Source organism: Cupriavidus numazuensis (assembly GCF_905397435.1).
GTDB lineage: Bacteria > Pseudomonadota > Gammaproteobacteria > Burkholderiales > Burkholderiaceae > Cupriavidus > Cupriavidus numazuensis.
The window spans coordinates 57,672-115,342 of sequence record NZ_CAJPVI010000021.1; the positions used below are offsets into that span (position 1 = coordinate 57,672).

At 65.9% G+C, this 57,671-nt stretch carries 48 protein-coding genes (1 of these 48 only partly in view); 22 read left to right on the forward strand and 26 right to left on the reverse strand.

The annotated features are described in order from the left end of the window. From mrdA to KHO41_RS17935, 4 genes are all read right to left on the reverse strand, one after another. A protein-coding gene (gene mrdA, locus KHO41_RS17920; protein WP_211954622.1) for a penicillin-binding protein 2 crosses the window boundary here: on the reverse strand, positions 1–1,021 show its start. It extends 1,280 nt beyond the left edge of the window; only the first 1,021 of its 2,301 coding nucleotides appear in the window; its start codon is at positions 1,019–1,021; the stop codon falls past the left edge of the window. A gap of 31 nt (positions 1,022–1,052) precedes the next feature. Continuing rightward, complete coding sequence (gene mreD, locus KHO41_RS17925) at positions 1,053–1,565, reverse strand: rod shape-determining protein MreD (RefSeq protein WP_211954623.1); 513 nt, start codon at positions 1,563–1,565, stop codon at positions 1,053–1,055. Then, positions 1,565–2,536 (reverse strand): rod shape-determining protein MreC, encoded by a 972-nt coding sequence (gene mreC / locus KHO41_RS17930; RefSeq protein ID WP_211954624.1) that lies wholly within the window; start codon positions 2,534–2,536, stop codon positions 1,565–1,567. Before mreC ends, mreD begins: the two co-directional genes overlap by 1 nt. 193 nt (positions 2,537–2,729) lie before the next feature. Continuing rightward, the gene (locus KHO41_RS17935; protein WP_011296266.1) at positions 2,730–3,773 is read right to left on the reverse strand and encodes a rod shape-determining protein; all 1,044 of its coding nucleotides are present in this window, start codon (positions 3,771–3,773) and stop codon (positions 2,730–2,732) included. A 627-nt stretch (positions 3,774–4,400) separates the two neighbouring features. On the opposite strand from KHO41_RS17935, the gene gatC reads away from it, so the two are divergent. The 5 genes from gatC (at position 4,401) to gatB (ending at position 9,392) form a co-directional block, all read left to right on the forward strand. Further along, positions 4,401–4,700 carry an Asp-tRNA(Asn)/Glu-tRNA(Gln) amidotransferase subunit GatC gene (gene gatC / locus KHO41_RS17940; RefSeq protein WP_211954625.1) on the forward strand — a complete coding sequence of 100 codons (300 nt, stop codon included), beginning with the start codon at positions 4,401–4,403 and terminating at the stop codon, positions 4,698–4,700. 62 nt (positions 4,701–4,762) lie between these two features. Further along, positions 4,763–6,268, forward strand: coding sequence for an Asp-tRNA(Asn)/Glu-tRNA(Gln) amidotransferase subunit GatA (gatA, locus tag KHO41_RS17945; RefSeq protein ID WP_211954626.1), 1,506 nt, complete (start codon positions 4,763–4,765; stop codon positions 6,266–6,268). Then, on the forward strand, positions 6,265–6,729 hold the full coding sequence (locus KHO41_RS17950; protein WP_211954627.1) for a hypothetical protein: 465 nt from the start codon (positions 6,265–6,267) through the stop codon (positions 6,727–6,729). Before gatA ends, KHO41_RS17950 begins: the two co-directional genes overlap by 4 nt. Positions 6,730–6,740: 11 nt before the next feature. Next, positions 6,741–7,847, forward strand: a complete 1,107-nt coding sequence (locus KHO41_RS17955; protein WP_211954628.1) for a dienelactone hydrolase family protein — start codon at positions 6,741–6,743, stop codon at positions 7,845–7,847. Between the two features lie 87 nt (positions 7,848–7,934). Continuing rightward, positions 7,935–9,392 (forward strand): Asp-tRNA(Asn)/Glu-tRNA(Gln) amidotransferase subunit GatB, encoded by a 1,458-nt coding sequence (gene gatB, locus KHO41_RS17960; protein WP_211954629.1) that lies wholly within the window; start codon positions 7,935–7,937, stop codon positions 9,390–9,392. Between the two features lie 846 nt (positions 9,393–10,238). On the opposite strand, the gene KHO41_RS17965 is transcribed toward gatB, so the two are convergent. The 6 genes from KHO41_RS17965 to KHO41_RS17990 form a co-directional block, all read right to left on the reverse strand. Then, a complete protein-coding gene (locus KHO41_RS17965; RefSeq protein ID WP_211954630.1) occupies positions 10,239–11,165 on the reverse strand; it encodes an alpha-E domain-containing protein in 927 nt (308 codons plus the stop codon). A 62-nt stretch (positions 11,166–11,227) separates the two neighbouring features. Beyond that, positions 11,228–12,139 (reverse strand): transglutaminase family protein, encoded by a 912-nt coding sequence (locus KHO41_RS17970; protein ID WP_211954631.1) that lies wholly within the window; start codon positions 12,137–12,139, stop codon positions 11,228–11,230. Further along, a complete protein-coding gene (locus tag KHO41_RS17975; protein WP_244873878.1) occupies positions 12,136–14,826 on the reverse strand; it encodes a circularly permuted type 2 ATP-grasp protein in 2,691 nt (896 codons plus the stop codon). The genes KHO41_RS17970 and KHO41_RS17975 overlap by 4 nt, the downstream gene beginning before the upstream one ends. 2 nt (positions 14,827–14,828) lie before the next feature. Further along, on the reverse strand, positions 14,829–18,272 hold the full coding sequence (locus KHO41_RS17980; protein ID WP_211954632.1) for a transglutaminase family protein: 3,444 nt from the start codon (positions 18,270–18,272) through the stop codon (positions 14,829–14,831). A gap of 73 nt (positions 18,273–18,345) precedes the next feature. Continuing rightward, positions 18,346–19,095: a tetratricopeptide repeat protein gene (locus KHO41_RS17985; RefSeq protein WP_211954633.1), complete on the reverse strand. Its 750-nt coding sequence runs from the start codon at positions 19,093–19,095 to the stop codon at positions 18,346–18,348. Between the two features lie 155 nt (positions 19,096–19,250). Then, positions 19,251–20,222 carry a magnesium and cobalt transport protein CorA gene (locus KHO41_RS17990; RefSeq protein WP_211954634.1) on the reverse strand — a complete coding sequence of 324 codons (972 nt, stop codon included), beginning with the start codon at positions 20,220–20,222 and terminating at the stop codon, positions 19,251–19,253. A gap of 198 nt (positions 20,223–20,420) precedes the next feature. On the opposite strand from KHO41_RS17990, the gene minC reads away from it, so the two are divergent. The 4 genes from minC to KHO41_RS18010 all read left to right on the forward strand — a co-directional run bounded on the left by minC (position 20,421) and on the right by KHO41_RS18010 (position 23,787). After that, positions 20,421–21,230: a septum site-determining protein MinC gene (gene minC / locus KHO41_RS17995; RefSeq protein WP_211954635.1), complete on the forward strand. Its 810-nt coding sequence runs from the start codon at positions 20,421–20,423 to the stop codon at positions 21,228–21,230. A 76-nt stretch (positions 21,231–21,306) separates the two neighbouring features. Beyond that, positions 21,307–22,122 carry a septum site-determining protein MinD gene (gene minD, locus KHO41_RS18000; RefSeq protein WP_211954636.1) on the forward strand — a complete coding sequence of 272 codons (816 nt, stop codon included), beginning with the start codon at positions 21,307–21,309 and terminating at the stop codon, positions 22,120–22,122. A 24-nt stretch (positions 22,123–22,146) separates the two neighbouring features. Beyond that, the gene (gene minE / locus KHO41_RS18005; RefSeq protein ID WP_039013460.1) at positions 22,147–22,401 is read left to right on the forward strand and encodes a cell division topological specificity factor MinE; all 255 of its coding nucleotides are present in this window, start codon (positions 22,147–22,149) and stop codon (positions 22,399–22,401) included. Positions 22,402–22,695: 294 nt separating this feature from the next. Continuing rightward, positions 22,696–23,787, forward strand: a complete 1,092-nt coding sequence (locus tag KHO41_RS18010; protein ID WP_211954637.1) for a porin — start codon at positions 22,696–22,698, stop codon at positions 23,785–23,787. 94 nt (positions 23,788–23,881) lie between these two features. Here the strand turns inward: KHO41_RS18010 and KHO41_RS18015 are convergent, their stop codons facing one another. Further along, complete coding sequence (locus KHO41_RS18015) at positions 23,882–24,589, reverse strand: response regulator transcription factor (RefSeq protein ID WP_211954638.1); 708 nt, start codon at positions 24,587–24,589, stop codon at positions 23,882–23,884. A gap of 192 nt (positions 24,590–24,781) precedes the next feature. Between KHO41_RS18015 and KHO41_RS18020 the strand changes: the two genes are divergently transcribed. Next, a complete protein-coding gene (locus tag KHO41_RS18020) occupies positions 24,782–25,465 on the forward strand; it encodes a response regulator transcription factor (protein WP_211954639.1) in 684 nt (227 codons plus the stop codon). A gap of 26 nt (positions 25,466–25,491) precedes the next feature. Here KHO41_RS18020 and KHO41_RS18025 read toward each other — a convergent pair whose 3' ends face one another. Both KHO41_RS18025 and KHO41_RS18030 read right to left on the reverse strand, forming a co-directional pair. Beyond that, positions 25,492–26,478: a Bug family tripartite tricarboxylate transporter substrate binding protein gene (locus KHO41_RS18025; RefSeq protein ID WP_211954640.1), complete on the reverse strand. Its 987-nt coding sequence runs from the start codon at positions 26,476–26,478 to the stop codon at positions 25,492–25,494. Between the two features lie 80 nt (positions 26,479–26,558). Beyond that, positions 26,559–26,843, reverse strand: a complete 285-nt coding sequence (locus tag KHO41_RS18030) for a hypothetical protein (protein ID WP_211954679.1) — start codon at positions 26,841–26,843, stop codon at positions 26,559–26,561. A gap of 358 nt (positions 26,844–27,201) precedes the next feature. Between KHO41_RS18030 and KHO41_RS18035 the strand changes: the two genes are divergently transcribed. Next, positions 27,202–27,984 (forward strand): hemerythrin domain-containing protein, encoded by a 783-nt coding sequence (locus KHO41_RS18035; RefSeq protein WP_211954641.1) that lies wholly within the window; start codon positions 27,202–27,204, stop codon positions 27,982–27,984. On the opposite strand, the gene KHO41_RS18040 is transcribed toward KHO41_RS18035, so the two are convergent. The 3 genes from KHO41_RS18040 to KHO41_RS18050 form a co-directional block, all read right to left on the reverse strand. Next, positions 27,985–29,361 (reverse strand): GAF domain-containing protein, encoded by a 1,377-nt coding sequence (locus KHO41_RS18040; RefSeq protein ID WP_211954642.1) that lies wholly within the window; start codon positions 29,359–29,361, stop codon positions 27,985–27,987. Positions 29,362–29,384: 23 nt separating this feature from the next. After that, positions 29,385–29,945, reverse strand: coding sequence for a hypothetical protein (locus KHO41_RS18045; protein WP_244873879.1), 561 nt, complete (start codon positions 29,943–29,945; stop codon positions 29,385–29,387). Positions 29,946–30,049: 104 nt separating this feature from the next. Continuing rightward, positions 30,050–31,291: an MFS transporter gene (locus KHO41_RS18050; RefSeq protein WP_211954643.1), complete on the reverse strand. Its 1,242-nt coding sequence runs from the start codon at positions 31,289–31,291 to the stop codon at positions 30,050–30,052. A gap of 127 nt (positions 31,292–31,418) precedes the next feature. Here KHO41_RS18050 and KHO41_RS18055 point away from each other — a divergent pair, with 127 nt between their 5' ends. Beyond that, entirely contained in the window at positions 31,419–32,246 is an 828-nt protein-coding gene (locus tag KHO41_RS18055) for an AraC family transcriptional regulator (RefSeq protein ID WP_211954644.1), read from the forward strand. A 331-nt stretch (positions 32,247–32,577) separates the two neighbouring features. On the opposite strand, the gene KHO41_RS18060 is transcribed toward KHO41_RS18055, so the two are convergent. The 3 genes from KHO41_RS18060 to KHO41_RS18070 all read right to left on the reverse strand — a co-directional run bounded on the left by KHO41_RS18060 (position 32,578) and on the right by KHO41_RS18070 (position 35,613). Beyond that, on the reverse strand, positions 32,578–33,801 hold the full coding sequence (locus KHO41_RS18060; RefSeq protein WP_211954645.1) for a M20 aminoacylase family protein: 1,224 nt from the start codon (positions 33,799–33,801) through the stop codon (positions 32,578–32,580). Positions 33,802–34,045: 244 nt separating this feature from the next. Beyond that, positions 34,046–34,888, reverse strand: coding sequence for a fumarylacetoacetate hydrolase family protein (locus tag KHO41_RS18065; protein ID WP_211954646.1), 843 nt, complete (start codon positions 34,886–34,888; stop codon positions 34,046–34,048). After that, positions 34,885–35,613: a GntR family transcriptional regulator gene (locus KHO41_RS18070; RefSeq protein ID WP_211954681.1), complete on the reverse strand. Its 729-nt coding sequence runs from the start codon at positions 35,611–35,613 to the stop codon at positions 34,885–34,887. Before KHO41_RS18070 ends, KHO41_RS18065 begins: the two co-directional genes overlap by 4 nt. 189 nt (positions 35,614–35,802) lie before the next feature. On the opposite strand from KHO41_RS18070, the gene KHO41_RS18075 reads away from it, so the two are divergent. The 5 genes from KHO41_RS18075 to KHO41_RS18095 all read left to right on the forward strand — a co-directional run bounded on the left by KHO41_RS18075 (position 35,803) and on the right by KHO41_RS18095 (position 41,384). Continuing rightward, on the forward strand, positions 35,803–37,101 hold the full coding sequence (locus KHO41_RS18075; RefSeq protein ID WP_211954647.1) for an MFS transporter: 1,299 nt from the start codon (positions 35,803–35,805) through the stop codon (positions 37,099–37,101). 80 nt (positions 37,102–37,181) lie between these two features. After that, positions 37,182–38,375, forward strand: coding sequence for a serine hydrolase domain-containing protein (locus KHO41_RS18080; protein ID WP_211954648.1), 1,194 nt, complete (start codon positions 37,182–37,184; stop codon positions 38,373–38,375). A gap of 65 nt (positions 38,376–38,440) precedes the next feature. Next, positions 38,441–39,169, forward strand: coding sequence for a maleate cis-trans isomerase family protein (locus tag KHO41_RS18085; protein ID WP_211954649.1), 729 nt, complete (start codon positions 38,441–38,443; stop codon positions 39,167–39,169). Between the two features lie 32 nt (positions 39,170–39,201). Further along, positions 39,202–40,623 carry a dihydropyrimidinase gene (gene hydA, locus KHO41_RS18090; RefSeq protein ID WP_211954650.1) on the forward strand — a complete coding sequence of 474 codons (1,422 nt, stop codon included), beginning with the start codon at positions 39,202–39,204 and terminating at the stop codon, positions 40,621–40,623. A gap of 23 nt (positions 40,624–40,646) precedes the next feature. Next, positions 40,647–41,384, forward strand: a complete 738-nt coding sequence (locus tag KHO41_RS18095) for an aspartate/glutamate racemase family protein (RefSeq protein WP_211954651.1) — start codon at positions 40,647–40,649, stop codon at positions 41,382–41,384. Between the two features lie 119 nt (positions 41,385–41,503). Here KHO41_RS18095 and KHO41_RS18100 read toward each other — a convergent pair whose 3' ends face one another. From KHO41_RS18100 to KHO41_RS18120, 5 genes are all read right to left on the reverse strand, one after another. After that, positions 41,504–42,136, reverse strand: a complete 633-nt coding sequence (locus tag KHO41_RS18100) for a glutathione peroxidase (protein WP_211954652.1) — start codon at positions 42,134–42,136, stop codon at positions 41,504–41,506. 89 nt (positions 42,137–42,225) lie between these two features. Next, the gene (locus KHO41_RS18105) at positions 42,226–43,716 is read right to left on the reverse strand and encodes an MDR family MFS transporter (RefSeq protein WP_211954682.1); all 1,491 of its coding nucleotides are present in this window, start codon (positions 43,714–43,716) and stop codon (positions 42,226–42,228) included. 328 nt (positions 43,717–44,044) lie between these two features. Continuing rightward, complete coding sequence (locus KHO41_RS18110; RefSeq protein WP_211954653.1) at positions 44,045–44,485, reverse strand: CBS domain-containing protein; 441 nt, start codon at positions 44,483–44,485, stop codon at positions 44,045–44,047. A 156-nt stretch (positions 44,486–44,641) separates the two neighbouring features. Then, positions 44,642–46,066 carry an ATP-dependent RNA helicase DbpA gene (gene dbpA, locus KHO41_RS18115; protein WP_211954654.1) on the reverse strand — a complete coding sequence of 475 codons (1,425 nt, stop codon included), beginning with the start codon at positions 46,064–46,066 and terminating at the stop codon, positions 44,642–44,644. A gap of 42 nt (positions 46,067–46,108) precedes the next feature. Beyond that, positions 46,109–46,999: a DUF72 domain-containing protein gene (locus KHO41_RS18120; protein WP_211954655.1), complete on the reverse strand. Its 891-nt coding sequence runs from the start codon at positions 46,997–46,999 to the stop codon at positions 46,109–46,111. A gap of 243 nt (positions 47,000–47,242) precedes the next feature. Between KHO41_RS18120 and KHO41_RS18125 the strand changes: the two genes are divergently transcribed. The 5 genes from KHO41_RS18125 to KHO41_RS18145 all read left to right on the forward strand — a co-directional run bounded on the left by KHO41_RS18125 (position 47,243) and on the right by KHO41_RS18145 (position 56,023). Beyond that, the gene (locus KHO41_RS18125) at positions 47,243–49,042 is read left to right on the forward strand and encodes a methyl-accepting chemotaxis protein (RefSeq protein ID WP_211954656.1); all 1,800 of its coding nucleotides are present in this window, start codon (positions 47,243–47,245) and stop codon (positions 49,040–49,042) included. 233 nt (positions 49,043–49,275) lie between these two features. Beyond that, entirely contained in the window at positions 49,276–50,730 is a 1,455-nt protein-coding gene (locus KHO41_RS18130) for a DUF3375 domain-containing protein (protein WP_211954657.1), read from the forward strand. Further along, positions 50,720–51,439 (forward strand): DUF4194 domain-containing protein, encoded by a 720-nt coding sequence (locus tag KHO41_RS18135; protein WP_244873881.1) that lies wholly within the window; start codon positions 50,720–50,722, stop codon positions 51,437–51,439. The genes KHO41_RS18130 and KHO41_RS18135 overlap by 11 nt, the downstream gene beginning before the upstream one ends. Then, a complete protein-coding gene (locus KHO41_RS18140; RefSeq protein WP_211954658.1) occupies positions 51,432–54,806 on the forward strand; it encodes an ATP-binding protein in 3,375 nt (1,124 codons plus the stop codon). The genes KHO41_RS18135 and KHO41_RS18140 overlap by 8 nt, the downstream gene beginning before the upstream one ends. Beyond that, positions 54,803–56,023, forward strand: coding sequence for a DUF3322 domain-containing protein (locus KHO41_RS18145; protein ID WP_211954659.1), 1,221 nt, complete (start codon positions 54,803–54,805; stop codon positions 56,021–56,023). The genes KHO41_RS18140 and KHO41_RS18145 overlap by 4 nt, the downstream gene beginning before the upstream one ends. On the opposite strand, the gene uraD is transcribed toward KHO41_RS18145, so the two are convergent. Further along, the gene (gene uraD, locus KHO41_RS18150) at positions 55,974–56,504 is read right to left on the reverse strand and encodes a 2-oxo-4-hydroxy-4-carboxy-5-ureidoimidazoline decarboxylase (protein ID WP_211954660.1); all 531 of its coding nucleotides are present in this window, start codon (positions 56,502–56,504) and stop codon (positions 55,974–55,976) included. The two genes, KHO41_RS18145 and uraD, sit on opposite strands and share 50 nt — an antisense overlap. A 156-nt stretch (positions 56,505–56,660) precedes the next feature. After that, on the reverse strand, positions 56,661–57,608 hold the full coding sequence (locus tag KHO41_RS18155) for a LysR family transcriptional regulator (protein WP_211954661.1): 948 nt from the start codon (positions 57,606–57,608) through the stop codon (positions 56,661–56,663). Positions 57,609–57,671 lie beyond the last annotated feature (63 nt).

Genomic DNA, 57,671 nt, shown 5'->3' on the forward strand with positions numbered 1-57,671 from the left:
CCGGCGGATACGTCCCGCGCAACGGGCGGTTCAGCAGCGGCTTGTCGGGCGAATTGTTGAGCTCGCCCCAGGTGTTGGAGTCGATCCCCTCGACGAACAGGTTCGGGTCGAAAGTCGGCTTGGAAACGAAGGCCAGGATGTCGCCCGTCGACGGCTCGATCGCCACCAGCGCGCCGCGGCGGTCGCCGAACAGTTCCTCGGCCAGTTGCTGCAGGCGGATGTCGAGCGACAGGATCAGGTTGTTGCCCGGCGTGGCGGGCGAGGTCGACAGCGTGCGGATCGGCCGGCCGCCCGCGCTCACCTCGACTTCCTCGAAGCCGGTCAGCCCGTGCAGCTCGGTCTCGTAGCTTTGCTCCAGGCCGATCTTGCCGATGTAGTTGCTGCCCTTGTAGTTGTCGGCATCCTTGCGGGGGTCGTACTTGGCGCCATCCGCATCGTTGGCCTCGTCCATGGCCTCGATGCGCTCCTGGTCGCGCTGCGAGATGCGGCCCAGATAGCCGATCACGTGCGATGCCGATTCCCCGAGCGGATATTGCCGGAACAGGCGCGCGCGCACGTCCACGCCCGGGAAGCGGAAGCGCTGCGCGGAAAAGCGCGCGACCTCTTCATCGGAAAGCTGACTGCGGATCGGCAGGCTCTCGAAGCTGCGCGATTCCTCCATCAGGCGCTTGAAGCGGCGCCGGTCGCGCACCTGGATATCAACCAGCGACGACAGCGCCTCGATGGTGTTGTCGAGCGTATCGGTCAGCTTGGACGGCGTGATCTCGAGCGTGTAGGCGGAGTAGTTGCGCGCCAGCACGACACCGTTGCGGTCCATGATGATGCCGCGGTTCGGCTCGATCGGCGCGACCGAGATGCGGTTGTCCTCGGCCTTAGCCGAGTACTGGTCGTGCTTGTACCACTGCAGCCACAGGAAGCGCGTGAACAGCAAGCCGAAGCAGATCACCGTGAACAGCGCCGCGGCCGCCACGCGGAGGCGGAAGCGGCCGATTTCCAGTTCGACGTTGCGGATTTCGGTCATGGTACTGCCGGGTTGGATGCGTGGGGCGCGCTCAGATCGGGCGCGTCTCGTCGACGTCGACCGAGCGGCGCTGCGGCGCGAGCAGCACGGCCGTGGCCATCGGCCAAAGCAGCGCCTCGATGCCGGGCGCGAGCAACAGCGGCCAGCCCGGCAGCGGCGCGCCCATGGCCAGGCGGATTACCACCGGCACCGCGTGTGCGACGAACAGCAGCGGCAGCACGTGCAGCGCCTGCGTATAGACCGTGAACCACAGCACGCGACGGTGAATGGTGATGGCGAAGTAGGCCAGCAGCGTATAGGCCACCGCGTGCTCGCCGAGCAGGCGCGCGTCATGCACGTCCATCAGCAGGCCCAGCGCGAACGCCACGCCCATGCCGACCTTGCGCGGCTGGTGGATGTTCCAGAACACCAGCACCAGCGCCACCATGTCCGGGATCCACAGGGTAGTGCCCCACGGCATCAGGTTGAACAGGAAGGCCATGACGAAGCTGAACGCGATGAACACCGGGTTCACCGGGCGCAGCAGGTACTGGGGATTGGTCATTACTGGGCCTCCTTGGCGGCGGGAGCGGATGCGGCCTTCGCCGCCGCCGCGCTGGCCGCGGCGGCACGCGCAGCCGCCGAGCGGGCACCCTTGGCCGGCGCTTCGGCCTTCTCTTCGACGGTCTCGCGCGGCGGTATGGCCGAGTCGTAGCGGACCACGAGCAGCTGCCGGTGCGAACGCACGCCGGCCACCGGCTCGCACCACACGCGCGAGAACGCGGTATCGGCCTTGCGCTCGATGTGTGCGATCTTGGCTACCGGCAGGCCCGGCGGGTACGTGCCATCCAGGCCGGACGTCACCAGCAGGTCACCCTGCTGCAGGTCAGCCGCCGCGGCCATGAAGCGCAGGTCGAGCTGGCCGGCGCGCGCGCCACCGAAGGCCACGCTGCGCAACCCGTTGCGCACCACCTGCACGGGAATCGCCTGGTCCTTGTCGGTCAGCAGCGTGACTTCGGACTGGAACGGCGACACGCGCGTCACCTGCCCGACCACGCCGCGTTCGTCGATCACCGGGTAGCCGGCGCGCAGGCCCTGCTGGCTGCCCTTGTCGATCACGATGCGCTGCGAGTACGGATCACGCGCGTCATAGAGGATTTCCGCCGCCGTGACCGGCGTGGCCGACTGCTGCTGCAAGCCGAGCAGCTTGCGCAACTGGTTGTTCTCGGCTTCGAGCTGCGCCTGGCGCACCGAGGCCTCGGCCTGTTCCACGGCGCTGCGGCGCAGTTCGCGGTTCTCGCCGGCGAGCGTGGCCGAAGACTGCGCGTAGTCAAACACGGTGCGCAACGCATCGCGCGGCACCAGCACAACGCGCTCCACGGGCATCAGCACCGTGGCGGCTATCTGGCGCACGATGCTGAGCGCGTTGAAACGCGCATCGACGATCAGCAGCGCCAGCGCGATGGCCACGTACAGGACCAGGCGCGCGACAGCCGAAGTTCCTTGCTTGAAAAGCGGCGGTGGAGAGTAATCCATTTAGCCGGGCGCAGGCGTTGTCGGGAGAGAAGACGCTAGGGAAGAGAGAGGCTGGCACGCAAAGACATTGCCGCCCCGGCATGCCGGGGCGGCAATCGGTGCCGCGGGAGCGTTCCCGCGGAGGCAGCGTTGCTCCGCAGCCCTGATCGAGAGATCCGGCAGGCGGTGCATCGCGCCGTGCAGTCCTGCAGCCTTACTCGTACGAGAAGATGCTGCCCAGCTTGTCCATGCGTTCCAGCGCCATGCCGGAGCCACGCACCACGCAGGTCAGCGGGTCTTCGGCGACCAGCACCGGCAGGCCGGTTTCCTCGGCCAGCAGGCGGTCCAGGTCGCGCAGCAGCGCGCCGCCACCGGTCAGCATCATGCCGCGCTCGGCGATGTCGGCGCCCAGTTCCGGCGGGGTCTGTTCCAGCGCGATCTTGACGGCCGACACGATCTGGTTCAGCGGATCGGTCAGCGCCTCCAGGATTTCGTTGGACGACACCGTGAACGCGCGCGGGATGCCTTCGGACAGGTTGCGGCCCTTGACTTCCATCTCGCGGACTTCGGAACCCGGGAAGGCCGAGCCGATTTCCTTCTTGATGGCCTCGGCGGTCTGTTCGCCGATCAGCATGCCGTAGTTGCGGCGGATGTAGTTGACGATGGCCTCGTCGAACTTGTCGCCGCCGACGCGCACCGAACCCTTGTAGACCATGCCGCCCAGCGAGATGATGCCGACCTCGGTGGTACCGCCGCCGATGTCCACGACCATCGAGCCCGACGGCTCCGACACCGGCAGGCCGGCGCCGATTGCGGCCGACATCGGCTCCTCGATCAGGTACACCTGGCTGGCGCCGGCGCCCAGGGCGGATTCGCGAATCGCGCGGCGCTCGACCTGGGTCGAGCCGCACGGCACGCAGATGATGATGCGCGGGCTCGGACGCAGCAGCTTCGAGTCATGCACCATCTTGATGAACTGCTTGAGCATCTGCTCGGTGACGGTGAAGTCGGCAATCACGCCGTCCTTCATCGGGCGGATGGCTTCGATATTGCCCGGCACCTTGCCCAGCATCTGCTTGGCTTCCTTGCCCACAGCCTGGATCGTCTTCTTGGCGTTGGGGCCGCCTTCCTGGCGGATGGCCACGACCGAAGGCTCGTCCAGGACGATGCCCTTGTCACGCATATAGATCAGCGTGTTGGCGGTGCCGAGGTCGATGGCCAGGTCGTTGGAAAAGTAGCTGCGGAGAAATCCGAACATCAGGAATCCTGTTTTCTGTTGGGTTCGCGGGTAGGCGAAGTGGCCGGCGCCACCTGCGGGCCGGCCAAAATGTATTCATGCGGGTAAGGTCAGGCTTCCCGGACACCGGACAGCCCGCCATCGGCCACCTGATCCAGATGGCGCCGGCAAACCGCCGCGGAGCGCTCCCGCGCACCGCTCTTACGGGAACCTTTGATTAGACCTCGCGAAAAAGTTCGCGAAAAGATCACGTCTGTGCCACATCGCTGAAATTTCGCAATGCGGCGGAGGGCTAATCAGAGGGACCCAGACCATCTGCTTCGGACATCGCCGCGCCGGCGCGCGGCCGGTGCAGCCCGAAGCACGTTTAACGGCAGTCGAAGACCCCGCCGAAAAAGTGACAAATTATTCACCTGAAGCGCTACGCCTGCGCGCATGTGGCGAGGACGCTGCCAAAGGTCGAGAGCACGCAATGATACCTTATAATTCCTGCTGATTCGGGCCGTTACAGCCTGAAAACAACTGCTAATCCGACGACACCGGGGCGCCCCTCCGGCACCCCGCCGGGGCCGCGCGACGCACCCGCCGCATGCCTCGGGCGCCAGTGCTGCAAGCGCCTTTTTGCACCCGACCCGTACCCACCACGCCATGGCCCTCGACCTTTCCGACGTCAAGCGCATCGCCCATCTGGCCCGCATCGAAACCAGCGATGAAGAGGCGTCCCAGACGCTAGCGCAGCTCAATAACTTCTTCTCGCTGGTCGAGCAGATGCAGGCGGTCGATACCACCGGCATCGAGCCGCTGGCGCACCCGCTGGCCACCGTGCGCGACATGGCGCAGCGCCTGCGCGACGACGCCGTGACCGAAAGTGACCGCCGCGACGACTACCAGCGCCCCGCGCCCGCCACACAGAATGGCCTCTACCTGGTGCCCAAGGTCATCGAATGACCCGCGCGCTACCTCATTGCGCCCGCACCCTAGCACGCCACCCCTGATGCCAACAGACTGTCATGCCCTTTTCCGCTGATTCCGTGACTTCCCTGCGCCAGCTCGCCGACTCCCTGGCCGCGCGCTCCGTTTCCGCCGAGGAACTCGCCCGCACCTACCTGGCCCGCATCGAGCAGGCCGGCGCGCTGAACGCCTTCACCCATGTCGACGCCGAGCGCACGCTGGCCCAGGCCCGCGAAGCCGACGCACGCCGCGCGCGCGGCGAGGCCACGCTGCTGACCGGCGTGCCGGTGGCCCACAAGGACGTGTTCGTCACGCGCGGCTGGCGCGCCACGGCCGGCTCGAAGATGCTGGCCAATTACGAAAGCCCGTTCGACGCCACCGTAGTCGAACGCATGGCCGCCGCCGGCATGGTGACGCTGGGCAAGACCAATATGGACGAGTTCGCGATGGGCTCGTCCAACGAAAACTCCTTCTTCGGCGCGGTGCGCAACCCGTGGGATACCGACCGCGTGCCGGGCGGCTCGTCGGGCGGCTCGGCCGCCGCGGTGGCCGCGGGCCTGGCACCGGCCGCGACCGGCACCGACACCGGCGGTTCGATCCGCCAGCCGTCGTCGTTCTCGGGCATCACCGGCATCAAGCCGACCTACGGCCGCGTGTCGCGCTACGGCATGATCGCGTTCGCGTCCTCGCTGGACCAGGGCGGCCCGATGGCCCACACCGCCGAGGATTGCGCGCTGCTGCTCAACGCCATGGCCGGCTTCGATGCGAAGGACTCGACCAGCATCCCGCCCGAGCAAGGCGGCGTCGATGAAGACTTCGCGCGCTACCTGGGCCAGCCGCGCGCCGGCGCTTCGGAAAGCCAGCCGCTGGCCGGCCTGCGCATCGGCCTGCCACGCGAGTACTTCGGCAAGGGTCTGTCGCCCGATGTGGAAGAGACGGTGCGTGCCGCGCTGCGCCAGTACGAGCAACTCGGCGCCACGCTGGTCGAGGTTTCGCTGCCCAAGACCGAGCTGTCGATTCCCGTGTACTACGTGATCGCCCCGGCCGAGGCTTCGTCGAACCTGTCGCGCTTCGATGGTGTGCGCTACGGCCACCGCGCGGCCGAGTACCGCGACCTGCTCGACATGTACAAGAAGTCCCGCGCCGAAGGCTTCGGCGCCGAGGTCAAGCGCCGCATCATGGTCGGCACCTATGTGCTGTCGCACGGCTACTACGACGCCTATTACCTGCAGGCGCAGAAGATCCGCCGCATCATCGCCGACGACTTCCAGCGCGCGTTCGCCCAGTGCGACGTGATCATGGGCCCGGTCGCGCCGACGGTCGCGTGGAAGCTCGGCGAGAAGACTTCGGACCCGGTGCAGATGTACCTGGCCGACATCTTCACGCTGTCCACCAGCCTGGCCGGCCTGCCCGGCATGAGCGTGCCGTGCGGCTTTGGCGAGGGCAATATGCCGGTCGGCCTGCAGCTGATCGGCAACTACTTCGACGAAGCGCGCCTGCTGCAGACCGCGCACGCGTTCCAGCAGGCCACCGACTGGCACCTGCGCCGTCCCGCCAAGGCATGAAACGGCTTGCGCAAGGCTTCCGGCTGATCCTCGCCGTGGCGCTCGCCACGGCGGTGGCCGGCTGCATCCAGTTGCCGATCATCGGCAAGCCGACGCCCATCGCCGCCCGCGATATCGACCTTGTTGGCGACTGCCGCCGCACCGAGGAAGATGGCTTCCGCGAGGACGCCCAGCTGCGCGTGTCCGACAACAGTGTGCAGCAGCTGTCCTGGAAGCTGTGGGTCGGCAAGCGCGGCTCGTGCAGCTTCAACCTGGCCGATTTCCGCCAGGTCCAGAAGAAGCCGCATATCGAGCTGCGCGCCAATGACGGCAGCGGCTGCAAGCTGATGGTCTGGCAGGATCCGCGCCGCGTGACGCTCGCGCACGCGAACTGCCAGCAGCGCTGCACGCCGGGCATCTATGAACAGGCATGGCCGGTGATGTTCGAACCCGGCACCGGCGCCTGCGCGCAAACCCGCTGAGGCCATACGCCATGCGCACCACGCCCGCCAGCCAACGCCCGCACCGACTGCACCGCCTCGCCATGCGCGTGGCCGGTGTGGCCGGTGTGGCCGGCATGCTGCTGGCCGGCGCTGCGATCGCGCATACACCCGCCCCACCCACGCCGGCGTTGGTGCAGCCTGCCAACACGGCGCCGCTGAGCGCGCTGACACCCGGCGCCACCACGCGCACGCCGCCCGCCACGCGCACCGCCACGCCGGCGCAGCGTGTGCTGCTGCCTGGCGAACAAGGGGCGCCGGCGCTCAACGCCTTCTGGTTCGTGCCACGCGAAGGCAGCACGCCGCGCACGCAGCCGCTGCCTGTCGTGGTCGCGCTGCACGGCTGCAACGGACTGCTGGGCACCCGCCCCGAAGCCGTCCGCGTGGAAGCCGGCAATGCCGGCAACTACGCAGCCGACAGCACCGTGGACGCCGCGCCCGCGCTGCAGCCGCGTTATCGCGAATACGCGCAATGGCTGGCGGAGCGCGGCTACGCCGTGCTGATGCCGGACAGCCTTTCGGCGCACGGCAGGCTGCCCGGGTGCGGCGATTCGCCGGAAGCCCGCGGCATGGATGAGCGTGTACGCCGCACCGACGCACTGGCGGCGCTGCGCTGGGTCGCGCGCCAGCCCGGTATCGATGCTTCGCGCATCGTGCTGCTCGGCTGGTCCAACGGTGCGCAGGCCGTACTGGCCACCGTCGACGCCAGCCGCGCATGGCCGGCCGACACGCCGCCGGTGGAGCGTGCCGTGGCGTTCTATCCAGCCTGCAAGCGCGCCGTGCAACAGCACACCTTCCGGCTGCGCGCGCCGGTGCTGCTGATGATTGGCGGCGCCGACGACTGGACGCCCGCCACGCGCTGCGCCATGCTGCAGAGCGCGGTGCTCGCGCGCCAGCCGAATGCGCGCTTCCGGCTCGAGATCTATCCCGGCGCCTATCACGGCTTTGACGGCACGAGCGAACTCCACGTGCGCCGCGACGGGCCAGGCAACGCAGGCAACTCGCGTGGCGGCCGCGGCGTAACGGTCGGCGGCGATGCCGTGGCCCGGGTCGCCGCCATGGCCCAGCTCGACTCATGGCTCGCCAGCCCGGACCCCTGAGCGCATCCGCAATACAGACAATCGGACCGGCGCCCGCGCCGGCCCATCGCAACAGACAGAACCCAAGAACCGAACAGGAATACCGCTATGCAATGGGAAGTGGTGATCGGCCTCGAAACGCACACGCAGCTCTCGACGGCCTCCAAGATTTTCTCCGGGACCTCCACCGCCTTCGGCGCCGAGCCCAACACGCAGGCCTCGCCGGTTGACCTCGCGCTGCCGGGCGTGCTGCCCGTGCTCAACAAGGGCGCCGTCGAGCGCGCCATCCAGTTCGGCCTGGCGATCGGCGCCACCATCGCGCCGCGCAGCATCTTCGCGCGCAAGAACTACTTCTACCCCGACCTGCCCAAGGGCTACCAGATCAGCCAGTACGAAATCCCCGTCGTGCAGGGCGGCAGCATCACCATCCAGGTCGAAGGCAAGAAGGGCGATGTGTACGAGAAGACTGTACAGCTCACGCGCGCCCACCTGGAAGAAGACGCGGGCAAGTCGCTGCACGAAGACTTCGCCGGCATGACCGGCATCGACCTGAACCGCGCCGGCACGCCGCTGCTCGAAATCGTGACCGAGCCCGACATGCGCAGCGCGGCCGAGGCCGTGGCCTATGCCAAGGCCCTGCACTCGCTGGTGGTGTGGCTGGGCATCTGCGACGGCAACATGCAGGAAGGCAGCTTCCGCTGCGACGCCAACGTTTCCGTGCGCCCGGTCGGCCAGAAGGAATTCGGCACGCGCCGCGAGATCAAGAACCTGAACTCGTTCCGCTTCCTGCAGCAGGCCATCGAATACGAAGTGCAGTGGCAGATCAACGAGATCGAGGATGGCCGCAAGATCCAGCAGGCCACCGTGCTGTTCGATCCGGACACCGGCGAAACGCGCGCAATGCGGACCAAGGAAGATGCGCACGATTACCGCTACTTCCCGGACCCGGACCTGATGCCGCTGGAAATCGATGCTGCATGGATCGACCGCGTACGCGGCGAATTGCCTGAGCTGCCGGCAGCCATGCAGGCGCGCTTCGTTTCGCAATATGGCTTGTCGGCGTATGACGCCAGCACGCTGACTGCGTCGAAGGCAATGGCCGGCTACTTCGAAGCTGTTGTCGCCGAGGTCGGTGCGGCCAATGCCAAGCCGGCGGCCAATTGGCTGATGGGCGATGTCGCGTCGCAGCTCAACCGTGAAGGCATCAGCATTGATGCCGCGCCTGTGAAGCCTTCGCAGCTGGCCAAGCTGCTGGCGCGTATTGCCGATGGCACGGTGTCCAACAACACCGCCAAGAAGGATGTCTTCCCGGCCATGTGGGCGGGTGAATCGGATGGCGATGCGGATGCGATCATCGCGGCCAAGGGCCTGAAGCAGATGTCGGATACCGGTGAGCTCGAGAAGATCATCGATGATGTGCTGGCGGCCAATGCCAAGTCGGTGGAAGAGTTCCGTTCCGGGAAGGAAAAGGCTTTCAATGCGCTGGTGGGACAGGCGATGAAGGCGACCAAGGGGAAGGCTAATCCGGCGCAGGTTAATGAGTTGTTGAAGAGGAAGTTGGGGTAAGGGGATTTGGTGATATGGCGGCGGCGTGCTTGGCATGCGCCGCTGTTTCGCCGGCGTGGCCGGCGGGGGCTTCTCGTACAGGTTAGGCGGCTATCGTTCTTGGCGTGCGCTGCTGTTTCGCCGGCGTAGCCGGCGAGTCACTTTTGTCCGAGCGACAAAAGTAACCAAAAACGCGTTTTGGTTGCCCCAAAGGGGCGAATTTTTATCGTAGTGGGCCAGGGGTGTTGTACGGGTATGGGCTTCAGAGGGGATTTACGCTGCCTGCCGCGTGGGGCACCACCGTGAGTGGGAATACAGCGCTAATTGGACGAGCCCTGCAAGCGTCTGTGGCCCCTGCTGCGAGCGATATCGGGTGATCGCCTTCGGCTGCGCTGCGCGCAGAGCCCTAGTCTGAGCATGCAGGCCCAGGGCAAACCACGCCTCGGAGACGATGCCCGCGCATGGCATGCCGAAGTCGAGAAAGGACCTTGGACGCCTCGGGCGCCAGCGACGTTGATGAGCTCGCCTCCCGACGACGCCGTGCGCGCAGCGCAGCCGAAGGCGTCCCACCCCTGACCTTATTGAAACGCTGTACCCGAGTCCGTCTTGGGGATCGTCCAAAAGTCGTGCCGCGTGAGGCACAGGTTCTGACTCACATGGCGTAGCAGGTTGGAACGGCCGACCACCATTGCAGGCGTCCAAAGCCGTTTGAACCACTGCCACCGTGGAATTGATGGCCAGCGGCAACGACGCGCTTTTTGGTTACTTTTTGTCGCTCGGACAAAAAGTGACTCGCCGGCTACGCCGGCGAAACGGCGGCGCGAGCCAAGAACGACAACCCCCATCCCAACCACAAATCCCCCACCTCTAAGCCAAAAGAAAATCCCCCCGAATCCCCTCCCCCACCTCCCTAACCTTCCCAAGAAAATCCCCCAGCCACCCATGAATCCCGACGGCCAGAATGTCGTCGATACGCGCAAATCGCAATTCCGCATGCAGCCGCCCAGCCCGCCGCTCGGTATTGGCTGAATGCCGGTTCCGAATCTGCGCGAGGATCGCCACCACCTCCTGCATGCTGGCCGCCAGCGAACGCGGCATCGCGGCATTCACGATCAGAAGCTGCGCCACCCGTTCTGGCGTGATGGCCGAGCGGTAGACCTTCCGATACGTCTCCAGGCCTGACAAGGCCCGAAGCACGGCTGCCCACTGATAAGAGTCATCCTGCGGAACAGGCCCGCCGGCAGGTCTGAATTTCACGTCGAGCAGTCGCGCCGTATTGTCGGCCCGCTCCAGGAACGTTCCCAGCCGCATGAAGCAGAACGCTTCGTCCTTGAGCATCGTGCCAACCTCCACCCCACGCGCGAGGTGCGAACGAAACTTGACCCACTCGAAGAACGCCGGAGGGTCATGCAACGGCGCGCCGTCACTGACGAGCTGACGTGCTTCAAGCCATGTGGCATTGATCGTTTCCCAAAGCGGCGTGGTCAACGCGCCTCGCACCGCGCGGGCGTTTTCGCGCGCGGCATGCAGGCAGGACAGGATCGACGCGTGATGGCTCTCGTCAGCGGCCATGAAGGCGATCATCGCTTCATGGTTCAGGCCACCATGGCGCTCGGCATAGTAAGGCGTCAGCTCGGTGATATCGAGCATGGCTCGCCAGCCCTGCTCGGCCGCTTCCGTGCCTTGCGGCAGCAGCGCGGTCTGGTAGTTGACGTCCAGCATGCGCGCGGTGTTCTCCGCGCGCTCAGTGTAGCGGGCCATCCAGTACAGGTGATCAGCGGTGCGGCTCAGCATGGCGGCTCCTGTGGTATTGCCCGCCATCCCTCAAGCAATTGCCTTGCCAGCTTGCGGGCCGCTCAGTCCACGGGCACCACGGTTACGGCGACATCCACACCATGCGCACCGCCGCCCACGATCACGCCATGCAGCAGTGGCACGTCGCTGTAGTCGCGGCCCCACGCGAGCGTGACGTGGCGCGTATCCGCGAGCACATTGTTGGTCGGGTCGAGGTCGACCCAGCCGGCGATGGGGCAATACACCGACACCCATGCGTGAGAAGCGTCGGCGCCGACCAGTCGCTCCTCTCCAGGCGGCGGCTCGGTGCACAGGTAACCGCTCACGTAACGCGCGGCGAGCCCCACGGAACGCAGGCAGCCGATCATCACCTGCGCAAAGTCCTGGCACACGCCGCTGCGCTGCGCGAACGCCTGCATGGCGGGCGTATGCACCTCGGTGGATTCACTGTGATACGTGAAATCGGCATGAATGCGCCGCATCAGGTCAATCGCACCCGCCACAACGGGCACGCCTGCGCCAAAACTGGGCAGCGCGTAGTCGCGCAGGCTCGGATGCAGGGCAATATTGGGCGAGGCAAAGACGAACTGCGTGGCAGGCTCGAACGGCTGGGCCGCGTGGAAGCGCAGCGACTGCGCGACGGTTTCCCACGGTGCAGACGCAGACGGATAAAGCGCCTGCCAGCGCGGCGTGAGTACGACGGTGCTGGCACACGTGAGCTGCATCTGCGTATGCGGCACGTCGAGCATGAAATGCAGCACGCGGTTGCCGAATGCGTCGGTGCGTACGTGCTGGTGCGTGGGCACGGGCTCGATGCGCGTGTCGTGCGCGGTGACGGATTGCCAAGGCAAGTCCGGCGGCGTCGCCACGGCGCGCTGCTGCGCGTGCTCGACCGGCTGCGAATAGAGATAGGCGGTCGTGTGCAGCACGTTGAGGGTGCAGCCGCCGGTGCAAGGTGCCGCGGTGTCGTTCACGACTCTGCCTCCGGGTTCGCGCCGGCATGGCTGAAATAGCGCGCGCTGATTTCATCGGACACGCGCACCATGCGCTCGATGAACAGCTGGCAAAGCGCCGACAACGCGGCGGGATCTCCTCCCGCTTCGCCCAATGGCTCGCACAGTGCCGCACGCGTGGGCAGCGCGCTCGGCGCGGGCAGCAGTTCCGCGAGCGGCACGCGTGTCTGCGCGCTGCCGCCGGGCGCGAGCTGTTCCAGCTTGTTGCGCAACCGTTCCAGCAAACCGTACAGGCCGCGCGGATTCGTAGGCTCGAGCACGAGCAGCTCGACCAGTGCAGCGAGGTCGGTGCGACCCGGGTACAGCGAGCGGTACGTCAGCGTGCAATCGAACAGGTGCAGCAGCAATTCCAAGCCGCTGCGCGAGCGCAGCGCGCCGGTGTCGATGGCAGTCAGCAGGAAGTTGCTCATGGTGGCCAGGCGCTCGATATGGCGGCCGATGAAAACCAGGCGCCACGCTTCGTCGCGCGACATGCGGTCACCCTGCGCGCCATTGATGGCGCCCAGCTGCATGGCAAGGTGTTCGAGCGCGGACAGTACGCGCGCACGGTCGTAGCTGACGGCACCGCCCTCGCCCGGGGCCAGCGTGGCCTCCATCATCGCGTCGCCGAAATCGTTGCGCGCGGCCAGGATGGTGCGCCAGTGATCGTTGGACAGTCGGTTGCGGATTTCGCTGGCCGCGGCGGCGTGGGCGGCGAGGTTTTGCACCAGCCCGGTACCGCCACGCGAATCGGCCAGCGTCGCGACCAGGCTACGCTCGAACAGGCGCAGTGAAGCCTTTGGCGAAGGCGCCTCGGCCGGGACGAGGCCGTCCCTCTCTGCAAGCTCGCCCTGCATCGACAGCGTGCCGTCGTCGGTATCGTCGCTGCTTTCGATCGAGCCGAGGATCTGGCGGCACAGCCTCACGTTGTTTTCCGCACGCTCGGCATAGCGGCCAGCCCAGAACAGGTTCTCGGCGGCACGGCTCGACACCGCGAGCGGCCGGGCCTGTGTCGGCGCCGCCAGGCCGGTACGCCCGGCCAGTGGCGCGGCGGGCACAGGCTGGCCAGACAGCACCCACGTGTCCGCGCTAGTGCCGCCAAGCTGCATCGATACCGATTCGAGCTGCGGCGCCGCGAGCCGGCTGAAGCCGCCTGCCATGACCTGCCAGCCGCCATTGCCATCGGCGACGGCGAACACGCGCAGCATCGCCGCGCGCGAGCCGATCTGATCGCCCTCCCAGCATGGCGTGTGCGACAGGGGCAGCGGCGGCTGCAGCGTGTAGCGGTCCGGCATGCGCGCGATACGCTCGCGCCACCCGTCGAGCGCCTGCAGGCCCAGTTCCATGCCCAATGGCGGCTCGTCGGACAGGTCGGCGCGGCGCGGGTAGGTCGGCATCACGAACGCTTCGGGCAGCGTGGAAAGCACCTGCTCGCGCGCGGCGTCCTCGCCGCACCACCAGCTCGGCACGCCGGGCAGAATCAGTGGCTCGCCCAGCAGCGCTTCGGCAATGCCGGGCAGAAAGCCGTGAATGGCCGGGGACTCGAGGAAACCCGCGCCAGGCACGTTGGACACCATCACGTTCCCCGCACGCATTGCTTCGAGCAGCCCCGGTACGCCGAGCGTGGAGTCGTGGCGCAATTCGAGCGGATCGCAGAAGACGTCGTCCAGGCGCCGCAGCACCACGTCCACGCGCTCAAGTCCGCCGAAGGTCTTGAGGTAGACCACGTCGTTGCGCACGGTCAGGTCCTTGCCCTCGACCAGCGTGATGCCGAGGTAGCGGGCCAGGAAAGTGTGTTCGAAGAAGGTCTCGCTGTAGGGACCTGGCGTGAGCAGCACGATGTGGTGACCGGTGCCGGCACTGACAGGTCCATCTCGTCCACTGCCGGCTTCTGTCGCGGCGGCAAGCGGCGCATGCGCGAGCGTGGACACCAGTTGCGCGAATGCTGGCGGCAGCCGCCGCACGTGCAGGTCGCGGAAAGCATCGGTGAACAGGCCCGAGATGATCAGCCGGTTCTCGAGCGCGTAGCCCATGCCCGAAGGCGTATCGGTGCGATGCGCCATGACAGTCCAGCCGTCGTCGGTGTGCACGAGATCGACCGCAACGATCTGCAGGAAACTGCCGCCGGGCGGCTGGTAGCCGCGCAGCGGATGCAGGTAGCCCGGATGCCCGTACACGAGCCCCGGCGGCAGCAGCGCGCGCGACAGCAATGTCTGTTCGCCGTAGATGTCGGCCAGGATGGCGTTGGCAAGCGTCGCACGCTGCGCGGCGCCGCGCTCGATCAGCTGCCAGTCCTGCTCCGTGACAAGGAACGGGAACAGCTCCAGCGGCCACGCACGTGCCGCGCCCTGGTCGGCGTAGACGTTGTAGGTCACGCCGTTGTCGCGGATCTGGCGCGCCATGGCTTTCGCGCGCGGACCCAGCGTTTCCGCACTCGGTTCGCCGACTACGGAGAAGAAGCGCGCCCATGCTTCGCGCAAGGTGCCATCGGGCAAGCGAAGTTCGTCGAGATGCCCGGCTGGAACCGGCAGCGCAAGACGCGCGGCGGCGGCAATCGCCGCGGCCGCATGCGGGGCCTCCAGGTCATCAGTCGGCCGCGACAGGGGCTGGGCCAAGATTGGGTCTCCCGTTGGCGGCTGGCCTGTCCCGGCGCAGCCGCGGTGGTACATGTCTACCCCTGGCGCAGGTCGAGCGTGAAGGGGAACTCAAGACTGCGCTGCGGCGCCTGCGCGACGGTGCGCCCCGGTGTATGCCCGTAGGCCGAAAAGCGCGCCAGCCGCCGGCTTTCCGCCTCGTAGGCATTGACGGGGAAGGTCTGGTAGTTGCGCCCGCCCGGGTGCGCGACATGATACTGGCAGCCTCCGATGCTGCGCTCCGTCCACGTATCGACGACATCGATGGTCAGCGGCGCATGCGAGCCGATGGTCGGATGCAGCGACGATGGCGGCGCCCACGCGCGGTAGCGCACGCCCGCGACGAATTCGCCGGCGCGTCCGGTCGGCTGCAGCGGCAGCGACCGGCCATTGGCCGTGATCACGTGCCGGCTGTCGTTCAGGCCGAGCACGCGCACTTCCATGCGTTCGACCGATGAATCCACATAGCGCACCGTGCTGCCGGCGCCGCCCTCCTCGCCCATCACGTGCCAGGGCTCCAGCGCGCCGCGCAGCGTGAGCGCCAGACCGCCTGCGGCAATTTCGCCGATGCGCGGGAAACGGAACTCGAAATGCGGGGCGAACCATGAGGCGTCGAACGCAAAGCCCGCGGCATTCATGTCGGCGAGCACATCGTCGAAGTCCATCTGCACGAAGGTCCCTAACATGAACCGGTCATGCAGCGCCGTACCCCAGCGCGTGAGCGGCGCCTGGTATGGCTCGCGCCAGAAGCGTGCAACCAGTGCGCGCAGCAGCAACTGCTGCACCAGGCTCATGCGTGCGTGCGGGGGCATCTCGAACGCGCGCAGTTCGAGCAGGCCGAGCCGGCCGGTCGGGCCATCGGGCGAATAGAGCTTGTCGATGCAGAACTCGGCGCGGTGCGTGTTGCCGGTGACGTCGATCAGCAGGTTGCGCAGCACACGATCAACGAGCCACGGCGGCACGTAACCGTTGGTGCCGCCCCGCTCGCGTCCGGCGAGTTGACGGCGCAGTTCGGCGAACGCGATGTCCAGTTCATAGCGCTGGTCGTTGCGTGCCTCGTCCACGCGCGGCGCCTGGCTGGTCGGCCCGATGAAGAGGCCCGAGAACAGGTAGGACAGCGACGGGTGGTTGTGCCAGTACGTGATCAGGCTGACCAGCAGGTCCGGGCGGCGCAGGAACGGGCTGTCGGCCGGCGTCGCCCCGCCCAGCACGAAGTGATTGCCGCCGCCGGTGCCGGTATGGCGGCCGTCGAGCATGAACTTCTCGGTCGACAGGAAGCATTCGTGCGAGGCCTGGTAGAGGAACTCGGTGTGGTCGACCAGTTGCTCCCAGTTCGCGGCCGGGTGGATATTCACCTCGATCACGCCGGGGTCCGGCGTGACCTGCAGCACCTTGAGGCGCGCATCGCGCGGTGGCGGATAGCCTTCCAGCACGATCTGCACGTTCAGCGCGGCGGCCGTGGCTTCCACAGCCTGCACCAGCGCGAGGTAGTCCTCCAGCTCTGGCAGCGGCGGCATGAAGACATAGATCACGCCGCGCTTGTCGTCCATTTGCTCGGCTTCGGTCTTTGGCCCTGCCGCGCGGGCGGGATGGCGGACTTCGACACACAGCGCGGTACGTATCACCCCCGGTGCGGATTGGCCGCGCGCGGGCTCGCCTGGCGAAGCGGCACCGGTGCCGCTGCCCGTACCCGTGCCAGCGGCCGCGCTGGCGGCGGGCCGCGCTGGCGTCGTGGCAGCCGACGGTGCCGGTGATTGTCGCCGCAGGACCGCGGCCGCAGGCAAGGCTGCGCGCGGCGCGAACGGATCCTGCTCGAACTGCTGCACGCGGTCGGCCTCGCTGGCCCACGGCAGCGAATCGAGCGGCAGCCGGTAGCCCATCGGGGAATCGCCGGGATGCAGGTAGAGACGTTCTTCGCGCAGGTACCAGCGGCCAGTTTCCCAGCCACTTTCCACGGTGTCGCCGTCCCCGCTTTCCACCCGCGCCAGCGGCAGGACGTAACCGGTCACGCTTGCCAGGCCCGTATCAAACACGCGGCGCAGGCGCACGCGCTCCATCTCGTCGTCGAGGCGCGAGGCATGGGGATCGACATTGACCGGCAGCCGTCGTTCGCGCCACAGGTAGTACCAGGCATCCTCGTAGGCGGGCTGCGCGCAAGATGCGTCTACCCCCAGCCGGTCGCACAGGCTCGTCATGAAACGGCGCGCGTCGGCGTCGGTGTAGTCGCCGGGATGGCGTTCGTCGGCGAACAGCGCGGGATCCTGCCAGCACGGCATGCCGTCGGTGCGCCACGCGATCGTCAGCGCCCAGCGTGGCAACTGCTCGCCCGGATACCACTTGCCCTGCCCGAAATGCAGGAAGCCGCCCGCGCCGTAGCGCTCGCGCAGGCGATGCACCAGTTCGGTGGCCAATCCGCGCTTGGTCGGGCCCAGGGCATCGGTGTTCCATTCGGCGCCGTCGCGGTCGCGCGCCGCGACGAAGGTCGGTTCGCCGCCCATGGTCAGGCGCACGTCCATCGCCTGCAGGTCGCGGTCCACCGCGGCGCCGGCGGCATTCACGGCCTCCCACTGGTCTTCGGTATAGGGCAGCGTCACGCGCGGCGATTCATGGACGCGCGTGATCGTCATGGTATGGCCGAACTCCGCTTCGCACTGTTCGACGGCGCCGGTCACCGGCGCGGCGCTGCCCGGCTCGGGCGTGCATGCGAGCGGGATATGTCCCTCCCCCGCGAGCAGGCCCGAGGTCGGGTCCAGGCCGATCCAGCCGGCGCCGGGCAGGTAGACCTCGCACCACGCATGCAGGTCGGTGAAGTCGCGCTCGGCGCCGCTGGGGCCGTCGATGGCCTTCACATCGGGGGCCAGCTGCAGCAGGTAGCCCGAGACGAAGCGCGCCGCCAGCCCGAGATGGCGCAGCGTCTGCACCAGCAGCCAGCCGGAATCTCGGCACGAACCCGAGGCATTGGTAAGCGTGGTTTCCGGGCTCTGCACGCCCGGCTCCATGCGGATCAGGTAACGGATCTCGCGCTGCAGGCGCTGGTTCAGCGCGACCAGGAAATCGAGCGTGCGGCATTCGGTGCGGTCAATGCTGCCGACGAAATCTGCAAAGCGCGGCGTCAGTTCATCGCGCACCAGATAGGGGGCCAGGTCGTGCGCGAGTCCGGCGTCGTACTGGAACGGAAACTGTTCGGCCGACGGCTCGAGGAAGAAGTCGAACGGGTTGTAGACCGACATCTCGGCGACAAGGTCGACCGTGACCTTGAATTCGGTCGTAGCCTCGGGAAAGACCAGCCGCGCCAGGTAGTTCGAGAACGGGTCCTGCTGCCAGTTAATGAAGTGCTGCGCCGGCTCGATGCGCAATGCGTAGGACAGGATCGGCGTGCGGCAATGCGGTGCAGGCCGCAGGCGCACCACCTGCGGCGACAGCTTCACCGGACGGTCATAGCGATAGTGCGTGACGTGATTCAGTGCGACATGTATGGCCACGGCGCCCTCCCAGGCGGTTGCTGCGATGGTTGTCGCGCTGTCTTAAGCAAGACTTGTACCCTCTTGCGGCCGCTTACATCGAGCTGCCGCTCTTTGCGCGTACGGATTCCTCCAGCAGCGAGCGCAGCTTGGCCAGCGCGCCCGGATCGCCATGCGCCGCCGAGCGCGCATACCAGATCTTGGCCTGTTCGATGTCCTTGCCGACCACGCCAGGCTCGCCGCGTTCGTAGTAACTGCCAACGATGTACTGTGCACCACCATCGCCCGCGGCGGCGGCGCGGCTGTACCACTCGAAGGCCTTGCCATAGTCCCGAGGTACGCCGCGGCCGGTGAAGTAATTGGTCGCCAGCGCCACCTGCGCCTGGATGTGGCCGCCCTGCGCCGCGCGTTCGTACCAGCGGTTGGCCTCTTCGAGCGAGCGTGGCACCAGTTCGCCGCGTTCGTACAGATCGCCAAAGGTGAACTGCGCATGTGTCATCTGGTTGTCAGCGGCCTTGCGCAGCCACACCAGCGCCTCCTGCGGCCTGGCGGGCGTGCCCTCGCCGCGCAGCAGCATCATCGCGTAATTGAACTGGGCCAGCCGATTGCCTTCCCGCGCGGCGGCAGCGAACCCGCGCAGTGCGGTATCGAACGCGCCTGCCTCATAGGCGGCGAGCGCTTCGTGGGTCTGCGCCTGGGCCGGCTGGGCCGGTGCAGGCGCCGCCTGAATCAGGGGAGCCGGACAAAGCACCATGACCATGGCCAGCGCGGCAATGGCCAACAGGCGGCGACAGGCCAGGCGGGCTGCCGCGGCAGGCCAGAGCGGGGGGCGGGCTTGGGGCATGACGAACTCCGGGATGCGCTGCGCCTTCTTGATTCCAGTGTAGGAGGCGACGGCACGGCCCGGAAGCCGGCGGCAAAACGATAACTATTCGCGCGAATAATTAAAGGCTAGAGCACACATAAACAACCATCTGTTCGATTAATAGCTGTTGCGCATCAGATCCATCCGGCACGATGCAGCCGTCGCCACAGGGCCCCGCACGCGACGACCGTGACACCGATGACGACCGGATACGCATAGTGGAACTTGAGCTCGGGCATGAACGAGAAGTTCATGCCATAGAGGCTGAACACGACGGTCGGGATCGCGAGAATGGCGCCCCAGCCCGCCAGCCGCTTGACCACCTCGTTCTGCCCCACGGTCACCAGCGCCAGGTTGACCTGGACAGCCGTGGTAAGCATTTCGCGCACGACATCGAGTGTGCGCACAAGCCGGCTTGCGTGGTCTTCGATGTCGCGGAAGTAGGCGCGCAGTTCCTTCGGCACGAGGTCTTCATGCAGGCGGATCAGCTGGCCGCACATGTCTTCGACCGGGTTGACCGCATTGCGCAGGCGCAGCACCTGCCGCTTGATCTGGTACAGCCGCTCGATCGCGGCGCGGTCGAATTCGTCGCGGAAGATGTCCTGCTCCAGTTCCGCGAACGTGTCCTCCAGCCGTGTGACGATGGGCATGTAGTGGTCGACCACGAAATCCATCAGCGCATAGAGCACATAGCCAGGGCCGTTGGCCAGTCCCTGGGGATCGCTTTCGCAGCGCTCGCGCACCGGCGCATAGGTGCTGCTGGCGCCATGCCGCACCGACACGACGTAATTCGGGCCGACGAAAATGTGGGTTTCGCCGACCACCACCTCGTCCTCGATCAGCTGCGCGGTGTTGAGCACGACGAACACCGAATCTCCGTATGCCTCGAGCTTCGGCCGTTGATGGGCGTCAAGGGCATCTTCCACCGCCAGATCGTGCAGCCCGAACGACTGCTGCACCTGGCGCAGCAGGGCCAGGTCCGGCTCATGCAGACCGAGCCACACGAAAGTACCCGGCACGCTGAGCGCCTGCGGAATCTCCTCGATGCCGACAGTGCCGAGCCGCTTGCCTGCCCGGTAGGCCACACTATTGACGATCGCGCCCATGACAGCTCCGTTCTGCAGATGGCGCAATCGTAACAAGGCTGGGCTGCACGCGTCCGGATGGCCGGGCCGCGCTGTCGCCGGCACCACTTGCCCATGCCAGATGGATTGTGTGCAGCACCTGGGGACAAAGTGCGCCCATTTGTTACAGTTCGCACCGAAGACGCAGTTAGAATGTGGCATTTCCACGGTCACCCGGCTATGTCACAGAAGAAATCGCCACGCTTCGAGCTGCGCAGTGGCAATGTAGACGCCCTCCTTCTCGCCCTCCAGACCGCCGACATGGCTGCACTGCGGGACGACCTGCTCTCCCGGTTCGAAGCCACCCCCGATTTCTTCTCCAATGACGTGATCGCGCTGGACCTGCGCGCGCTTGAAAGTGATGACGAGGTCTCGCTCGATGCGGTGATCGGTACGCTTGCGGCGCTCAAGGCGCGTGCGATCGGCGTGGTCGCGCGGCCCGCACAGCATGCGTGGGCCCAGCGCTTCGGCCTGCCGCTGCTCGACAGCCAGAGCCGCCGCGGCCTGCGCGACTCGGCCGAAGCCGCCGAAGCTGCCGAACGTGCAGAACGTGCCGCCGCCGAGGCCGCCGCCGAACAGGCCGCGCGCGACGAAGCCGTCCGCGCCGCTGCCCAGTCTGCCAATGAAGCCGCCGTCAAGGCCGCCATCCAGCAAACCCAGACCCTGCTGATCGACAAGCCGCTGCGCTCTGGCCAGCAGATCTACGCGCAGGGCGACGTGGTCATCATGGATGTGGTCAGCTACGGCGCCGAGGTGATCGCCGAAGGCAATATCCACGTTTATGCCCCGCTGCGCGGCCGTGCGCTGGCGGGCGTGAAGGGCAATACCGGCGCGCGCATTTTCAGCACGTGCATGGAACCCGAACTAATTTCCATTGCCGGCATCTATCGCACGGCCGAGCAGACTCTGCCGGCGGACGTGCTCGGCAAGTCTGCCCAGGTTCGCCTGGCCGATGAAAAGCTGATCCTGGAAGCGATCCGGATGAAATGATCCGGCGACGCCCAGCCACGAACACGAACTGAATCACTGCAGCGCAAGCTTCAACCTAATTACGGACCAAAGAGCCATGGCAAAAATCATCGTTGTGACCTCCGGCAAGGGAGGCGTCGGCAAGACCACCACCAGCGCCAGCTTTGCCGCTGGCCTGGCCCTGCGCGGCCACAAGACTGCCGTGATCGACTTCGACGTCGGCCTGCGCAACCTCGACCTGATCATGGGTTGCGAACGCCGCGTGGTGTATGACCTGATCAACGTGGTGCAGGGCGAAGCCAACCTGAACCAGGCCCTGATCAAGGACAAGAAGTGCGAGAACCTGTTCATCCTGCCGGCCTCGCAGACGCGCGACAAGGACGCGCTGACCAAGGACGGCGTCGAGAAGGTCATCAAGGGCCTGATCGACATGAACTTCGAATACATCCTCTGCGATTCGCCGGCAGGCATCGAGTCGGGCGCGCTGATGGCCATGTACTTCGCCGACGAAGCACTGATCGTCACCAACCCCGAAGTGTCCTCGGTGCGCGATTCGGACCGCATTCTCGGTATCCTGGCGTCGAAGACCAAGCGTGCCAGCGAAGGCGGCGAGCCGATCAAGGAACACCTGCTGATCACGCGCTACAACCCGAAGCGCGTGCACGGCGGCGAGATGCTGTCGCTCACGGACATCCAGGAAATCCTGCGCATCAAGCTGATTGGGGTAATCCCTGAGTCCGAAGCTGTGCTGCACGCGTCCAACCAGGGCACGCCCGCCATCCACCTGGAAGGCACCGACGTGGCCGACGCCTATGGCGATGTGGTGGACCGCTTCCTTGGCAAGGACAAGCCGATGCGCTTCACGGACTACCAGAAGCCTGGCCTGCTGTCGCGCATCTTCGGCAACAAGTAAAACAAGTAAGGAGGACTCATCCCCATGTCGATCCTGTCCTTCCTGCTGGGGGAAAAGAAGAAGTCGGCCTCGGTCGCCAAAGAGCGGCTGCAGATCATCCTCGCGCACGAACGCACCGGCCATTCGGCGCCTGCCGATTACCTGCCGGCGCTGCAGCGCGAACTGGTGGCCGTGATCTCGAAATACGTCAAGATCAGCGACCAGGACCTGCGCGTCAGCCTTGAGCGCCAGGACAACCTGGAAGTGCTCGAGGTCAAGATCGAGATCCCCCAGAGCTGATTCAGCAACGCTCCCCGCGCCGGCGCGCCGCTTCCAAGGCCCGCCGGCGCGTCTTCATTTACGCCTGCGCGCACCAGGAAATGCCCACTGATGCTGGTGCAACGCACCAACACAGTATTGTGTAGCGGCCTGACAACGGATTTGCACCAAAATCCTGCTCGGATCGGGGCTTCAGCGCGTATTTGTGTCCTTCGCTCCTGCGTTTTGTTAAATTTTCGCGGCGTTTACACGAAACGTAGACCCGTGCCCCGTCGTGATCCGACGGAGAACAGAACAGAACAGAAAAGGAGCACCATGAAGAAATCATCGGCCATCGTCCTCGCCGCCGGCAGCCTGCTGGCAGGTTCCGCTTTTGCACAGACCTCCGTCACGCTGTACGGTATCGCTGACGTCAGCGTGCGCTACACCACCCATGCCGATGCATCGGGTCACGGCAAGACCGAACTGACCGACGGCGCTGTGACGCAAAGCCGCTGGGGCCTGAAGGGCGCTGAAGCCCTGGGCAACAACCTGAAGGCGATCTTCCAACTGGAAAATGGCTACAGCCTCGACACCGGCAAGCTGAACTCGGCCAACACGCTGTTCAATCGTCAGGCCTACGTTGGCCTGAGCGGTGACTTCGGCGCTGTCAAGCTGGGCCGCCAGTACACCGAAGGCTTTAATTTCTTCGGCGACTACGATCCGCTGACCATCGGTAACTACACCGCCAACGCCTGGCCGTTCTTCCTGACCCAGTTCCGCGCGAACAACGTCGTCAGCTACGGCGGCAAGTTTGGCGGCCTGGACGTCGGCGCCAGCTACGGCTTCGGCGAAACCGCCGGCAGCATGAGCTCCAACCAGTACTGGGGCGCCCGTGCCGCTTACTCGTATGGCCCGTTCGGCATCGGTGGCGTGTACCAGGAAATCCGTAACCAGGCTGGCGAGCGTCAGCAAATGTTCGGTGCTGCCGGTAAGTACAGCATCGGCCCGGCCAAGATCTTCCTGGGCTACCTCGGCGGCAAGGACCGCACTGGCGTGATCGACAATGGTTTCATGAACCAGTCGGCTGCCTCGACCACCGCAGGCGCTCAGACCGCCATCGCTTCGGGCTCGCTGAGCAACCCGCGTAAGGACCACCTGGGCTATGTCGGCACGACCTACCAGGCCACTCCGGCCCTGGCTGTGACCGGTGCGTTCTACTACGACTACATCGAGAACAAGAACGGTATCGCCGGCAATGGCGGCCACCGTTACGCCGGCGTCCTGCTGGCCGAGTACTCGCTGTCGAAGCGTACCCAAGTGTATGGCACCGTGGATTACAACCACGTCTCCGGCGGCGCGACGACCGAACTGCCGGGCGCCAACAACCAGCTGGGCGTTGCCGCTGGTATCCGCCACATTTTCTGATCGCTCCCCGATCAGTCAGTTGTTTGGCGAAAGGCACCTTCGGGTGCCTTTTTTATTTGGCGGGGCAGGACAAAGAACAGCCCCCTGGACGTCTTCAGGCCGCCTCGCTCTCTGCCAGCTCCAGCCGGTACCCATGCGTATAGACCGGCGTCAGCCTGAGTCCATTCCTTGCATGCAGGCCCAGCTTGCTGCGCACGCGCGAGACATGCGTGTCGATGGTGCGTGACAGCGGCGAGATCTCGCGGCCCCAGACCGTGGCGATGATGTGGTCGCGCGTGACGATGCGCCCTTCATTGCGGAACAACAGCACGGCCAGGTCGAATTCCTTGGGCGTCAGGCAGATCGGATGGCCGTGGCAGGTCACCTGCCGCGCGGCGCAGTCAAACACGTAGCCGGCGAGGCGCAGCGGCGCATTGCGCGCGACGTTGTCGGGGCTGGATCGGCGCAGCACAGCCCCGATTCGTGCCGACAGCTCGGCCGCGCGGATCGGCTTGGCCATATAGTCGTCGGCGCCGGCGACCAGCGCGCTGACGATGTCGGCTTCGGCATTGCGGGACGAGAGAAACATTACCGGGATGCGCCGGTCCAGGTTGCCGCGCACCCAGTTCAGCACCTCGCGCCCGGACATGCCGGGCATCTGCCAGTCGAGCAGCAGCAAGTCGAAGGCGGTGTCATGCAAGGCCAGCAACAGGCGCCGGCTCTGGCTGAAGCTCACGCATTCGTATCCGCCTTCATTGACGATCCGGCGGATCAGCGCCGCGTGGACAGGATCGGCTTCCAGCGAGGCAATCGTCTTTCCCATGGTCTGTCTCTCTCAGCATTTGCGCGAGAGGGCATTAGAAACCGCGGATCGCGACGTCCGAATAGGATGGGACTCAAATCGAAATCAAAGTTTCAACAATCGTTTACTTCTTGCCCCAGACAGCGGCCCATACCATGGGCGACTGCCATGCCGGACGATCTTCCCGCATCCGGAAGCGCCAGGAGAAACGACGTGAGAATTGCCGTATTGGAGGCCGACCCGACCCGGGCCGTCGGCATCGAACAGACGCTGCGCCTCAGCGGGCACCAGTGCACGCGCTATATCCACGGCCGGTCGCTGATCCACGCGCTGCGCAGCGACACCTTCGACATGTGGCTGCTCGACGGCGACACGCCGGGCATTTCGGCACTGGACGTGCTCTCATGGGTGCGCCGTACGCTCGGCCACGAGCTGCCTGTGATGCTGTTGGGCGACTCCGATGACGAAGCGCGCATCGCAAGCTGCCTTGCCGAAGGCGCCGACGCCTATCTGTGCAAGCCAGTGGGCATGGCCGAACTGGCTGCCCGGGTGATGGCGCTGCTGCGCCGCGCATGTCCGACCAGCGAGCATGGCTGCGATCTCGCCCATGGTGCTTTCCACTTTGCCACGGCCGACCGGCGCGCCTGGGTACACGGCAAGGCGGTGGCGCTGGCACCCAAGGAATTCGACCTGGCCGTGCTGCTGTTCCGCAACCTCGGCTCGCTGGTGCTGCGCCAGACCATGGTCAATGAAGTCTGGCGCTATCACGTCGACGCGGCGTCGCGCACCGTGGACAGCCACCTGTCGCGCGTACGCACCAAGCTCGCACTGTGGCCGCACAACGGCGTGCGGCTGTCTGCCGTCTACGGCCTGGGGAACCGGCTGGACCAGGTGTGAAACGCGGCCCGTGCCGATGAAACAACTCAGTCGGCCTTGATGCCGGCTTCCTTGACGATGCGCGCGTTCTCCACGTATTCGTCGTGGATCGCCTTGGCAAACTGGGCGGGCGTGCCGCCGGTCGGCACCTCGCCGCCCTTGAGCAGGCGCTCATGGACCTCGGGCTCCGCGAGCGCCTTGTTCAGTTCGGCGTTGAGCTTGTTGATGATCGCCGCCGGCGTCTTGCCCGGCGCGAAGATGCCGAAGGTCGAAGTCAGGTTCGCCTTGGGATAGCCAAGCTCCGCAAGCGTCGGCACGCCGGCCATGCTTTCGATGCGCTTGGGTGCGCCCACGGCGAGCGCCCGCAGGCGGCCGGCCTGCATGTGCTGCGTGAGCGCGGGGCTGGCATTGGTGCTCATCACCTCGAACTGGCCGCCGAGCGCGTCGTTCATCTGCTGGCCGGCGCCCTTGTACGGAATCAGCGTCAGTTCGGCCTTGGACTTCGCCTTGACCTGTTCGAGCACGACATGGCCGACCGTGCCAAGTCCCGACGTGGCCCAGCGCACCGAGCCCGGCTTGGCCTTGGCCTGCGCCACCAGATCCGGGAACGTCTTGCCCGCAAAGCTCTGCGTGGCGACGATCAGCACCGGCGAATACATGACGCTCATGACGGGCGCCACGTCGCGCTGCGGGTCATAGTTGACGTGGCCCACATGCGGGTTGAGCGTGAGCGGGCTGGTCGAGGCAAACCCGAGCGTGTAGCCGTCCGGTGCCGCCTTGGCGACAGCGTCGATGCCGATGCTGCCACCGGCGCCCGCCTTGTTCTCGACCACCACCGAGGTGCCCATCTGGGCGGACAGCCGTTCGCCGAGCGCGCGCGCGACGGTGTCGCTGATCCCGCCGGTCGGATAGGCGACGATCAGGCGGATCGGACGGCTGGGGTAATTGTCGGCGGCGGAGGCAGGCAAGGCTGCCGCCATGAGGCCGGCGGCGCCAAGCGCGGCCAGCAGGGACATGCGGGAATGGAAAGCCATGACGAGTGCGGGAAATCGAAGGGCGCGGCGCAGGCCGCGTCGCATATCTTAGCCGATCGGCCCGCGGCGCTTCTTGCTGCTCAGCGGACCAGCGGGTGTTCCGGCACCCAGGACACGAACAGTTCGTTGGCGCGGTCGTACAGGCGCCAGACGGTGCCGCAATCGCGGCAACAGAAGGTCAGCATGCTGTAGGGAACGCCGGTCGAACTCTGGCCGACCTGCGGCGCGGTATGGCGCAGTGCAAGGCAGGACGGCGGCTCGCGGCGCCGCGGATCCGCCGCCAGCGCCAGGCAGCGCTCACAGGCCGGAACTGCGGGAGAGGGAGAAACAGGGAGTGGAGGTACGGCGGACGTCATGCCCGCCATGATGCCGCAAAACCGCAGCGAGTTGCGTTCCGGCCGCCTCTTATTGGGCCGGCCATCTGAACGCGAACCATACAGCACCTGGATCGCATCCACCGCGATTCGCACGCATGCGCACCTGCAGCAAGCGCGCTCTCTGCTGTCATTCGCGTAGATTCGCGCAAACCCGCGCTTTAAGGAACAGTTAAGATTTCCTGAGCGAACTTTTACGAACCTGTCCCCGCGCCGCTTCCTAGACTGCCTTTCACGCGGCGGCCATTACCGGCCTGAGGGCCCCGCGATCCGGACCGTCCACGGCTCCGGACTTGCTGATGGCAGGCCGCCCCGGCACCGCACGTGCCCACAAGGAGACAGGTTCATCATGGCAGTCACAGGCAACACCCACGGCTTCGACCAACAAGACCAACAAGACCAACAAGACCAACAGGCACAACAGGCACAACAGGCGCCGCGCTTCGACATTTACGCGCGCATCCACAAGGCGCTGCGCGCCTTCATGGCCGACACGCTGCTGCGCGTAGGCCGCACCGACACCGACGACGAAGCCGAACTGCGCGGCTCGCTGAGCCAGGTACGGGACCTGCTCTCGGCCTGCGAGCAGCACCTGCACAAGGAAAACGATTACGTACACGCCGCCATGGAAGCGCGCGTGCCCGGCTCCACGACCCGCATCGCCCATGAGCATGAAGCGCATATGGCCGAGATCCGCGCGCTGCTCGCGCAGACCGACCGCGTCGCCGCCACGGTTCCCGCGGCGCGCGCGAATGCCATCCGCGAGCTGTACCGCCAGCTCTCGCTGTTCGTCGCCGAGAACTACGAGCACATGCATTTCGAGGAGACCCGGCACAACGCCGTGCTGTGGGCCAGCCATACCGATGCGGAACTGCTCGACGTCGAGAACCGCATCGTCGCGTCGCTGCCGCAGGAGACCGTCGGCGTGATCGCGCGCTGGATGCTGCCGAACGTCACGCCGGCCGAGCGCGCGCTGATGCTGGCGGGTATCCGCGACCATGCGCCCGCCGAGGCGTTCACCGGACTGCTCGACGTCTGCCGCACGCTGCTGCCGATGCCCGACTGGATGAAGCTCACGCGTGCGCTGGGGCTGCCCGCCGGCCCCACTCAAGCCATCTGGGCAGCGGGCTGATCAGCCGCCACGCTCCACATGCTCGATCCGCAGCGGCCGCGTCACGCGCAGCGCGAAGCGGCCGCGCCCGGTGCGCTCGATGCGCACGCTCGCGTCGCGCTCCACCAGGCGGCGCGCCAGCAGGACCAGCCGCGCTTCGAGGTTGTCGCTGATATCCGGCAGGCCGAGCGCCGGATCGAGCCGCAGTTCGCGGTTGGTGAAGGCCTCGCGCCCGGCGTGCAGATAGTCGCAGACGAGGCGGCGGAAGATCGCACCCGCCACACCCTTGATCAGGTAGTCGTCGTCGAGGAAAACGCTGCCGTCGGCTTCGAAGTAGCGCACGAGCACCGGTTGCGGCGCCGGTGGCGGCGCATCGCCCGATGCGACGGTGCCGGCGGACTCCTCTGCCGCGGCATCGGCGCTGGCCTGCAAGCCGCGCATAGCCTGGCCGAGCTGGGCGGCGAGCACCACGAGCGCGTCCTCGTCCTCGTAGGTAAAGCGCAGTTCCCGCTCGCTTTCGACGAACAGCACGCCAAGCAGCGCACTCCCCACGCAGACCGGCACGGCAAGCTGGCTGCCTGGCGCGGGCAATCCCGGCAGCGGGATCTCGGTATCGAGCCGTGCCGACAGCCCCGTGTCGATCACACTGTCGCGCATCGCGCGGCTGTAGCTGCGGTCGGAGGTCATGTGCATGATGCGGATCGGCGTGCGTTCGCGCGCGGCCACGCCGATCACGCCCTCCCCCAGCGCGATCTCGGAGCCGACACCGGACTCCGCATAGCCGTGGCTGGCCACGGTGTAGAGCCGTCCGGCGCTGGCGTCATGCATGAGCAGCATCGCGTGATCGACGCCGAACCCAGCCGCCAGGCCGGCCATCGTGGCATCGAAAAGCTGGTCGGTCTCGGTGCATGCCGCCAGCCGTTCGCTGAGGCAGCGCAGCGCGCCGAGCAACTGTCGGCGAGGGGCGTCGGACGGTGCGGGCAGCCGGCCGCCGCCCGGCACGGCTTCGATGGCCGATACCCGATACACGTCCGCGCCCTGCAGCCGGAACACGTTTTCCATGCCCGAATGCGAGGCGATGCCGGCCAGCCTTGCCTTCATATGCTCGAACAGCGGGCCGGACGTCTCGGTGCGCAGGTAGTGCACGTTCAGGCGGAACATCGCTGCGGTGTCCGGATGGATCATCAGCACGGTGCCGGCCGGATTGGCCAGTACGTTCTCGCGCGTCTTGTTGAAGAACTGGAACGACAGTGCGACATGCTCGGGGTCGACGAATTGCACGTGCGAGAGATAGGCGACATTGGGCGTGCCATCCGCCGCGCAGGTGGCCATCACGGCCGGAATCACGCCTTCGAGGCAATCGCGGATATCGGCGGCGGTCAGCGGCGGGGCCGTCATGGCTGCGCGTGTCGGCGTCGTGGTCAGGTGGCGGCCGGGCTCAGCGCCTGCCCGGCCTGGGCACCCGGCGTCTGCTGGAACGCGTGCGTCGGCGTGAAGCTGACGGCGACGAGGTCGTCGTCCGGACACGCGAGGAAAGCATGGGCGAGCGCGGCTTCGTGGCCGATCAGGCTGATTTCCTCGCCGAGCGCCTCGCGGTAGGCAGCGACGCGCGCGCAGTCGCCCGGCTGCAACGGCATCTCCCTGGCGTCGAAGCCTTTGAGTTGCAGCGTGCGGTGCGTGGTGGGCTCGCTGAAGACCACGGCGATCGACCGGTTTGCAGCAATGTCGGCCAGCACCTGCCGCGACTGCGTCTGGCACAGGAAGATGGTCACGCAGGCATCGTCGTCAGCGATGCGGAAACCGACGGCGCGCATCAGGTGCGGCACCAGCGCGGCGTCGCGCGTGGCGGCGATCACCGATACGCGGCGCCCGAGCACGGCGGCGTGTCCGTCAGCGCGCAACGCGGCGAGCGCCGAAGGCGGCGCTGCAGGCATCTGCGTGGCTGGCGTCGGTTCGGTGGAGGATGGCCGGCGTGCAGGCATAGTCATCCCAGTGTAGGAGACGGCGGCGCCAGTGAAAACGCCCCGCCAAAGCGGGGCGTCAGGGCGCTCTGTGCGCTGGCGCGCGTTAGTGCGCGTTGTTGCCGTCAGGCTGCCTTGCGCTTGCCGCCGAGGTCCGGCAGGAACACCGCGAGCAGGCCCAGCAGCGGCAGGAACGCGCACAGCTGGTACACGGTTTCGATGCCATGCGTATCGGCCAGCCCGCCCAGCACCGCGGCGCCGATGCCGCCCATGCCGAACGCGAAGCCGAAGAACATGCCCGACACCATGCCGACCTTGCCGGGAATCAGTTCCTGCGCGAACACGAGGATCGCCGAGAACGCCGAGGCCAGAATGAAGCCGATGATGAAGGTCAGCACGCCGGTCCAGAACAGGCCCACGTGCGGCAGCACCAGCGTGAACGGCGCGACACCGAGGATCGACGCCCAGATCACGCGCTTGCGGCCGATGCGGTCGCCGATCGGGCCGCCCAGAATGGTGCCGGCCGCCACCGCGAACAGGAACACGAACAGATAGATTTGCGCGGACTGGCGTGCCAGGCCGAACTTCTCCATCAGGTAGAAGGTGTAATAGGTGGTCAGGCTCGCCATGTAGAAGTACTTGGAGAACACCAGCACCATCAGCACCAGCATGGCCCGCACCACCACGCGTGTCGGCACCGGGCTGGCCACGGCGCCGCCCGCCTTGCCCTTGCGCGCGCGGTGCGCGATCTGCTCGGCGTACCAGCCGCCGATCTTCCACAGCACGGCGATAGCGAGCAGCGCCGCCAGCGAGAACCACGCGAGGCTCGCTTGCTTGTGCACGATGATTGCCGCCAGCAGCGGCCCCATGGCGCTGCCGCCGTTGCCGCCGACCTGGAAGATCGACTGCGCCAGCCCGTGCCGCCCGCCCGAGGCCATGCGCGCCACGCGCGACGATTCCGGATGGAAGATCGACGAACCGGTGCCGACCAGCGCGGCGGCCACGAGCAGCACGCCGTAAGTCGGCGCCACCGACAGCAGCAGCAGCCCGCCCAGCGTGAAGCCCATGCCGATTGCCAGCGAGCGCGGCTTCGGATGCTTGTCGGTGTACAGGCCCACGACCGGCTGCAGCAGCGATGCCGTGACCTGGTAGGTCATGGTCAGGAAGCCGATCTGCACGAAGCTCAGGTTGAAGCCGCCCTTCAGCATCGGGTAGATGGCCAGGATCAACGACTGGATCATGTCGTTGAGAAAGTGCGCAAAGCTGATCGCGTACAGCACGCGGTAGCCCGTACGCTCGGCGGCGTGCTCGGTCTTGGCGGCGGAAATGCCGGCAGCGGCGGAACTGGAGTCGATAGTGGTGCTCATTGGCGGTCTCGACAAAACAAAACGACGAACCACGGGGGCGCTCGCCGGGACAGTGTGAGAGGCGATGCTAACTGGCTGAAGCGCGCCTGTCCTGCGAGAATAGGTATGCAACCTTGGAGAAAAGGACATGCCTGCCTCAGGCCCTCGGAAGCCAGCGCCGCCGGAAGTCCAGTCGCTGGGCGACACCTACACAAATCCGCCACGCTATGTGCACTTCGACCGCGGCCCCATGCCGGTCACGGCGATGGCGGCGGACTACCAGCCCGGCGATGTCACCGCACAGCACCAGCATCCGCACGCCCAGCTGATCCATGCCGTGCACGGCGTGATGGTGGTCAGCACCGCCGAGGGGCAGTGGATCGTGCCGCCGACGCGCGGCATGTGGATGCCCGGTGGCACGATGCACTGGATCCGCATGGTGGGACAGGTGCAGATGCGCACCGCGTATGTCCGGCCGGATGCCGCGCCCGACCTGCCCCGGCGCTGCACTGTGCTCGGCATCTCGCCGCTGCTGCGGGAGCTGATCCTGGCAGCGATCGAAGTCCCGCTGCCCTACACGGCGGATTCGCGCGATGGCCGCCTGATGCGGCTGCTGCTGGATGAGGTTGTGCTGGTGCCCACCCTGCCACTGCACCTGCCGCATCCGGCCGACGCGGGCCTGCGCCAGATCTGCGATGCCATCGTCGCCGAACCAGATACGCAGTTGACGCTAGCCGGCTGGGGGGAACGTTTGGGCCTGGACCCCAAGACTATCCAGCGCCGCTTCGCGCGGGAAACGGGGATGACGTTCGGGCAGTGGCGTCAGCAGGCGCGGTTGCTTGCGGCGCTGGAGAGGCTGGCGGCCGGCACCAAGGTGGTGGATGTAGCGCTGGATCTCGGATACGAGAGCCCGAGTGCGTTTGCGACGATGTTCAAGAGGCAGTTCGGCGTACCGCCAAGCGCATTTTTTCGCTAAGAAGACCAGCTACAACAAAAGAAAGCGCACCGCCGTACGCCAGCGCTCGGTTTGCTTTTCTCTCCCCTTGATCGGCGCCTCGCGCTGGGCCGGCTCCGCGGTCGTCCGGGGCGGAGCCCCGGACAGCTCGCGCAGTGTCTGAGCAGCCGTTCAGGCTGCGAGTTTTGCGCGAGCGCCGCGGAGCTGGCCCAGCGCGAGGGGGTGTCGCCGATCACGGGGTCGCCTTTCTTGCTTCTTCTTTGGCGAGACAAAGAAGAAGTAGCCTCCGAAGGAGGCTATCTTGGGGCGCGGAAGCAGCGATACCGCATGCAGCATCGCAACAGCGAGATCATCACCTTGCCAGGTAGCGCTCTACGAGCCTCGTCCAATAGGCCGCGCCTACCGTCAGGTTCTCGTCATTGAAGTCGTACGCCGGGTTGTGCAGTAGTGGCTGATTGGCACCGTTCCCGAGCCGTACGAAACAGCCCGGCCTTTGCTGCAGGTAATACGCGAAATCCTCGCTCCCAGTGATCCGCGCGGCTTGCGACACCACCTTGTCGGCACCGACCAGTTCCTCTGCGATCTGACGTGCGAATTCGGTTTCGCGCTCGCTGTTGATCAGCACCGGATAGCCATGCACATAGTTCACTTCCGCCACGGCGCCGTAACCCTCCGCGTGCGCGATCGCGAGCTGGCGAATGCGGGCTTCCAGCGAAGCCCGCACATCGGGGCTGAACGAGCGCACGCTGATCTCCATGCGCGCGCTGTCCGGGATCACATTGACGGCGTGGCCTGCGTGCAGCGTCCCGATGGTGACCACCGCAGCTTCGTTCGGGTCGACGTAGCGCGAGACCACCGACTGCATGGCCATCACCAGGCTGCCGGCCACGAGGATCGGATCGACCGACTGGTGCGGACGCGCCGCGTGGCCGCCCTTGCCGCGAATTGTGATCGTCACCGTGTCGCACGCCGCCATGAACGGCCCCGAGCGGAACAGGAAATTCCCCTGCTCCACACCCGGATGGTTGTGCAGGCCGAAGATGGCATCGCACGGGAAGCGCTCGAACAGGCCATCGGCCAGCATGCGCTCCGCACCGCCGCCAGCGCCGATTTCCTCGGCCGGCTGGAAGATCAGGTGTACGGTGCCGTTGAAGTTCAGCGTGCGCGCCAGCTGCTTCGCGGCGCCTAGCAGGATCGTCGTGTGCCCGTCGTGACCGCACGCATGCATGCGCCCTTCGTTGACGCTCGCGTACGCCAAGCCGGTGCGTTCGTGGATGGGCAACGCGTCCATGTCCGCGCGGATGCCGATGCTGCGCCCCCCAGTCCCCGCCTTCAGCGTGCCGACCAGACCAGTACCGCCGACGCCGCGCGTCACCGTGAAGCCCCAGCTTTCCAGCAGGCTGGCTACCAGCCCGGAGGTGCGGACTTCATCGAAGGCAAGTTCAGGATTCTGGTGGATGTTGCGCCGGATGGCTTCGAGTTCGGCGCGGCTGTCCAGTGTGTCGGTCAGTGCGCAGAAGCGGCGCTTCAGAGTGGTACCAAGGTAAGTCTCGATCTCGGGGGCGTGCTCGGACATGGCATTGCTCTTCTGGCAGGTACTGCAGGACGGTCAGAACGCCGCCCTTAGAAACAGTATTTCACGCAGAAATGGCAACGGAAAGCCAACACTCGGATTTCCTGTAAATCAATGTAATCCAGCCCTCTTTCGGCACCGGAACTGTTGCTCTGGTGGCACGCTTTGTATGGAAACCCAACGCTTTGTATGAAAGCGTTTCGATGGGGAACCTTGGCGGGCGCCTTGCACGCCCGCCATGCGCACTTCACTCGTACGCCACGACCTTCTGCGTCTGCACGCCGAGCCCTTCAATGCCGAGGCGCATCGTGTCGCCCGCCTTCAGGAAGCGCGGCGGCTTGAAGCCCATGCCCACGCCGGGCGGCGTACCCGTGGCGATCAGGTCGCCGGGTTGCAGCGTCATGAAGCGGCTGACATAGCTGACCACCGTGGCCACGTCGAAGACCATGGTCGTCGTGCTGCCTTTCTGCACGCGCTCGCCATTGACCTCGAGCCACAGGCCAAGCGCCTGCGGGTCAGCCACCTCATCGCGCGTCACCAGCCACGGGCCGACCGGGCAGAACGTGTCGCAGCCCTTGCCCTTGTCCCAGGTGCCGCCACGCTCGATCTGGAACTCGCGTTCCGACACATCGTTGACCACGCAGTAGCCGGCCACGTGGCTCAGCGCGTCCTCGCGCGTGACATTGCGTGCGGTCGTGCCGATCACCACGCCCAGCTCCACTTCCCAGTCGGATTTCAGCGAACCGTACGGCAGCATCACGTCGTCGTCCGGGCCGTTGAGCGAGCTGTTGGCCTTCAGGAAGACGATCGGCTCGGCCGGCAGCGGCATGCCGGCTTCGGCGGCGTGGTCCGCATAGTTCAGGCCAATCGCGATGATCTTGCCGATACCGGTCCAGGGCACGCCAAAGCGTGCGCCCTCCACCACCGGCAACTTGCCAGCATCCACCTGCGCCAGGCGCGCGAGCGCTTCCGGCGAGAGCTGCGCCGCGTTGAAGTCGGCCACCACGCCCGACAGGTCACGCACCTTGCCCTGCGCGTCGATGAGGCCCGGGCGCTCGGCGCCGGGCTGGCCAGTTCTTACCAGTTTCATTGTCTTCCCTTCGATGGATTGGCTTGGCGGCCAGCGTCGCCTGCGAGCGAGCGCGCGACCACGGTCAGCACTTCTTTGGCGGTGTTCTCGGAATGCCGGCGCAGCACCTGCGCCAGGCGCGGACGGCCGGGCTCGCGCAGCGCGGCCATGATTTCCTCATGTTCCTCATGCGACTCCTGCCAGCGCAGCGTATCCGCATTGGCGGCGCCGCGTGCGCGGTGCACCTTGCTCATCAGCGCGGCATACACGCTGGCCAGCACCGGATTGACGGTGCTGTCGATGATGAGCTGGTGGATTTCCTGGTTGATGCGGAAGTAGTCGGTACGCCGGCCCGCCGCATGCGCCTCGATCATGGCCTGGTGCCGGCGCTCGAGCTTGGTCAGCCCGGCCTCGGTCAGCCGCAGTGCGGCCAGTTCGCCGGCGGTCGCCTCCAGGCCGTGCAGCGTCTCGAAGGTGGCGCGCAGTTCGTCCAGGTCCAGCGGCGCCACACGGTAGCCGATGTACTGCCGATGCAGCACCAGCCCTTCGGCCACCAGCACCTTGAGCGCCTCGCGCAGCGGCGTCTTCGAGACATCGAACGCCTCGCAGAAGGCCCGCTCGTCGATGCGTTCGCCGGGCGGCAGCTCGCCCTCTTCAATCATCGTGCGCAGCCGCGCCGCGATCTCGGCGGACATGCCCAGCGTGCGCAATCGGGCGGTTTTCGGAAGCGTTTGTGTCACGGACATCACCAGCATGGGGAATTTGCACCATTCGAAGGCTATCACACCCGGAAATTGTGCAACCACGCACACGTAAAATCAATGACTTACGAGAGTTGTAATTACAGATTACGTATCCTATACTCCGGCCAGTTGCGCGACACCTACTACAAACGCCTCAACCGAAGGACCTACGGAGCAAGGAGACACCCCGTCATGCAAACGACAAGCCAAGCCGGCACGCTCACTGCCACGCGCAGCACTGTGCGCTGGAAAATCTTCCTGATGATGTTGATGCTCGTCGCCATCAACTACATCGATCGCGCCTCGCTTTCGGTGGCCATGCCACTGATCGCCAAGGAGTTCGACCTCAGCCCCGCCATGCAGGGCCTGATTCTCAGTTCCTTCTTCTGGACCTACGCCTTCATGCAGATCCCGGGCGGGATGCTGGCCGACAAGTACAAGCCGCGCATCGTGATCGCCTGCGCCACCGTGTTCTGGGGCTTCTTCCAGGCGATCGCGGCGGTCTGCACCAACGCCACCTCGCTGCTGCTGACCCGACTGGGGCTGGGCGCGGCCGAAGCGCCGATCTACCCGGCCGGCGGCAAGCTCAACGCCATCTGGATGACGCAGAACGAACGCGGCCGCGGCGCCACGCTGCTTGACGGCGGTGCACCGCTGGGCGCGGCGCTCGGCTCGCTCATCATCGCCGGACTGATCAGCGAACTCGGCTCCTGGCGCATGTCGTTCGTGGTCGCCGGCGTCGGCACCGTGCTGGCCGGCTTCGTGGCCTGGTGGTACATCCGCAATTCCCCGCGCGAACACAGCGGCGTCAATGAACTGGAAGCGCGCCACATCGAGGAAGCGCATGCCCGCGAGCACAGCGCCGAGCCGACCAACCTGTCCGGCCGTTCGCTCGACTTCTTCAAGTACCGCTCGGTGTGGTGCATGGCCATCAGCTGGATGTGCTTCAACGCCGTCTTCTACGGCCTGCTGACCTGGATGCCGACCTACCTGAGCAAGGCGCGCGGCTTTGACCTGAAGACGATGGGCGGTGCGAGCTTCCTGATCTTCATGAGCGGCTTCGTTGGCGAACTCGTCGGTGGCTGGATCGCCGACAAGTGGAAGGAAGCCGGCGGCCGCCCCAATGTGGTGATGCGCACGCTGTTCGGCATTGCAGCCGTGGTCGCCACTGTGTCGATCTTCTCGGTGGCCTATGTCACTGATGCGGTGGCCGTGGTGGCGCTGCTCTCCTCTACCCTGTTCTTCCTGCGCTGGTGCGGCCTGTTCTGGTCGGTGCCGTCGATGCTCGGCACGCGCAACAAGATCGGTTTCCTGGGCGGCGTGATGAACCTGGGCGGCAACATCGCCGGCATCAGCGTGCCGATCATCGTCGGCCTGATCGTGCAAGCCACGGGCTCGTACTTCCTGGCGCTGATGTTCTTTGCCGCCTGCGGCGTCGGCCTGCTGTTCGCGTCGACCAACATCGACTACGAAAAGAAGATCCCGGTCTGAGCGACCGTTCCCCCAGCAACGCTGCATCCGCCGCGCCGGCGTCCGTCCGACGGTCCGCGCGGCGGTGGAGGAGACACACCATGACTCGCATTTCCCGCATGCTGGCCGGCGCCGTGCTTGCGCTGGGCGCCCTGCAAGTCCACGCCGCTCCGGCGGCGCCCGCACGCCCGGCAGATGGCATTCCGACTGCGCAGCCTGAAGCGGTCGGCGTCGATTCAGCAAAGCTCGTCGCGTTATCCGAATGGATCCGCCGCGACAAGCTCGACGTGCGCAGCCTGCTCGTCATCAAGGACGGCAAGCTAGTGTTCGAGCGCTACGGCGACGGCCTCTCGCGCGACTACAACCACGAGCTGTACTCCGTCACCAAGTTCATCAGCGCACTGCTCGTCGGCACGCTGGTCGGCGACGGCAAGCTCAGCGCCGAAGACACACCCGCGCCGCGCCTCGCGGCTGCGCGCCCCGACCTGGCCCCTGCCCTCGCCGACAAGAAAGCGATCCAGCTGCGCCACCTGATGTCGATGTCGAGCGGCCTCTCGTACAAACTCGTGGAAGGCACCGACACGCTGTACTACGGCGTGCCCGACCGGCTCAAGGTTGCGGCGTCCGCCAGCGTGCGTGTCGCGCCCGGCAAGGAGTTCGACTACATCGACGTGAACCCCGTGCTGGTCGGAGCCACCGTCAGCCAGGTCACCGGACTGCCGGAACAGCAATATGCCGAACAGCGCCTGTTCAAGCCGCTCGGCATGCAGCACTACCGCTGGGATGGCGCCGACGGCAAGGGCGCCGTATCCGGTGGCTGGGGCCTGCGCCTGCGCTCGATCGACATGGCGCGGCTCGGCATGCTGATGCTGAACCAGGGCCGCTGGAACGGCCAGCAGGTCGTGCCGGCCTCATGGGTCGCGCGCATGACCACGCCGTCCGGCCCGGCGCCCGACTACGGCTTCTACTGCTGGATCAATAACATCGTGAAGAGCGAGCGCGAGTTCAGCGCCATGGGCTACAAGGGCCAGTTCATCACTGTGCTGCCCAAGCAGAACGCCGTCATCGTGATGAACAGCATCATGTCCACGCAAGGCGGCCTGCGCGACGCGGCGTACCTCGACCTGTACCGGCGCATGGTGAACGACTACGTGCTGCCCGCGCTGCAGGCCGGCAAGACCGTGCATCCCGATGCAGCCCGGCAGGCCGCGCTGCAGAAGGAGCTCGAACTGGCACGCACGAGCCAGCGCGTGCCCGGCACCGCCCTCGCCTTCAACGACAAGCCCGAACAGTAAGCCACGACACAACAACTTGCGAGGCGCCGATGACGGCGCCCGCACCACTCCTGAGAACTACTGCAATGACCAAGCAAATCCGCCTCGGCATGCTGACGCCGTCTTCCAATACCGCGCTCGAACCGATTACCAGCGCGATGGTCAGCGGCCTGCCCAACGTGAGCGCGCATTTCTCGCGCTTTACCGTCACCGAGATCTCGCTGCGCGACCAGGCCCTGGGCCAGTTCGATCTCGAGAAGATCCTGGGCGCCGCACGCCTGCTGGCCGACGCGCGTGTCGACGTGATCGCGTGGAACGGCACCTCGTCGGGCTGGCTCGGCTTCGACAAGGATGAAGCGCTGTGCAAGCAGATCACCGAAGCCACCGGTATCCCCGCTACCACTTCGGTACTGGCACTCAACGAGATCCTCGAAAAGACCGGCGCACGCCGTTTCGGCCTGGCCACGCCGTACCTCAACGACGTGCAGCAGCGCATCATCGCCAACTACGCGCGCAGCGGCTTCGACTGCTCGCTCGAACGCCACCTGGAGCTGCACGTGAACTACAGCTTCGCCGAAGTCGAAGAGGACACCATCCGCACCATGGTGCGCGAACTCGCCAAGGACAAGCCGCAGGCCATCACCACGTTCTGCACCAACCTGCGCGCCGCGCACCTGGTGGAAGCGCTGGAAGCCGAGACCGGCATTCCCGTGTACGACACCATCTCCACCGTGGTGTGGAAGTCGCTGCGCCTGGCAGGCGTGGACACGCGCGCGCTGACCGGCTGGGGCCGGCTGTTCCGCGAAGTCGAGTAAAGCGACATCATCAACGAATCGGAGTGATGACCATGCCCGCAGACAACACCCTCGACCTCGTGATCCGCAATGCCGACGTGGTCACCGCTTCGGATCGGTTCCAGTGCGATATCGGCGTGCGCGACGGCCGCATCGTCGCGCTCGGCCACGGCCTGCCGCAAGGCAACCGCGAAGTCGATGCCACCGGCCTGCTCGCGCTGCCCGGCGGTGTCGACGGCCACTGCCACCTCGACCAGCCCATGCCTGACGGCATGCGCATGGCCGATGATTTCTTCACCGGCACGCGCGCGGCCGTGTGCGGCGGCACCACCACAGTGATCCCGTTCGCCGCGCAGGAAAAGGGCGCTTCGCTCAAGGCCGCGGTGGCGGACTACCATCGCCGTGCCGAAGGCCGCGCCGTGATCGACTACGCGTTCCACCTGATCGTGGCCGACCCCACGCCCACCGTGTTGCAGGACGAACTGCCCACGCTGATCCGCAAGGGCTATACCTCGTTCAAGGTCTACATGACCTATGACGACCTCAAGCTGTCGGATCGCGAAATGCTGGAAGTGCTCGACGTCGCGCGCGAACACAAGGCGCTCGTGATGGTCCATGCAGAGAACTCCGACTGCATCTCGTGGCTGACCGACAAGCTGACCGGGGAAGGGCGCATCGCTCCGCGCTTCCACGGACTTGCACGTCCCGCGCCGGTCGAGCGCGAGGCCACGCACCGCGCCATCACGTTCGCGGAACTCGTCGACGTACCGATCCTGATCGTGCATGTGTCGGGCAAGGAAGCGATCGAGCAGATTCGCTGGGCACAGGGCAGGGGACTGAAAATCCTGGCCGAGACGTGCCCGCAGTACCTGTACCTCACCGCCGACGACATGGGCCTGCCCGGCGACGATGGCTACGAAGGCGCCAAGTGCGTATGCAGCCCGCCGCCGCGCGATCCGGAGAACCAGGCCGCCGTGTGGCGCGCACTGGTGAACGGCGTGTTCAGCGTGTTCTCGTCGGACCATGCACCGTTCAACTACGACGATCCCGAAGGCAAGAAGCTTGGCGGCAGCACCGAGCATTCGTTCGACCACATTCCCAATGGCGTGCCCGGCATCGAAACGCGCCTGCCACTGCTGTTCGACGGCGTCGCGCAGGGCAGGCTGTCGCTGCACCAGTTCGTCGAGCTGACTTCGTATCGCCCGGCCAAGATCTATGGCCTTTATCCGCGCAAAGGCACCATCGCGGTCGGCGCCGATGCCGACATCGTGCTGTGGGACCCGGTGCGCAAGGTGCGTATCACCAACAGCGCCCTGCACCATGCGGTCGACTACACGCCGTATGAAGGCATCGACGTCACCGGCTGGCCCGTGACGTGCTTCTCGCGCGGCGACATGCTGGTGCGCGATGGCGAGTACCTGGAGCCCGCTGCCGGACGCGGCAGGTTCCTCGAAGCCGGCCAACCCGAGGTCTGAACCCGAAACATCGCAAACCCGATATGAACCTCCTGATCGTCAACCCCAACATCAGCGAGTCGGTCACCGACCTGATTCACGCGGAAGCCCTGCGCACTGCCTCGCCCGATACGAACATCACCATGGCCACGGCGCCGTTCGGCGTGGCGTATATCGAAACGCGCTTCGAGGCACTGGTCGGCGGCTACGCGACCGCCTGCGCTGCGGCCGAACACGCCGGCAAGTTCGACGGCCTTGTGGTCGCCGCGTTCGGCGATCCTGGCCTGGCCGGACTCAAGGAGCTGTTCGACGTGCCCGTGGTCGGCATGACCGAAGCCGCGCTGGCCAGTGCATGCCTGCTCGGCCAGCGCTTCTCGATCATCGCGATCTCGCATCGTATCGAGGCGTGGTATCGCGAATGCGTGGCGAGCAATGGACTCTCCTCGCGCCTGGCGAGCGTCCGTTCGCTGCAGGAGCCGCTGCGCGATATCGGCAGCGTGCAGGAAGACCATGCCGCGCGTTTGGAAGAACTTAGCCTGCAGGCAGTACGTCAGGATGGCGCCGACGTGATCATCGTCGCCGGTGCGCCGCTCGCGGGCCTGGCCCGTTCGCTCAAGGGCCGCATCCCGGTGCCGGTTGTCGATGGCGTCAGCAGTGCCGTACGGCATTGCGAATCGCTGGTGGCACTGCAGCCCGGCAACACGCGCGAAGGCAGCTTCGCGCGCCCGCCGCGCAAGCCCAACGCCGGCCTGCCACCGGCGCTGGCACAGCTGCTCGCCTGAGGACGGCTCAGTCCGGGCACGACTGTAGCTCACATAGCGCCGGTGAAGCGCAACCCCAGGAAGCAAAACAGCCCGGCCATGGCCGGGCTGTTGCAATCGAAAGACAGGATGCGGGCCGCTCAGCGCGGGCCGGCCAGCAACTGCTCGATCTTCGCCACGAATTGCTTGTCGTCGGGCGTGGTCATGCTGTTGTAGCTGCCCACCACCTTGCCGTTGCGGTCGATCAGGTACTTGTAGAAGTTCCACTTCGGCGTGGTGCCGGTTTCCTTTGCCAGCAGCGCGTACATCGGATTGACGTCACCGCCGCGCACGTGAGACTTGCCCAGCATCGGGAATTTGACGCCGTAGGTGTTGTAGCAGAAGTCGGCGATCTCCTTGGCCGACCCCGGCTCCTGCGAGAAGTCGTTGGACGGGAAGCCCAGCACCACCAGCCCGCGGTCGCGGTACTTGCTGTACAGCGCCTCCAGCCCTTCATACTGCGGCGTGAAACCGCAATAGCTCGCGGTGTTGACCACCACCACGACCTTGCCAGCGTACTGGCACAGGTTCTGCGGTGCTTCGTCCTGCAAGCGCGGGAACTGGAAGTTGAGCGAGGCCGGGCAGTTGCCTGCCGGGGCTGCGGCCGGGAGAGCGGCAGGCTTGTCAGCGGCGTGCGCCGGATGCAGCAGCAGTGCGGCGCTGGCAGCGGCAAGCGCGATGACAAGCATGGCAGGGCGCACGGAAGCGGCGAGGGCGGTCTGGCGGCGGTTCATGCGATGTCTCCTGTCTCCATTAGGGGCGGCTCGCTGTATCGGGTACGCGATAGTCTACGCCGATGCCTGGTCTGGCGCCGGCCGGCGGCTCAGTCCATGGCCAGCGTGGCGGCGTGTTCCGTGACGCTACCGCGCAGCTCAATGTCCGGCATGCAGCGCACGATGCCAAGCGCCAGGAGCGCGGCGACCGCGCCTACGGCAAAGATCAGCTGGAAGCCCGATTCGACACCGGCCGAAAGTATCTGGCGCACTGCCGGAGATAGCTGCGCGAACGCTTCGCTGCCATGCCGCAGCGCGCCGAGATCCAGCGCCTGCGTCACCCCGGCAGCGGCCGTGGCGTGGCGGAATTCAAGCGTGAGCAGCGTACCGGCGAGCGCGCCGCCCAAGGCGCTGCCGAGCGAGCGCAGCACCAGCAGGGCGCCGGTGCCAGCGCCCGTGTCGCGGCGCTCCAGCACGTTCTGCACGCTCATCAGCGTGCCGACCATGACCATGCCGAGGCCTGTACCGCCGACGGCCATCGCCAGCAGCACCACGGCGACCGGCACGGCGGGCGTAGCGAGTGCCAGCACTGCCAGCCCGATCGCACCGGCAATGAAGCCGGCCGTCAGGATGCCGCGCATGCGGCCCACGCGCGGCGCGAGCCACGCCACGATGAAATTGCCCGCCACCGTGGCCAGCAGGAATGGCACCACCAGCAGCCCCGACATCGACGCATCGGCGCCGCGCACGAGCTGGAAATGCAGCGGCAGGGCAAAGATGCACAGGAAGATGTTCAGCGCGGCCAGCGCCGAAGCTGCCACGCCCATCACATAGGCACGGTTGGCAAAGAGCCGCGGCGGCAGCATCGGATCGGCGGCACGCCGCTCCTGCCAGACCAGCCCGGTGACAGCGGCCACTGTGACCACCGCCAGCATGCCCAGCTGCGGCGAGATCCAGTCGAACACATCGCCGCCCCAGCTCATCGCGAGCAGGAATGCGACGATGGCCGCAGCCAGCAGCAGGGCGCCCAGCCAGTCCACGCGTGCGCGGCCGCCGCGCACCGGCAGCATGGCCAGGCCGCGGTAGCACAGCAGCATCGCCAGCCCGCCCAGCGGCAGGTTGATCCAGAACAGCCAGCGCCACGACAGGTGGTCCGACACCCAGCCGCCCACGAGCGGACCGGCGATCGACGCCACCGCCCACACCGTGGCCAGGTAGCCCTGGTAACGGCCGCGCTGGCGCGGCGCCACCACGTCGGCAATGGCCGCCTGCGCGAGCGACATCAGCCCGCCGCCGCCGATGCCTTGCAGCGCGCGGAACAGGATCAGCTGCCCGAGCGACTGCGCCATCGCGCACGCCACCGAAGCCAGGATGAACAGCGTGATCGCCACCATCAGCAGCCGGCGCCGGCCAAAGTTGTCGGACAGCTTGCCGTACAGCGGCGTGGCGACGGTCGAGGTGATCAGGTACGCGGTCACGATCCACGACAGGTGACCGAAGCCGTTCAGGTCATTGGCAATCGCCGGCACGGCCGGGATCACCACGGTCTGGTCGAGCGCCGCCAGCAGGATGCACAGCACGATGCCGCCGATCACGCGCATGATGGCCTGGTGATCGGGAGCGGCGGCAAGCGGAATGGAAGTGTTGGCCTGGCTGGCCGGGGTAAGCGAGGACATGGGCAGACAACGACAGGCGGCAGCCATGTGGCTGCGCACGCAAAACTGGGGAATTGACCGGCCAGGTATTGAATCCGCGCGGTGACGGCGCAAGGCCGTGGCGGAAGAAGCCGGATACGTTTATTCAGTAACCGCATAATTATATGCGGTTATCGTCTATCGCGTGCGGCGGCGCTGCAACACAGCGGCCGCGCGCACGGGCGCTGCCGTAGCGACCGGCAGTCGCCCGCGTGGAGGTACGGCAGGTGGCGTGCTAGCGACTGCCGCCGTGGATGTAATGCTCGAGCTGCTCGATGATGAACTGCTGCTCGGAGATGATGTCCTTCACCAGGTCACCGATCGACAGCATGCCGACCAAGTCCTCGCCGTTCATCACCGGCAAGTGGCGCATGCGGTGCTTGGTCATCAGCGCCATGCACTCGTCGGTGCTCTGGTCTCCGCTGACATAGATGACCGAGGAGGTCATGATGTCGCGCACCAGCGTATCGCGCGACGAGCGCTGCATCAGGATCACCTTGCGCGCATAGTCACGCTCGCTCAGGATGCCAACAATCTTGCCGTGCTCCATCACCAGCACGGCGCCGATGCCTTTTTCCGCCATCAGCTGCAGCGCGGCATACACCGTCGCCGTGGGCGGAATGCTGAAGATGGCCTGCGTCGGCTTGGACTCTAAGACCTGGCGTGCGGTTTTCATCACCCACTCCCTCTTCTGTCGATCATGCGGTACGGCAGAGATGCCATGTCCATCCAGATTAGCAAAGGATCGGGCGGCCTTACAGGGTGACTTACACGAATCTTCGTGAAGTCAGATCTGCGAGAAACTATGCGGTGGCCCCCATGCGGACGCGGCTCACTCGGTCAGCATCCTCACCTTCACTTTTTTGCCTTTCACCTTCCCGGCGTTCAACCGGCGCACGGCTTCACGCCCGATGGCCCGATCCACCGCGATGTAGGTCGACATCTCCATCACGTTGATCTTGCCGATCTGTTCCTTGGTGAAGCCGGCCTCGCCGGTCAGCGCGCCGAGGATATCGCCGGGCCGGATCTTTTCCTTGCGGCCGCCCAGCATCTGCAGCGTGACCATCGGCGGCAGCAGGCGCTCGGTGCTCGCGGCGCGCAGTTCGGCCAGCGGGTGCCATTCGAACTCGCCGCCGTGATGCTGCTCCAGGTTGCCCACGCGCCCCATCTCATCCATGCTGACCAGGCTGAACGCGTGGCCTTCCTCGCCGGCACGGCCGGTGCGGCCGATGCGGTGGATATGCACTTCCGGGTCGGGCGTGATTTCCACGTTGATCACCGCCTCCAACTGGGCGATATCCAGCCCGCGCGCGGCCACGTCGGTCGCCACCAGCACCGAGCAGCTGCCATTGGCGAACTGCACCAGCACCTGATCGCGGTCACGCTGCTCCAGGTCGCCATGCAGCGCCAGCGCCTGGAAACCCTGGCCGCGCAGCAGGTCGACCAGGTCGCGGCAGCGCGCCTTGGTGTTGCAGAACGCCAGCGTGCTGGCCGGGCGGAAATGATCGAGCAGGCGGCCCACCGCAGCGAGCCGCTCGCCTTCCTCGACTTCATAGAAATACTGGCGGATGCTCGAGCTATCGTGTTTTTCGGCCAGCTTTACTTCCTGCGGCTTGCGCAGGAACTTCTGGCTGAGCTTGTCGATGCCCGCCGGATACGTGGCCGAAAACAGCATCGTCTGGCGTTCGCGCGGGCAGCGGCTGGCGACGTAAGAGATATCGTCGAAAAAGCCCATGTCGAGCATGCGGTCCGCTTCGTCGAGCACCAGCGTGTTGATCGCGGACAGTTCGAGGCTGCCACGGTCGATATGGTCGAGGATGCGGCCCGGCGTGCCCACCACGACGTGCGCGCCGTGCACCAGGCTGTCCACCTGCGGGCGCATCGGCGAGCCGCCGCACAGCGTCAGCACCTTCACGTTCTCTTCGGCCCGGGCAAGGCGGCGGATTTCCTGCGTGACCTGGTCGGCCAGCTCGCGCGTGGGGCACAGCACCATGGCCTGGACGTCGAAGCGGCGCGCATCGAGCCGGTGCAGCAGCGCCAGCGCGAACGCGGCGGTCTTGCCGCTGCCGGTCTTGGCCTGCGCGATCAGGTCGTGGCCGGCGAGCGTCAGCGGCAGGCTCGCGGCCTGGATCGGCGTCATCTCGTCATAGCCGAGCTGGGCCAGCGTGGCGAGCATGGCCGGCGCCAGGGGCAGGGTGGAGAATTCGGCGGCGGGCGCGGCAGCGCCGGCTTGCGGGGGCAGGGAGCTTGTGTTCATGCCGGATTGTAGCAACGCGGGGTCAATGGGCCAGCCGGAAGATCAGGCACGTTTCTTCGCGGAGGCCTTCGCCGGCACCTTCGCCGGTACCTGTTCCTGCGGTTCCCAGCCAAGGCGCGACAGCAATGCCTGCGCGGCCGCGGGGGCCCGCTCCTTGGCGCCGTTGATGAAGAAGATGAAGACTTCGCGCCGCTTGGCGGCCGGCTGCTTGTCCTCCAGCTGCTCCAGATTTGCCGGCGCCTTGCCCGCGGCCCACGTGCGCGCATGCTCGGCCCACGCGTCCAGCGCCTTTGGCCCGTAACCCGTTGTCAGCTTTTCGCTGCTGTCCATCAGGCGCGCGTAGACGAAGTCGCCGCTCAGGTCAGCCATCGATGGAAACTTGGGCGAGTCGGTGTAGACCGTCGCAGCCTTGTACTTGCGCGCCAGCTTCAGGTAGTCCGGCGACAGGAAGCTGTCATGCCGAACCTCCAGCACGTGGCGCAGCTTCACGCCCTCCACCGAATCGGGCAGCAACTGCAGGAAGGCTTCGAAGTCCTCGGCATCGAACTGCTTGGTTGGCGCGAACTGCCAGACCAGCGGGCCAAGCTTCGGGCCCAGCTCCGCAATGCCGCTGTCGATAAAGCGCGCGATCGACTCGCCCGATTCCGCCAGCACGCGGCGGTTGGTGGCAAAGCGCGACGCCTTCACAGAAAACACGAAATCATCGGGCGTCTCGTCGCGCCATTTGGCGAACGACGTGCGCTTCTGCGTGCCGTGATAGGTGCTGTTGATCTCGATGGCCGTCAGGTGGCGGCTCGCGTATTCGAGTTCGCGCGTCTGCGCGAGCCCGGCCGGATAGAAGTTGTCTCGCCACGGCGCGTAGGTCCATCCGCCGATGCCGACGCGTATCAACGGAGCCTTGCCTGAACCATCGTGCGATGTACGCGTTGCCATGCCGGTTCTCCACTGGGGGATTCGCTGGAGTCTATCTGCTTTCGGGGTGGAACAACCGGATCGAAATGCATCGCACTACAGACAATAGTCAGCCAAAAGCGACCAAAGATGCACGAAAAGTGGGGGATTTCCCAGATTCTGTGGGGTTGCGCTCAAGTCACGCACAAGGGCTCCGTATACAGCCACGTGGCCAACCCACACCCCTAAACGCCCCCAGTGAATCCCTACGAAGGATCCCATCTCATGTTCACAACCATCCGCGCCCGGATCATGGCCCTCTGCGTGGCCATTGTCGTAGTCGCCCTCGCGGTCAACGCGGCGCTCAGCCAGCTTGTCGCACGCCGCTATAACAACGAAGCCATCGACAGCAGCCTGACCGCCGTGCAGAACGGCCATGCTGCTGCCATCAACGACTGGGTCGCATCGCACAGCCAGATGATCAACTCGCTGCAGGATGCCGTGCTGCAGCCCGACCCTGATGCCGCACTCAGGCAGATCGCCGATGCCGGCGGATTCACCAACGTCTACGTCGGCTACGCGGACAAGACCGCCAAATTCTCGAACCCGACCGGCATCCCGCCCGGCTACGACCCCACCGGCCGCCCCTGGTACAAGCAGGCCGTGGGCGCCGGCAAGCCGGTGGTGACGCCGCCCTATGTCGATGCCGGCAGCGGCAAGCTGGTGGTCGCATTCTCCGTACCCATCGTGCGCGATGGTGGCGTGAAAGGCGTCGTCTCCGGCGACGTGGCCATGGACACTGTCATCGCCAACGTCAAGGCCATCCACCCGACGCCGGCCAGCTTCGGCATGCTGGTGTCGAAGAACGGCCTGATCGTCGCGCACCCCGACGACAAGCTCACGCTCAAGCCGGTGTCGGAACTGGTGCCCGCGCTCGGCGCAGACAAGCTCGCGGCGCTGCCGGGCGCCACGGAACCGCTTGAGGTCGAAGTCGCCGGCACCGCCAAGCTGCTGCGCGCACGCGAGATCCCGAACTCGGACTGGATGGTGATCGTCGCCCTCGACAAGTCGGAAGCCACCGCCGGCATGCGTTCGACGCTGATCGCCTCGATCGTCGCGCTGCTTGTGATTGCATGCGTGGCTGCAGCCGTGACCGGCGCCGTGACGGCTGTATCGTTCCGCCGCCTGTCGCAGATCCGCGACGCGATGCGCGCCATCGGCTCCGGCAGCGGCGACCTGACGCAACGCCTGCCCGCCAACGGCCGCGATGAAGTCGCGCAGATCGCCGTGGCGTTCAACACGTTCGCCGACAAGCTGTGCACCGTCATGCGCGACATCCGCGACACCAGCGAATCTGTGCGCGCCGCGTCCGAGGAAATCGCCGCCGGCAACATCGACCTGTCGCGCCGCACGGAAAGCGCCGCGGCCAGCCTTGAGCAGACCGCCGCGTCGATGGAAGAAATCACGGCCACGGTCTCGCAATCGGCCAACTCGGCTCAGCAGGCCAATGCATCGGTTGGCGCAGCGTCGCGCGTGGCCGAGAGCGGCGGCGTGGTGATCGGTGAAGTCATCAGCACCATGGGCGAGATCGAAAGCGCGTCGGTGCGCGTGTCGGACATCATCAACGTGATCGAAGGCATCGCGTTCCAGACCAACATCCTCGCGCTCAACGCGGCCGTGGAAGCCGCACGTGCCGGCGACCAGGGCCGCGGCTTCGCGGTGGTAGCGGGCGAAGTGCGCGCACTGGCGCAACGCAGCGCGCAGGCCGCCAAGGAAATCAAGACGTTGATTGAAACGACCGTAGGCAGCGTGACGACTGGCTCCGGCCAGGTGCAGCGTGCCGGCGAGACCATGCACGAGATCGTCAGCAACGTGTCGAAGGTGACGAGCATCATCTCCGAAATCACGCACGCCGCCATCGAGCAGACGCGCGGCATTCACGAAGTCAACAAGGCGGTGACGCAGCTTGACGAGATGGTGCAGCAGAACGCGGCGCTAGTGGAGCAGTCTACGGCTGCGGCGTCGGCGTTGCAGACGCAGGCGGCGAGCCTGGCGGGGGCGGTGGGACAGTTCAGGCTGGGATGACGCGAGGCCACACCCAGTCGGCGATACACCCGGCCGGAGCCTCCTTGTGGTCGCAGTCCTCGCCATGGCCGGCGAGCATCTCCCCTATCCCCCACCTGGAGGGACAGCGCGCGTGATCCCTGGCGTAAAATGCCAGCACACCCGCGCCTACGCCGCGCCGGCGTCTGTCGATCCCGGCCACCGCCCCGCTCGCGTTATCCGTGCGCCTGCTAATCCAGCCAGGGCCTTCAACGTTGAGCCTCGAATACGACACCCTCGAACGGCTGCGCCAGAGCCACCCGGCCTGGCGGCTGCTGCGTTCCGACCACGCGTCATTAGTGGCCTCCTTCCTGCACCGTGTATTTGTGGCACCAAACCTGCGGTCGATCAGCCAGCCCGACCTGGCGGAGGCGTTGGAAGACGAGCTATTCGCGCTGCGCGAGCGCCTTGGCCCCGATGCCTTCCCGAAGCCTGCGCTCGACTACCTGAACGACTGGGCCGCCAATGAAAAGGGTTGGCTGCGCAAGTTCTACCGCCAGGGCTCCGACGAACCGCAGTTCGATCTGACCGCCGCCACCGAGAAGGCGCTGGCATGGCTGGGTACGCTCGCGGAACGCAGCTTCGTCGGCACCGAGTCCCGCCTGCTGACCCTGTTCGACCTTCTCAAGCAGATGCACGACGGCACGCAGGCCGACCCGAAAGCCCGAATTGCCGAACTGCACAAGCGCCGGGACGAGATCGACGCCGAAATTTCGCGCGTTCTCGCCGGAGAGCTCGACCTCCTCGACGACACGGCACTGAAGGACCGGTTCCAGCAGTTCACGTCGCTGGCCCGCGAGCTGCTGACGGACTTCCGCGAGGTCGAGGACAACTTCCGCGCGCTCGATCGCCGCGTGCGCGAGCGCATCGCGCTGTGGGAAGGTTCCAAGGGTGCGCTGCTCGAGGAAATCATGGGCGAGCGCGACGCCATTGCCGATTCGGATCAGGGCCGCAGCTTCCGCGCTTTCTGGGACTTCCTGATGAGCAGTCGCCGCCAGGAAGAGCTGTCCACGCTGCTGGCGTACATCCTGGCGCTGCCGCCGGTCAGCGAACTCGGGCCCGACACCCGCCTGCGGCGCGTCCACTATGACTGGCTCGAGGCCGGCGAGCACACGCAGCGCACCGTCGCCCAGCTGTCCCAGCAGTTGCGCCGCTTTCTCGACGACAAGGCATGGCTGGAGAACCGGCGCATCATGGACCTGCTGCGCGGCATCGAGACCAAGGCACTCGGCCTGCGCGACGCGCCACCAGCCGGCAACATCATGGCAATGGCCGACACTGCTGTGGAACTGGAATTGCCCATGGAGCGGCCACTATTCACCCCCACCGTCAAGCCGCGCATCGCAGACGTGGACATCGAGGGCGGCGGCGCCGAGGTGGACGCAGGCTCCCTGTTCTCGCAGATCGTCGTGGACAAGGCACGGCTGATGGCCCATGTGCGGCAAGCGCTGCAGGGCCGCCAGCAGGTGACCCTGCAGGAGGTGTGCCGCATGCAGCCGCTCCAGCACGGGCTGGCGGAACTGGTGGCTTACCTGCAGCTTGCCAGCGATACCTTTGACACTGTCGTGGATGAAAACGCCACTGAAACCGTCCAATGGACCGTTGAGTCGCCAGAGGCTGGCACGCTTGTCAGGCAGGCCAAACTTCCCCGAGTTATCTTTGTCCGCTAACACTACGATGGAAGACCTCGAACTCACTGAAACCCCGGAGCCGAACCAGGCTGCGTCGAGAAACCCCGCCGATCCCGAGCTGTCCGCCGTCGTCATCCCGTTGCTCAAGGGCGTGCTCTACCGCGAAACGGATGCTGCGCCTTGGCATGCGCTGACCAGCCTCCAGACCACCGTGCGCGACTACGTCGCCGTACTGGGCCTGGAGCTTGTGCTCGACGAGGCCGAAGGCTATGCCTTCCTGCGCTCCAGGCCGGGTTCGGAAGACGATGACGACACGGCGCGCGTGCCGCGGTTGATCGCCAGACGACCACTGTCGTTTCCCGTCAGCCTGACGCTCGCGCTGCTGCGCAAGAAGCTGGCCGAGTTCGATGCCACCGGAGGCGATACCCGGCTGATCCTGACGCTGGACGAGATCGCCGAACTGCTGCGCGTCTTCCTGCCTGCGGGCACCAACGAAGCGCGGCTGATCGACCAGATCGAAAGCCACGTGAACAAGATCGTAGAGCTCGGCTTCCTGCGCCGTCTGAAACCGGGTGCCGGCCACGAGAACAACGTCACGGCGTACGAAGTGCAGCGGATCCTGAAAGCCTTTGTCGACGCCCAGTGGCTGTCGGAGTTCGATACACGCCTCGCTGCCTACCAGGTCTCCCTTTCCGGCGAGTCGGCCCGCGACGGCCGTGACAAGAAGGACAGTGCCAACGATGCATGACCCGACCTCCCTCTCACTCGACTTTGCCGAAGACGATGCACTGTCCGGCTTCCGCCTGCACAGGCTGGAGGTGTTCAACTGGGGCACCTTCGGCGAACGCGTCTGGGCGATCCACCCCGATGGCCGGAATGTACTGCTGACTGGCGATATCGGTTCTGGCAAGTCGACGCTGGTCGATGCGGTGACCACGCTGCTGGTGCCCGCACAACGCATCGCCTACAACAAGGCCGCCGGTGCGGAAAGCCGCGAACGCACGCTGCGCAGCTACGTGCTTGGCTATTACAAGTCCGAGCGCAACGAAACCACAGGCACCGCCCGGCCGGTAGCGCTGCGCGATCAGAACAGCTACTCCGTCATCCTTGGCGTGTTCCACAACGCCGGATATGACCAGACGGTCAGCCTGGCGCAGGTGTTCTGGATGAAGGAGCCGCACGGCCAGCCTGCGCGCTTCTATGTGGGCGCAGAGGGCGACCTGTCAATCGCGCGCGACTTCTCCCGTTTCGGCTCGGACATCACGGCGCTGCGCAAGAGGCTGCGCGGCCTGAAGGCCGAGATCTTCGACGGGTTTCCGCCGTACGGCGCATGGTTCCGCCGGCGCTTCGGCATCGAGAACGAACAGGCGCTGGAGCTGTTCCACCAGACCGTCTCGATGAAGTCCGTCGGCAATCTGACCGACTTCGTGCGCAGCCACATGCTCGAGCCGTTCGACGTGGCGCCGCGCATCGAGGCATTGCTCGGTCACTTCGATGACCTGGCCCGTGCGCACGAAGCCGTACTCAAGGCAAAGCGGCAAGAATTCATACTGACACCCTTGGTCGAAGATTGCGAACGGCATGCCACGCTGACGGCCGAGTCCGAACAACTGCGCGTCTGCCGAGACGCGCTGCGGCCCTACTTCGCCACGCTGAAACTGGGGCTGCTGGACAAGCGCATCGCCAACCTTGAGGAAGAGTGGGAAAAACAGAACGCGCATGTGAAGCGGCTCGAAGAACGCCGTTCTACCCAGCGCGGCGAGGAATCGGACCTGCGCCGGCAGATTGCGGAGAACGGCGGCGACCGCATCGAACGCCTTGCGGAATCCGTCCGCCTGCAGCAGGCCGAGCAGGCAAAGCGCACGGAGAAGTCGAAGCGTTATGCGCAGCTTCTGCATGAAGTTGGCGAGGGAGTGCCTGAGACCGAACCTGGCTTTCTCGCGCTGAAGAAGCGCTTCACGGCGCTGGCCGATGAATCCAGGGCGCGCGAGGCGGAAGTCGAGAATGTCCTCACTGAGCACGGCGTCTCGATGCGCCAGGGCAAGCAGCAGCACGACAGCCTGACAGAGGAAATCCGCAGCCTGAAGGCGCGCCGCAGCAACATCCCGAACGAACAAGTGATGATGCGCGCTGCACTGTGCCACGCGCTGGATATTGCCGAGGACGACATGCCGTTCGCCGGCGAATTGCTACAGGTCCGCGAGGAAGAGCGCGACTGGGAAGGGGCGGCGGAACGTCTGCTGCGAAACTTCGGCCTGTCGCTGCTGGTTCCGGACGAACTGTATCCGTCAGTGGCCGACTGGGTCGACCGCACGCATCTGAAGGGGCGCCTGGTGTACTTCCGCGTGCGCGAAGGCGGCAGGGCAACGCCCCAGGAGCTGCACCGCGATTCGCTCGTCCGGAAGCTCGCCTTCAAGCCCGATTCACCGTTCTACACGTGGCTGGAACGCGAAGTCTCCAACCGCTTTGACGTCGCATGCTGCGCCACGCACGAGCAGTTCCGGCGTGAAACCCGCGCCGTCACGCGGGCGGGGCAGATCAAGATGCCGGGTGAGCGGCATGAGAAGGATGATCGCCATCGGCTCGATGATCGCAGCCGCTATGTGCTCGGCTGGAGTAACGCAGAGAAGATTGCCACGCTCGAGGCTTCGGCCAGAACGCTGGCAAAGCAGCTTGGCGATCTTGCTGAACGTATCACCACGCTGACCACCGAACGCACCACGCTCAGGGAACGGCTGGCAGCGCTATCGCGCCTGGACATGTTCATCAGCTTCGAGGAAATCGACTGGCAGACACCGGCCAAGGAAGCCGCCCGGCTGGCCGAAGAAAAGCAGCGGCTGGAATCCGCCTCTGACATGCTGAGACAGCTTTCGGACCGGCTGAAGGAAGTCTCGGCGGCACTGGAAGACACCGAGCAGCAGCACGAAGACCATCGGGACAAGCGCTCCAAAGCAGAAGGCAGAAAAGCCGACGCGGAGGCGCTTCGGCAACAAGCGCAGGCAACGCTGGATGCCACTACCGACGTTGCGCAGCTTGTGCCAGTGGAAACGCTGGATGCCATGCGGGCAGAGACGCTCGGCGAGCACACGTTGACCGTCGAAGCCTGCGATGGCCGCGAGAGCGACATGCGAACCGCGCTGCAGGGCCGGCTCGATGCGGAACGCAAGAAGCTGGACCGCCTCAGCGAACGCATCGTCCAGGCCATGTCCGACTACAAGCAGGAATTCAAGCTGGAGACCAGCGAGATCGACGCCAGCGTGGCCGCGGGCTTTGAGTACCACAAGATGCTCGACAAGCTCAGGGCTGACGACCTGCCGCGCTTCGAAGCCCGTTTCAAGGAGCTGCTCAACGTCAACACCATCAACGAGATCGCGAACTTCAACGCGCAGCTCGGCAAGGAGCAGCAGACGATCCGGGAACGCGTGGAGCGGATCAACGAATCGCTCACGAAGATCGACTACAACCCGGGGCGCTACATCAAGCTGGAAGCGCAGCCCACGCCTGATGCGGAGGTCCGGGAATTCCAGTCAGACCTGCGTGCCTGCACCGAGGGCGCACTGACTGGCTCGGAAGACAGCCAATATTCGGAAGCAAAGTTCCTGCAGGTCAAGCGCATCATCGAACGCTTCCGCGGACGTGCCGGCCTGACCGATCAGGACCGCCGCTGGACCAGCAAAGTCACCGACGTGCGCAACTGGTTCTTCTTCGGCGCCAGCGAGCGGTGGCGTGAAGACGGCACCGAGCATGAGCACTATTCCGATTCGGGTGGCAAGTCTGGTGGCCAGAAGGAGAAGCTTGCCTACACTATTCTGGCTGCCAGCCTCGCTTACCAGTTCGGTCTCGAATGGGGTGCGGTGCGATCGCGCTCGTTCCGCTTTGTCGTGATCGATGAAGCCTTCGGACGCGGTTCGGATGAGTCGGCGCAGTACGGGCTGAAGCTTTTCGCGCAGCTCAATTTGCAACTGCTCATTGTCACGCCATTGCAGAAGATCCACATCATCGAGCCCTTTGTCTGCGGTGTTGCCTTTATCCAGAATGACGAAGGCCGCTCGTCGAAGGTGCGCAATCTGTCGATCGAGGAATACCGCGCAGAGAAAGCGAGGATGACCGGATGAACTGGACCCGTCCTGCTGATCTGCGCGCCCAGCTCCAAAAGCAATGGGACCGCGGCGCATTGCTTGCCGCTACAGTTTCCGGCGAATCGCAGTTCCCGCTGCGGCTGGCATTGCGCGGCCCAAGTTCGGCCGAGCTGACCTACAACTTCGAAGCGGCGCGCCGCTGGATCGCAGAACTCGCCGAGATGCCGCATTGCCGGCTGGAAATGCGCGAGTTCCGGCATCGCGTCTTTGGCGCCAATGCCGTGCCGGTGGCGGCATGGATCGACACGCTGGACGATGCGGCCAGGCTGCTTGGGAAGCGGCAGGAATTCAGCCGCTTTGCTGCCTTGTTGGCTTCAACACGTGAGCGCCAGCCTTTGCTGGTGCCGTGGCTGGCAAAGCGCCCGCTCCGCGCACTGGAACTGCATGATCAGTGGGCGCGGTTGCTGGACCTTGTGGGCTGGTTACAGGCACATCCGCGGCCGGGAATCTATCTGCGGCAGGTCGATCTCGCGGGAATTCACAGTAAGTTCGTCGAAGCCAATCGCGCCGTCCTGACGGAGTGGCTGGACTTGACCCTGCCATCGGATGCGATCGATCCGACATGTTCCGGCGTCGGCAAGTTTGCCGGCCGCTACGGGTTCCTGGACAAACCGCTGCGCGTGCGGTTTCGCATTCTGGACGACGCCAAAGCGATACTGCCCGGCATGAATGCGGGCACTGACGTCACGCTTGACGCGCAGAGCTTTGCGAGACTTAACCCTACCCTCACGAGAATCTTCATCACCGAGAACGAGATCAATTTTCTGGCATTCCCGCCATTCCCCGACAGTATGGTGATCTTTGGCAGCGGCTACGGCTTCAGCATGCTGGCCGATGTTGCGTGGCTGCAAGACTGCCGGATGCACTACTGGGGCGACATCGACACGCACGGCTTCGCCATCCTCGACCAGTTGCGCCACCTGTTCGGGCATGTGGACTCATTCCTGATGGACCGGGCCACCTTGATGGCGTTCCATGAGCAATGGAGCATGGAAGACACCCAACTGGTTCGCGACCTCGCGCGGCTGCGCCCCGACGAACAGGCACTCTACGACGACCTGCGGGGCAATCGCCTCGGGGGGCAAGTGCGCCTTGAGCAGGAGCGCATCGCGTTCGGTTCCGTAGAGGCCGCCATGCGATCGCTCAGCGATCCGTCAGAGCTGTCAGCCGCGCATTCAACCGCCCGCGCGTAATCGCCGCGATCTGCGCCAGCGCCTCTTCAAGCTCCACCGGCGTACTGCGATCGACGCGGCGCTCCAGCTGCGCAAAAATCCCCTCACGCGTGTAATGCCGCACGCAGATAATGAACGGGAAACCATGACGTGCGAGATACGCCGTGTTCATGCGATCGAGCGTGTCTTCCTGCTGTGCCGTCATCGCATCGAGACCCGCGCTCTTCTGCTCGGCGTTCGAATCCGCCGTCATCGTGCCCGCGCGGATGTTGGCGCCGGACAGCAGCGGGTGCAGGTTCAGGAAATCGCGCTGGCCCTTGTCGTCGAGCTTGCGCACCACGTCCATCATCGCCTCATGCAGCGCCGCCACCGAGGCAAACGGGCGCTGCGCCCAGGCCCCTGCCGCGGCCTGCGGAAAGTGTTCGAACACGCTGCCGAATACGCGCGCAAAGCCCGCCTGGTCCAGCGCGTTGACCGGCGCGAGATCGATTGACTGTGACATGGACTGCTCTCCCGTAAGGCCCGCCGCGTTGGCAAGGCGTGGACGTTGTGGACGTTGTGGACGTTGAATACGGGCCGAGTATAGGAAGCACCCACGGCAGCGGCGAGGCCCGCTGCCCTATAGGTCGCATAACAGAATCCGATATTGCCGCGCGCGCTACGTGCGCTGCATGTCGCGCAGATCCCGCAATTCCTGCGACGCCGCCGTCAGCATGCCGCGCAGCCACATGTGCGCGGCCGAGCGGTGCCGCGATGGATGCCAGAGCTGATAGAAGCGCATGAACGGGAACTCGATCGGCGGCCTGAGCACCGCCAGCGGTACGTGTTGTGCGTGATAGTTGGCAAAGTGGCGGCCCGTGGTCAGGATCAGGTCGGTGCCGGGTATCAGGCTCGGCGCGAGATTGAAGTACGGGCAGCTCACACGATTGTCGCGGTGCACGCGCATCGTGCTGAGCCCCGAGTCGACGAGCCCGCGCTGGTCGCGCGAATAGGGCGTGGGCACGATATGCGCGGCGCCAAGGTAAGCCTGTGGCGTGAACTTGCCGGGCTGGTTGTGCACGCTGTCCGGCGCGACCACGCAGACCACTTCGTCCTCAAGCAATACCGATAGGTGCAGGTGCTCCGGCGGGTTGGGCCAGTTGCCGATGACGATGTCCGCGGCGCCTTCCGACAAGGCCTGTTCATAGTCGAACGTCGCGCTCAGCGGCACGGCCGCCAGACGCGCATGCGGCGCAGCGCGGCGGAATTCGCGGACCACGTGCGCGAAGAACGGCGGCGCCAGATAGTCCGGCATCGCCACGGTAAAGCTCTGTTCGGTCGTGGCGGGATCGAAGCGGTCGTCCGAGACCAGAAGGTTGTCGAGCGCGCTGAGTGCGGCCTGTGCGTTGCGCGCGAGTTGCAACGCGCGGTCGGTCGGCACCATCACGTTCTTCTCGCGCGTGAGCAGCGGGTCGTTGAAGATGGCGCGCAGCCGCTTGAGCGCCGAACTGATCGCGGGCTGCGACTGATTCAAGCGGATTGCCGTGCGCGAGACGCTCTGCTCGGCAATCAGGATGCACAGCACGCGCAGCAGATAAGTATCGAAGGGGTCGTCGGCGCGGATCATGGTGAAGTCCTGTGCGAGGATGGCGCCCGGGTGTAGCCGGCGGCGCAATCGCCGCGCTGCCGT

Coding starts and splice junctions, on each gene's coding strand:
- KHO41_RS18105 (WP_211954682.1), bottom strand. CDS start 43,716: ATGCGCGTGATCGGCGGCATCGTGCTGTGCATCCTGCTGGCGGCGCTC.
- KHO41_RS18095 (WP_211954651.1), top strand. CDS start 40,647: ATGAACCTCCTGATCGTCAACCCCAACATCAGCGAGTCGGTCACCGAC.
- hydA (WP_211954650.1), top strand. CDS start 39,202: ATGCCCGCAGACAACACCCTCGACCTCGTGATCCGCAATGCCGACGTG.
- KHO41_RS18070 (WP_211954681.1), bottom strand. CDS start 35,613: ATGTCCGTGACACAAACGCTTCCGAAAACCGCCCGATTGCGCACGCTG.
- KHO41_RS18075 (WP_211954647.1), top strand. CDS start 35,803: ATGCAAACGACAAGCCAAGCCGGCACGCTCACTGCCACGCGCAGCACT.
- KHO41_RS18145 (WP_211954659.1), top strand. CDS start 54,803: ATGAACTGGACCCGTCCTGCTGATCTGCGCGCCCAGCTCCAAAAGCAA.
- KHO41_RS18060 (WP_211954645.1), bottom strand. CDS start 33,801: ATGTCCGAGCACGCCCCCGAGATCGAGACTTACCTTGGTACCACTCTG.
- KHO41_RS17935 (WP_011296266.1), bottom strand. CDS start 3,773: ATGTTCGGATTTCTCCGCAGCTACTTTTCCAACGACCTGGCCATCGAC.
- KHO41_RS18015 (WP_211954638.1), bottom strand. CDS start 24,589: ATGGGAAAGACGATTGCCTCGCTGGAAGCCGATCCTGTCCACGCGGCG.
- gatB (WP_211954629.1), top strand. CDS start 7,935: ATGCAATGGGAAGTGGTGATCGGCCTCGAAACGCACACGCAGCTCTCG.
- KHO41_RS18055 (WP_211954644.1), top strand. CDS start 31,419: ATGCCTGCCTCAGGCCCTCGGAAGCCAGCGCCGCCGGAAGTCCAGTCG.
- KHO41_RS18120 (WP_211954655.1), bottom strand. CDS start 46,999: ATGGCAACGCGTACATCGCACGATGGTTCAGGCAAGGCTCCGTTGATA.
- KHO41_RS18045 (WP_244873879.1), bottom strand. CDS start 29,945: ATGCCTGCACGCCGGCCATCCTCCACCGAACCGACGCCAGCCACGCAG.
- minC (WP_211954635.1), top strand. CDS start 20,421: ATGTCACAGAAGAAATCGCCACGCTTCGAGCTGCGCAGTGGCAATGTA.
- KHO41_RS18155 (WP_211954661.1), bottom strand. CDS start 57,608: ATGATCCGCGCCGACGACCCCTTCGATACTTATCTGCTGCGCGTGCTG.
- gatA (WP_211954626.1), top strand. CDS start 4,763: ATGCCCTTTTCCGCTGATTCCGTGACTTCCCTGCGCCAGCTCGCCGAC.
- KHO41_RS18140 (WP_211954658.1), top strand. CDS start 51,432: ATGCATGACCCGACCTCCCTCTCACTCGACTTTGCCGAAGACGATGCA.
- KHO41_RS18065 (WP_211954646.1), bottom strand. CDS start 34,888: ATGAAACTGGTAAGAACTGGCCAGCCCGGCGCCGAGCGCCCGGGCCTC.
- KHO41_RS18080 (WP_211954648.1), top strand. CDS start 37,182: ATGACTCGCATTTCCCGCATGCTGGCCGGCGCCGTGCTTGCGCTGGGC.
- KHO41_RS17950 (WP_211954627.1), top strand. CDS start 6,265: ATGAAACGGCTTGCGCAAGGCTTCCGGCTGATCCTCGCCGTGGCGCTC.
- KHO41_RS18110 (WP_211954653.1), bottom strand. CDS start 44,485: ATGAAAACCGCACGCCAGGTCTTAGAGTCCAAGCCGACGCAGGCCATC.
- KHO41_RS17985 (WP_211954633.1), bottom strand. CDS start 19,095: ATGCCCCAAGCCCGCCCCCCGCTCTGGCCTGCCGCGGCAGCCCGCCTG.
- KHO41_RS17955 (WP_211954628.1), top strand. CDS start 6,741: ATGCGCACCACGCCCGCCAGCCAACGCCCGCACCGACTGCACCGCCTC.
- KHO41_RS18040 (WP_211954642.1), bottom strand. CDS start 29,361: ATGACGGCCCCGCCGCTGACCGCCGCCGATATCCGCGATTGCCTCGAA.
- minD (WP_211954636.1), top strand. CDS start 21,307: ATGGCAAAAATCATCGTTGTGACCTCCGGCAAGGGAGGCGTCGGCAAG.
- KHO41_RS18100 (WP_211954652.1), bottom strand. CDS start 42,136: ATGAACCGCCGCCAGACCGCCCTCGCCGCTTCCGTGCGCCCTGCCATG.
- KHO41_RS18085 (WP_211954649.1), top strand. CDS start 38,441: ATGACCAAGCAAATCCGCCTCGGCATGCTGACGCCGTCTTCCAATACC.
- KHO41_RS17990 (WP_211954634.1), bottom strand. CDS start 20,222: ATGGGCGCGATCGTCAATAGTGTGGCCTACCGGGCAGGCAAGCGGCTC.
- KHO41_RS18050 (WP_211954643.1), bottom strand. CDS start 31,291: ATGAGCACCACTATCGACTCCAGTTCCGCCGCTGCCGGCATTTCCGCC.
- KHO41_RS18125 (WP_211954656.1), top strand. CDS start 47,243: ATGTTCACAACCATCCGCGCCCGGATCATGGCCCTCTGCGTGGCCATT.
- minE (WP_039013460.1), top strand. CDS start 22,147: ATGTCGATCCTGTCCTTCCTGCTGGGGGAAAAGAAGAAGTCGGCCTCG.
- KHO41_RS18025 (WP_211954640.1), bottom strand. CDS start 26,478: ATGGCTTTCCATTCCCGCATGTCCCTGCTGGCCGCGCTTGGCGCCGCC.
- uraD (WP_211954660.1), bottom strand. CDS start 56,504: ATGTCACAGTCAATCGATCTCGCGCCGGTCAACGCGCTGGACCAGGCG.
- KHO41_RS17975 (WP_244873878.1), bottom strand. CDS start 14,826: ATGTACCACCGCGGCTGCGCCGGGACAGGCCAGCCGCCAACGGGAGAC.
- dbpA (WP_211954654.1), bottom strand. CDS start 46,066: ATGAACACAAGCTCCCTGCCCCCGCAAGCCGGCGCTGCCGCGCCCGCC.
- mreD (WP_211954623.1), bottom strand. CDS start 1,565: ATGACCAATCCCCAGTACCTGCTGCGCCCGGTGAACCCGGTGTTCATC.
- KHO41_RS18035 (WP_211954641.1), top strand. CDS start 27,202: ATGGCAGTCACAGGCAACACCCACGGCTTCGACCAACAAGACCAACAA.
- KHO41_RS18030 (WP_211954679.1), bottom strand. CDS start 26,843: ATGGCGGGCATGACGTCCGCCGTACCTCCACTCCCTGTTTCTCCCTCT.
- KHO41_RS17965 (WP_211954630.1), bottom strand. CDS start 11,165: ATGCTGAGCCGCACCGCTGATCACCTGTACTGGATGGCCCGCTACACT.
- KHO41_RS18010 (WP_211954637.1), top strand. CDS start 22,696: ATGAAGAAATCATCGGCCATCGTCCTCGCCGCCGGCAGCCTGCTGGCA.
- gatC (WP_211954625.1), top strand. CDS start 4,401: ATGGCCCTCGACCTTTCCGACGTCAAGCGCATCGCCCATCTGGCCCGC.
- mreC (WP_211954624.1), bottom strand. CDS start 2,536: ATGGATTACTCTCCACCGCCGCTTTTCAAGCAAGGAACTTCGGCTGTC.